Source organism: Terriglobus sp. TAA 43 (assembly GCF_000800015.1).
Lineage (GTDB): Bacteria > Acidobacteriota > Terriglobia > Terriglobales > Acidobacteriaceae > Terriglobus.
The window spans coordinates 2,535,759-2,593,429 of the sequence record NZ_JUGR01000001.1 but is presented as its reverse complement, the minus strand read 5'-3'; the positions used below and the strand labels follow the sequence as shown (position 1 = coordinate 2,593,429).

At 57.6% G+C, this 57,671-nt stretch carries 44 protein-coding genes (2 of these 44 cut by a window edge); 18 read left to right on the top strand and 26 right to left on the bottom strand.

What is annotated here, in order from left to right; translation table 11 throughout:
* The 4 genes from M504_RS11050 to M504_RS11035 all read right to left on the bottom strand — a co-directional run.
* Positions 1 to 778, bottom strand: the start of a protein-coding gene (locus M504_RS11050) for a KGGVGR-motif variant AAA ATPase (RefSeq protein WP_047491224.1). The gene continues 1,007 nt to the left of window position 1, outside the view; only the first 778 of its 1,785 coding nucleotides appear in the window; the start codon lies at positions 776 to 778; the stop codon falls past the left edge of the window.
* The gene (locus M504_RS21305; protein WP_052200634.1) at positions 775 to 1,449 is read right to left on the bottom strand and encodes a helix-turn-helix domain-containing protein; all 675 of its coding nucleotides are present in this window, start codon (positions 1,447 to 1,449) and stop codon (positions 775 to 777) included. The genes M504_RS11050 and M504_RS21305 overlap by 4 nt, the downstream gene beginning before the upstream one ends.
* Entirely contained in the window at positions 1,446 to 1,715 is a 270-nt protein-coding gene (locus M504_RS21300) for a hypothetical protein (RefSeq protein WP_052200633.1), read from the bottom strand. Before M504_RS21300 ends, M504_RS21305 begins: the two co-directional genes overlap by 4 nt.
* A gap of 566 nt (positions 1,716 to 2,281) precedes the next feature.
* On the bottom strand, positions 2,282 to 3,940 hold the full coding sequence (locus M504_RS11035) for a DHA2 family efflux MFS transporter permease subunit (protein ID WP_047491222.1): 1,659 nt from the start codon (positions 3,938 to 3,940) through the stop codon (positions 2,282 to 2,284).
* Between the two features lie 94 nt (positions 3,941 to 4,034).
* Between M504_RS11035 and M504_RS11030 the strand changes: the two genes are divergently transcribed.
* A complete protein-coding gene (locus tag M504_RS11030) occupies positions 4,035 to 4,568 on the top strand; it encodes a 5'-3'-deoxyribonucleotidase (RefSeq protein WP_047491220.1) in 534 nt (177 codons plus the stop codon).
* A 7-nt stretch (positions 4,569 to 4,575) separates the two neighbouring features.
* Here the strand turns inward: M504_RS11030 and M504_RS11025 are convergent, their stop codons facing one another.
* Positions 4,576 to 5,304 carry a helix-turn-helix domain-containing protein gene (locus tag M504_RS11025; RefSeq protein WP_052200632.1) on the bottom strand — a complete coding sequence of 243 codons (729 nt, stop codon included), beginning with the start codon at positions 5,302 to 5,304 and terminating at the stop codon, positions 4,576 to 4,578.
* 181 nt (positions 5,305 to 5,485) lie between these two features.
* On the opposite strand from M504_RS11025, the gene M504_RS11020 reads away from it, so the two are divergent.
* From M504_RS11020 to M504_RS11010, 3 genes are all read left to right on the top strand, one after another.
* Positions 5,486 to 6,496: a fibronectin type III domain-containing protein gene (locus tag M504_RS11020; protein ID WP_156993690.1), complete on the top strand. Its 1,011-nt coding sequence runs from the start codon at positions 5,486 to 5,488 to the stop codon at positions 6,494 to 6,496.
* Positions 6,497 to 6,621: 125 nt separating this feature from the next.
* Positions 6,622 to 7,614 carry a transaldolase gene (locus M504_RS11015; RefSeq protein WP_047491215.1) on the top strand — a complete coding sequence of 331 codons (993 nt, stop codon included), beginning with the start codon at positions 6,622 to 6,624 and terminating at the stop codon, positions 7,612 to 7,614.
* Between the two features lie 128 nt (positions 7,615 to 7,742).
* The gene (locus M504_RS11010) at positions 7,743 to 8,579 is read left to right on the top strand and encodes a hypothetical protein (protein ID WP_047491212.1); all 837 of its coding nucleotides are present in this window, start codon (positions 7,743 to 7,745) and stop codon (positions 8,577 to 8,579) included.
* A gap of 100 nt (positions 8,580 to 8,679) precedes the next feature.
* Here the strand turns inward: M504_RS11010 and M504_RS11005 are convergent, their stop codons facing one another.
* Genes M504_RS11005 through obgE form a run of 3 tightly spaced genes read right to left on the bottom strand, consistent with a single transcriptional unit; the run spans position 8,680 to position 12,184 of the window.
* A complete protein-coding gene (locus M504_RS11005; protein WP_047491209.1) occupies positions 8,680 to 10,281 on the bottom strand; it encodes an acido-empty-quinoprotein group A in 1,602 nt (533 codons plus the stop codon).
* Entirely contained in the window at positions 10,247 to 11,032 is a 786-nt protein-coding gene (locus tag M504_RS11000) for a c-type cytochrome (RefSeq protein ID WP_052200631.1), read from the bottom strand. Before M504_RS11000 ends, M504_RS11005 begins: the two co-directional genes overlap by 35 nt.
* Positions 11,033 to 11,080: 48 nt before the next feature.
* On the bottom strand, positions 11,081 to 12,184 hold the full coding sequence (gene obgE / locus M504_RS10995) for a GTPase ObgE (protein ID WP_047491206.1): 1,104 nt from the start codon (positions 12,182 to 12,184) through the stop codon (positions 11,081 to 11,083).
* A 302-nt stretch (positions 12,185 to 12,486) separates the two neighbouring features.
* On the opposite strand from obgE, the gene M504_RS10990 reads away from it, so the two are divergent.
* Positions 12,487 to 15,870: a TonB-dependent receptor gene (locus tag M504_RS10990; protein WP_047494510.1), complete on the top strand. Its 3,384-nt coding sequence runs from the start codon at positions 12,487 to 12,489 to the stop codon at positions 15,868 to 15,870.
* Between the two features lie 238 nt (positions 15,871 to 16,108).
* Positions 16,109 to 19,444 (top strand): TonB-dependent receptor, encoded by a 3,336-nt coding sequence (locus tag M504_RS10985; protein ID WP_156993688.1) that lies wholly within the window; start codon positions 16,109 to 16,111, stop codon positions 19,442 to 19,444.
* 84 nt (positions 19,445 to 19,528) lie between these two features.
* Here the strand turns inward: M504_RS10985 and M504_RS10980 are convergent, their stop codons facing one another.
* Complete coding sequence (locus M504_RS10980; protein WP_047494507.1) at positions 19,529 to 20,725, bottom strand: glycoside hydrolase family 27 protein; 1,197 nt, start codon at positions 20,723 to 20,725, stop codon at positions 19,529 to 19,531.
* 107 nt (positions 20,726 to 20,832) lie between these two features.
* On the opposite strand from M504_RS10980, the gene galK reads away from it, so the two are divergent.
* From galK to M504_RS10965, 3 genes are read left to right on the top strand one after another with little or no spacing between them, the layout of a single operon-like run.
* A complete protein-coding gene (gene galK, locus M504_RS10975; RefSeq protein ID WP_047491199.1) occupies positions 20,833 to 21,951 on the top strand; it encodes a galactokinase in 1,119 nt (372 codons plus the stop codon).
* Positions 21,951 to 22,973, top strand: a complete 1,023-nt coding sequence (locus M504_RS10970; RefSeq protein ID WP_047491195.1) for a UDP-glucose--hexose-1-phosphate uridylyltransferase — start codon at positions 21,951 to 21,953, stop codon at positions 22,971 to 22,973. The genes galK and M504_RS10970 overlap by 1 nt, the downstream gene beginning before the upstream one ends.
* Before the next feature lie 30 nt (positions 22,974 to 23,003).
* Positions 23,004 to 23,966, top strand: a complete 963-nt coding sequence (locus M504_RS10965; RefSeq protein ID WP_047491192.1) for a type I phosphomannose isomerase catalytic subunit — start codon at positions 23,004 to 23,006, stop codon at positions 23,964 to 23,966.
* Between the two features lie 9 nt (positions 23,967 to 23,975).
* Here the strand turns inward: M504_RS10965 and M504_RS10960 are convergent, their stop codons facing one another.
* The 3 genes from M504_RS10960 to M504_RS10950 all read right to left on the bottom strand — a co-directional run bounded on the left by M504_RS10960 (position 23,976) and on the right by M504_RS10950 (position 27,093).
* A complete protein-coding gene (locus M504_RS10960; protein ID WP_156993686.1) occupies positions 23,976 to 24,362 on the bottom strand; it encodes a hypothetical protein in 387 nt (128 codons plus the stop codon).
* A gap of 25 nt (positions 24,363 to 24,387) precedes the next feature.
* Positions 24,388 to 26,379, bottom strand: a complete 1,992-nt coding sequence (locus M504_RS10955) for an alpha-glucuronidase family glycosyl hydrolase (protein ID WP_047491186.1) — start codon at positions 26,377 to 26,379, stop codon at positions 24,388 to 24,390.
* 96 nt (positions 26,380 to 26,475) lie between these two features.
* Positions 26,476 to 27,093, bottom strand: a complete 618-nt coding sequence (locus tag M504_RS10950; RefSeq protein ID WP_052200629.1) for an HAD family phosphatase — start codon at positions 27,091 to 27,093, stop codon at positions 26,476 to 26,478.
* A gap of 225 nt (positions 27,094 to 27,318) precedes the next feature.
* Between M504_RS10950 and M504_RS10945 the strand changes: the two genes are divergently transcribed.
* From M504_RS10945 to M504_RS10925, 5 genes are all read left to right on the top strand, one after another.
* Positions 27,319 to 28,551, top strand: a complete 1,233-nt coding sequence (locus M504_RS10945; RefSeq protein WP_047491183.1) for a hypothetical protein — start codon at positions 27,319 to 27,321, stop codon at positions 28,549 to 28,551.
* Positions 28,552 to 28,629: 78 nt separating this feature from the next.
* Positions 28,630 to 29,673, top strand: coding sequence for a TIM barrel protein (locus M504_RS10940; protein ID WP_047491180.1), 1,044 nt, complete (start codon positions 28,630 to 28,632; stop codon positions 29,671 to 29,673).
* Between the two features lie 51 nt (positions 29,674 to 29,724).
* Positions 29,725 to 30,870: a Gfo/Idh/MocA family protein gene (locus M504_RS10935; protein ID WP_047491178.1), complete on the top strand. Its 1,146-nt coding sequence runs from the start codon at positions 29,725 to 29,727 to the stop codon at positions 30,868 to 30,870.
* 107 nt (positions 30,871 to 30,977) lie between these two features.
* Positions 30,978 to 31,883: a DUF1080 domain-containing protein gene (locus tag M504_RS10930; protein WP_047491175.1), complete on the top strand. Its 906-nt coding sequence runs from the start codon at positions 30,978 to 30,980 to the stop codon at positions 31,881 to 31,883.
* A gap of 80 nt (positions 31,884 to 31,963) precedes the next feature.
* Positions 31,964 to 33,001 carry a hypothetical protein gene (locus M504_RS10925; protein ID WP_047491170.1) on the top strand — a complete coding sequence of 346 codons (1,038 nt, stop codon included), beginning with the start codon at positions 31,964 to 31,966 and terminating at the stop codon, positions 32,999 to 33,001.
* Here the strand turns inward: M504_RS10925 and M504_RS22665 are convergent.
* Entirely contained in the window at positions 32,991 to 33,578 is a 588-nt protein-coding gene (locus M504_RS22665) for a sugar O-acetyltransferase (RefSeq protein WP_047491167.1), read from the bottom strand. The two genes, M504_RS10925 and M504_RS22665, sit on opposite strands and share 11 nt — an antisense overlap.
* 124 nt (positions 33,579 to 33,702) lie before the next feature.
* Positions 33,703 to 36,900 carry a carboxypeptidase-like regulatory domain-containing protein gene (locus tag M504_RS10915; RefSeq protein ID WP_047491164.1) on the bottom strand — a complete coding sequence of 1,066 codons (3,198 nt, stop codon included), beginning with the start codon at positions 36,898 to 36,900 and terminating at the stop codon, positions 33,703 to 33,705.
* 354 nt (positions 36,901 to 37,254) lie between these two features.
* Here M504_RS10915 and M504_RS10910 point away from each other — a divergent pair, with 354 nt between their 5' ends.
* Positions 37,255 to 38,814, top strand: a complete 1,560-nt coding sequence (locus tag M504_RS10910) for a tannase/feruloyl esterase family alpha/beta hydrolase (protein ID WP_047491161.1) — start codon at positions 37,255 to 37,257, stop codon at positions 38,812 to 38,814.
* 4 nt (positions 38,815 to 38,818) lie between these two features.
* Here the strand turns inward: M504_RS10910 and M504_RS10905 are convergent, their stop codons facing one another.
* From M504_RS10905 to M504_RS10895, 3 genes are all read right to left on the bottom strand, one after another.
* The gene (locus M504_RS10905) at positions 38,819 to 39,328 is read right to left on the bottom strand and encodes a GNAT family N-acetyltransferase (RefSeq protein ID WP_047491158.1); all 510 of its coding nucleotides are present in this window, start codon (positions 39,326 to 39,328) and stop codon (positions 38,819 to 38,821) included.
* On the bottom strand, positions 39,312 to 40,925 hold the full coding sequence (gene murJ / locus M504_RS10900) for a murein biosynthesis integral membrane protein MurJ (RefSeq protein WP_052200628.1): 1,614 nt from the start codon (positions 40,923 to 40,925) through the stop codon (positions 39,312 to 39,314). The genes M504_RS10905 and murJ overlap by 17 nt, the downstream gene beginning before the upstream one ends.
* Positions 40,926 to 41,012: 87 nt before the next feature.
* Entirely contained in the window at positions 41,013 to 41,771 is a 759-nt protein-coding gene (locus tag M504_RS10895) for an SDR family NAD(P)-dependent oxidoreductase (protein WP_047491156.1), read from the bottom strand.
* A 126-nt stretch (positions 41,772 to 41,897) separates the two neighbouring features.
* Between M504_RS10895 and M504_RS10890 the strand changes: the two genes are divergently transcribed.
* The gene (locus M504_RS10890) at positions 41,898 to 43,115 is read left to right on the top strand and encodes an SGNH/GDSL hydrolase family protein (protein ID WP_047491154.1); all 1,218 of its coding nucleotides are present in this window, start codon (positions 41,898 to 41,900) and stop codon (positions 43,113 to 43,115) included.
* Positions 43,116 to 43,120: 5 nt separating this feature from the next.
* On the opposite strand, the gene M504_RS10885 is transcribed toward M504_RS10890, so the two are convergent.
* From M504_RS10885 to M504_RS10870, 4 genes are all read right to left on the bottom strand, one after another.
* Positions 43,121 to 43,501 (bottom strand): hypothetical protein, encoded by a 381-nt coding sequence (locus tag M504_RS10885; protein WP_047491152.1) that lies wholly within the window; start codon positions 43,499 to 43,501, stop codon positions 43,121 to 43,123.
* A 49-nt stretch (positions 43,502 to 43,550) separates the two neighbouring features.
* Positions 43,551 to 43,751: a KTSC domain-containing protein gene (locus M504_RS10880; protein WP_084214277.1), complete on the bottom strand. Its 201-nt coding sequence runs from the start codon at positions 43,749 to 43,751 to the stop codon at positions 43,551 to 43,553.
* A gap of 166 nt (positions 43,752 to 43,917) precedes the next feature.
* Positions 43,918 to 44,454 carry an outer membrane beta-barrel protein gene (locus M504_RS10875; RefSeq protein ID WP_047491145.1) on the bottom strand — a complete coding sequence of 179 codons (537 nt, stop codon included), beginning with the start codon at positions 44,452 to 44,454 and terminating at the stop codon, positions 43,918 to 43,920.
* 8 nt (positions 44,455 to 44,462) lie between these two features.
* Positions 44,463 to 49,934 carry an Ig-like domain repeat protein gene (locus M504_RS10870; protein ID WP_047491142.1) on the bottom strand — a complete coding sequence of 1,824 codons (5,472 nt, stop codon included), beginning with the start codon at positions 49,932 to 49,934 and terminating at the stop codon, positions 44,463 to 44,465.
* Between the two features lie 396 nt (positions 49,935 to 50,330).
* On the opposite strand from M504_RS10870, the gene M504_RS10865 reads away from it, so the two are divergent.
* A complete protein-coding gene (locus M504_RS10865) occupies positions 50,331 to 50,519 on the top strand; it encodes a hypothetical protein (protein WP_047491137.1) in 189 nt (62 codons plus the stop codon).
* A 103-nt stretch (positions 50,520 to 50,622) separates the two neighbouring features.
* On the opposite strand, the gene M504_RS10860 is transcribed toward M504_RS10865, so the two are convergent.
* From M504_RS10860 to M504_RS10850, 3 genes are all read right to left on the bottom strand, one after another.
* The gene (locus M504_RS10860; protein ID WP_052200627.1) at positions 50,623 to 51,885 is read right to left on the bottom strand and encodes a hypothetical protein; all 1,263 of its coding nucleotides are present in this window, start codon (positions 51,883 to 51,885) and stop codon (positions 50,623 to 50,625) included.
* A 139-nt stretch (positions 51,886 to 52,024) separates the two neighbouring features.
* Entirely contained in the window at positions 52,025 to 53,413 is a 1,389-nt protein-coding gene (gene mnmE, locus M504_RS10855) for a tRNA uridine-5-carboxymethylaminomethyl(34) synthesis GTPase MnmE (protein WP_084214275.1), read from the bottom strand.
* A 116-nt stretch (positions 53,414 to 53,529) separates the two neighbouring features.
* A complete protein-coding gene (locus tag M504_RS10850; RefSeq protein WP_232296248.1) occupies positions 53,530 to 55,305 on the bottom strand; it encodes a DUF885 family protein in 1,776 nt (591 codons plus the stop codon).
* 73 nt (positions 55,306 to 55,378) lie between these two features.
* Here M504_RS10850 and M504_RS10845 point away from each other — a divergent pair, with 73 nt between their 5' ends.
* Entirely contained in the window at positions 55,379 to 55,759 is a 381-nt protein-coding gene (locus tag M504_RS10845) for a GIY-YIG nuclease family protein (protein WP_232296247.1), read from the top strand.
* Positions 55,760 to 55,900: 141 nt separating this feature from the next.
* Here the strand turns inward: M504_RS10845 and M504_RS10840 are convergent, their stop codons facing one another.
* On the bottom strand, positions 55,901 to 56,452 hold the full coding sequence (locus M504_RS10840; RefSeq protein ID WP_047491131.1) for a R3H domain-containing nucleic acid-binding protein: 552 nt from the start codon (positions 56,450 to 56,452) through the stop codon (positions 55,901 to 55,903).
* Between the two features lie 137 nt (positions 56,453 to 56,589).
* Positions 56,590 to 57,671, bottom strand: partial view of a membrane protein insertase YidC gene (yidC, locus tag M504_RS10835; RefSeq protein ID WP_047494486.1) — the 3' portion only. The gene runs 706 nt beyond the window's last position; only the last 1,082 of its 1,788 coding nucleotides appear in the window; its start codon lies off the right edge, out of view — the gene reads right to left on this strand; the stop codon is at positions 56,590 to 56,592.

Sequence of the window (57,671 nt, the reverse complement as noted above, 5' to 3'; positions counted from 1 at the left end):
CTAGGAGAGGTTCAGAGTGCAGTGCGATTACTTCCGCTAATCCAAGAACTGGTCCACCCTCCTTTAAGGGCTCATTCAAGAACGATTGAACTTTCTTTAGTTGCTGGACCTCCATTGTGTCGTCTTTTCTGACTAAGAGACGAGAGATTACTGGAACAAGATTTACTTGAGTCCCTTGCTTGGACGTCGTCTGTTTAACGCCCAGCATCATGGCTCTTATCCCTTCCAGGTGCTCAATACTGTCGAGTGCAAGACAGACGACCGTATCGGGAAGCAAGGTCGTTGCCACCCCTCCCATGTCTGTGACACCGGTCCGCGCATCAATGAGAAAGAAATCAGGATTAAGGTCTTGACGAACGCGCTCCTGCAGCTCAAGAAAAAATTGAGTTCCGGTGGGTTCCGGACCATAGAACAGGTCATACCAATCTATCTTTGAAAGCTTGCGCCAATAGTCTCCTTCTGGTGCCGCACCTGCGCGCATGATCAAAATTCGTCCTGCGTTAGGTGATACCGGCACTTCTACGGCGTACTCCATCAGGTCCTTGGGAAGCTGCCCTACCTCTAAGAAGCCTGAAAGAATATCGACAATTCCTTTCGAGGGCCTAATACGGCTACCTTCCACACCTAATTCGAATTTGTAATGTAGACCTGGAGCTTCCAGATCCAAATCTAGCGCTACTACACTCTTTCCAAGAAAAGAGAGGTATCGCGCCGCATTCGCGACGAGAAGGGAGCGGCCCACGCCGCCTTTGTACGAGTAAAAGGTTATGGTTCTCATTGGGGCATCTCAATCACGCAATGTCTGTCACTGATGGTTCTGGCAATCTGAGTTGCACGTTCCAGTGTTCCAGATTCGCGGAGTCTGCTGAAATCGGTAGAATCTGACACTTCCCTGCGAGAACTGCGACAGGAATCCCTTCGAGCATTTACAGCAGTGACCGAGGCATGGCCCGATGCAAGCAAGACTTCGTGTCGTGAATCAGAGAATGACATCGCAATAGATAAGCTCCCTCCCAGGGCGTCAGCAATGCGCTGCAAAGTGCTCAACTGAATGTCTTCCCTGTGTTCGATACCTGAGATGGTGGATTGTCGAACCCCTAAAATCTCGGCAAGTCCTCGCTGCGTGAGCCCGCGTCGCTCTCTAAGTCGGGCCAAGAGCACCGGAAGTGGGGGGGAGGTGTGTTCGTTGGAATCCAATAACATTCGAACGCGATCAGTAGCTTTCGACAGGGATGAGATTTGCTCGTCCGCTGTTTCTCCGAAAGTTTCGATATTTTTCGTTGTAATGCCGAAGCCGGTTGCGATCGACCACTCAATAACAAGACAAATGTCCCGAAGCTCGATTTCGAGCGACCACATCCCTTCGGCTCGCGAAGGTTGATCGATTTTCGTTAATGCATCCGGATGATCCTTTATTACGGAAGCGCGCAGCTTTTCGATATTGTTCATTGTTCCTCCGACATCAGGTCGCTTATCGTCTTTCCGTCTTTACCTGGTTTGTCAATTTCGACGAATTCATCTGAACGTTGAATTCTGAAAGCGCCGTTCTGTCCGATCCAAGTCGAGTGTCCGGTTTGCTTGAAGAGCTGCACCATGGAATGACCAGATTTCTTTTCGAAGAGTTCGTGTGGCGGATACATACGCCCATCCGGTAGAGATGTGGCCGCGGAAGGATTTTCCGGAATACCGCTCATCGCATCTTCAACCGTACGCATAACAGCTTTAATCAAAGCAAGCGCAGACTGAGCGTCTGCGCATGGGGCAGCGTCATCAAGCCGATGAACGATCTCGTTTAATCGTTCACGCTTTGACGCCGACAAGAGCCACCCTCATATAGCTTATACGTGTTTGTTGACATGCGCCTGATTATAGCTTAAACGCTATATAACTTCCGAAGCAGACGGCAAGCCACCACTATTGAAGAACACCTGCGAAATCATTTGCGAAGTGTCAAGTCCCCAATCCATATAAACTACACATAATAAAAAGGATAAACTTGGCATGGTATTTCCTCCAGATCGCTACAATAGAAGTAGGGCCTTTGTGGGGTTGCGTGTGACTCAAGCGTAAGTCCAATAGAAAGACGATTTTGCCTCTAACCCCAATGGTTAGACGATTTTGCGGGATACCCCGCAGCTAAGTCCTTTCGAAAGACGATTTTGCAAAAACAGGGGGGAGGGGGTACCCCTCCCTATCCCATTGCGGAAAAGGTTCAGCGCAAGAGCAAATGGCCGCTCCAGAAGGAGCGGCCATTCGTTGTAGTGATGTGTTGCGGAAGGGTTTAGTGTGCGGGTGCGTCGCCGTCCATGTGACCGGGCTTGGGCACAATCCACACCAGCGGAACCATGATGGCCGTGAACACTGCTAGCACCGCGATGATGTCCAGGTAAGCCAGCATCGACGCCTGGTTGTGCAGCATGTTGTAGACGTTGCCCTGCGCTGCGGAGATCGCATCGGCATGGTTGCCGCCGCCCGGACCGCGACTGCCCTGCAGGAATCCGGCAACGCTGTTCACCCGGTCGTTGAACGCCTGGCTTGACGGTGTAAGGTTGCGGATCATGTAACCCTGATGCGCCTGCGACCGCCGCGACAACATCGTCGCCACGAACGCCGTACCCACCGACCCACCCACATTACGAGCAAGATTTGAAAGTCCGCTCACATCGTTGTTCTGTGAACGCGGAATATTGTTGTACGCAATGGTGTTGATCGGAATGAACAGAAACGCCAGCGAAGCAGCCTGCACAATGCGCAGCCACATAATATCTGCGAACGACGACCCAAGATTCATATGTGAGTGCATCAGGTAAAGCGAATACGTCAGCAGCGCAAAGCCGAACGAGATCATCACACGCGGATCAAGACGAGTAATCAGGATGCCAACAACAGGCATCATCAGCATGATCGTCACTCCGCCCGGCGAGATCACCAATCCCGCAAGCTCCGCTGTATAACCCAATAACGTCTGCACATACTGCGGAATCAGCACAGTCGACGCATACAGCGAGAAGCCCAGCACGAACAGCAGCGTGAACGACACAGCAAAGCTACGCTGCTTGAACAGTGTCAGGTTCAGGATGGTTTTATCCCCCTTCTTCAACCGCCACAGCGACCAGATGATCAGACTAATCAGCGACACAGCGCACACAATGGCAAAGGCCGTGATCACGGACGAACCGAACCAGTCATCTTCCTGGCCCTTATCCAGCACAAACTCCAGCGACCCGAAGCCAAGCGCCAGCAGACCAAACCCGATGTAATCCAGGTTCAGACCCTTGAGCTTGTTCGCCGCCACTTCCTTGGTAATGTGCGGAGGATCCTCCACCATACGAGTCGTCAGCACCAAAGACAGGATCGCAACCGGGACGTTGATGAAGAATATCCATCGCCAGTCATAGTTGTCGGTGATCCATCCACCCAATGTCGGCCCAATCGCCGGAGCAGCAACCACCGCCAGCCCATACAGCGCGAACGCCTGCCCTCGCTGCTTAGGCTCAAAGGTATCTGCAAGGATGGCCTGCTCACTCGGCCCCAGTCCACCACCACCCGCACCCTGGATCAACCGGAACAGGATCAGGATAGGCAGGGTAGGCGCCAGCCCACACATAGCCGACGAGATACCAAAGATGACCACGCAGATCATGTAGAACTTCTTGCGCCCGATGAACGTGGTCAGGTACGCCGAAGCAGGAAGGATGATGGCGTTGGCCACCAGGTAACTGGTGATGACCCACGTGGCCTCATCCTGCGAGGCACCCAACCCACCCGCAATGTGCGGCAAAGCCACATTCGCAATAGAGGTATCCAGTACCTCCATGAAGGTAGCCAGGGTTACCGTGAGGGCAATCAGCCAGGGGTTATGCTTCGGTCGCCACGGCTGTTCTGCCGCGTGCACTACCTCGGCTGATTCGCCGGTTTCTTCCATTGTGGTTGCAGCCATACCCGATTTCAGATGGCGGATTTCGACACGGGATGCAGAGAGTTTACATATGCACTGTTTATGGTGCAGTGTTGCGACATGCTAGGGTCGATTCATGGCAAGAATCTGTGTGGATATGGATGAGGTGATGGCGGACACCGTTGCAGAACACATCCGCCGCTATAACGCTGACTTCCGCAGCGAGCTTTCCGTCGAAGACATGGATGGCAAATGGCTATGGCAGTGTGTACCAGACGCACACCATGCAGCGTTGGAAGGTTATCTGAGCGAGCCTGAGTTCTTTCGGCATTTGGAATTAATGCCGGATGCGCAGCGCGTATTGGAGCGATTGAATCGCGACCATGAAGTGTTCATTGCATCAGCGGCCATGGAGGTGCCGATGAGCTTCGCGGCGAAGTTCGCATGGATGGAGCAGCACTTCCACTTTATTCGGCCTTCGCACATTGTCTTCTGTGGCGATAAGGGTATTCTCGCTGCCGATTACCTTATCGATGACAACCCACGGCAACTGCGCGCGTTTCGCGGCAAAGGACTACTTTTCTCCGCACCCCATAACAAGCATGCAAAGGAATGGACCCGTGTCGAAGATTGGAACGCGGTCGAAAAGTTCTTTTATCCAGAAGGCTGATCGCGGACTAACGCGCGGCGATGCTCTCGTTTGATCCGCGCGTCTTTCCGTTGCCATTCGGCAGCGCACCCCCACTTGCATTGCCTTGCAACGTGACGATGAGTGCCTTCGCGGGCGCCTGTCCGGCGTTGGCATAGCTGTGCGGCGTATTCGCGTCGAAATAGACAGCATCGCCTGATTCGAGCCGATGCGTGCCATCTCCATGCGTGATGTCCATTTCGCCTTCCAGAACGTACAGAAACTCAGAGCCTGGGTGCTGATGCGCACGACGCGGAATCACGTTGGGCAGAAATTCCGCGAAGTACGGGTCAAGCTGACGATCCGGAATTAGGTAGCCTAACGATTCAAAGTAGTAGGCGGGATCATCCGTTCCGCTCTGAGGAAGGCGGATGCGATCCTTGCCACGCTGCACGCGAAAAAGCGTCTTAGGCTCTGGCTCGAAGAAGTAGCTCAGATCCTTCGAAAACACCAGCGAAATGCGAGCCAGGTTGCGGAGCGTCGGCACCACGCGACCGGTTTCGAGTTGCGATAGAAAGCTGGCGCTGAGACCCGTGTGACGGCCAAGCTCTACCAAGCCCATGCCTTTCTTCAGGCGGAGCTGCTTGATACGTTCGCCGAGCTTCTTTTCTGCAATGAAGCTTTCCGCCGCTTCGCCAGCGATAGGATCGCTTGTGCTGGAAGGCGGAGACGGACGGTCTGTGGTGATCGCGTCCTTCGTTTCCGCTGGTAATGACATTGCCCTATCTCCCATTGTCGTGACACTTTACGTAGGCCAAAAGATGTCGATTTTGGCCGGAAAGATGTCCGTGCTTACAGAAGTAAGAAAATCAGTACTTTGCAAAAGGTTGTCTTGGGACTTTACGCTCTTAAATGTGATTGTCGCCGCGTTGCGTATCAGACCAAAAAACACACCGCTGATGGTGCTGCCGCTTCTGATTGCGGGTTGCGCCAGCCAGGGACCGGTGCGTCCTCCATCGTTGCATTTACCTGCTGCAGTGCGTGGTCTGGCCGCAACGCGCGTGGGGAACACGGTTGATCTCACGTGGACCAACCCCGTGCGTACTACCGATGGCGTTTCGCTAACGGCAAAGCACGGCGCTGGCGCGATGCGTGCTGAGATTTGTCGTGCCGAAGCATTTACCAGTGTTAACTGCACGCCCATTACGCATCTTGCGGCAGCAGCCGGTGCGCCCGGTGGTTATCACGATGTTCTGCCTGCAACACTTGCAGAAGGCAATGCTCGCACGTTGACGTATCGCGTACGGCTAGTGAACTCGGTTGGGAATGGTGCGGGATGGACTGAGGTAAAGACGGCGGCCGGTGCGGCCCCCGTGGTTGTTAGCGGTCTGCGTGCGAAACCTGTGGCGCAGGGCATTCTGGTGCAATGGGAGCCCGGCTCAAACGGCGTAATGCTGCGCGTATCGCGCGGAACAGATACCACTCATTCCACATTGCTCTCAGCATCAGAGGCTTCTACGAGCAATCAGGCAGGCCAATCTTCTGAAGGAACGCTGGATACGGGTGGCCATGTAGGCGAAGAGCAGCGTTACACCGTCTTTCGGCGTAGCACGGTATCGCTTGGCGGTGAGTCATTCCTCATGGATAGCGATTCGGCCAACGTGATCGTCGCTGCGTCCGCGAAGTTGCCGTTGCCGTTGCCGCCGACGAGCGTGGAAGCCCTGGCCAACACGCTTTCCACGCCTGAAGTTGATTTAGTGTGGCAACCACCGGACGACGCAGGGGTTACGGGATATCGCGTCTATCGGGAGGAGTCTGGAACCACTACGTTGCTGACTCAGGAGCCACTGCGCGGATTCACCTACGCTGACAAGTCCGTGGCGAATGGCCATAGCTATCAATACTGGGTCGCATCGGTAAATAGCACCGGTGAGCAGCGCAGCACGACGGTTACTGTCACGCTCCCTTAACGAACTGCGCATCGCCCTGAAAAATGCAGCGATTACCCCGTTGCATGGCATCGGAATAGGTGTCAGGACAGGCGTAAAATAATAAGTGAAACGATTTTGCTTAGGGACATCGAAGGAGAACGCAAATGGCGACGCTTTTGGACCAGCTCAAGCAGTACACCACCGTGGTGGCTGACACCGGCGATATGAAGTCGATGGAGAAGTTTAAGCCGACTGACGCGACCACCAACCCGTCGTTGATCACCGCTGCGGCAAACATGCCGGAATACAGCCACATCGTGGACGATGTGCTGAAGACCGCCAAGCAGAACGCCGGCGCAAACTCTGACGATAAGGCTGTTGCCGCGGAAGCCTTCAAGACTCTCGCTGTGGCCTTTGGTCGCGAGATCCTGAAGATCGTTCCGGGCCGCGTCTCTACGGAAGTCGATGCCCGCCTCTCCTACGACACGGAGAAGACGATTGAAGTCGCTCGCGACATCATCAAGCAGTATGCAGACGCCGGTGTCGGCAAGGATCGCGTTCTGATCAAGATTGCCTCCACCTGGGAAGGCATCAAGGCCGCTGAGCAGCTTGAGAAGGAAGGCATTCATTGCAACCTGACGTTGCTCTTCGGTCTACACCAGGCCATTGCCTGCGCTGAAGCAAACGTGACGCTAATCTCGCCGTTCGTCGGCCGCATCCTGGATTGGTACAAGAAGGACACGGGCAAGGACTACACCAGCACGGAAGATCCCGGCGTCATCTCCGTCACCAAGATATTCAACTACTACAAGAAGTTCGGCTACAAGACCCAGGTGATGGGCGCTTCGTTCCGCAACATCGGCGAGATTGAAGAGCTGGCCGGTTCCGATCTGCTGACCATCGCACCCAAGCTGCTCGACGAGTTGAACAGCAAGGAAGGCACGCTGGAAAAGAAGCTGGACGCCGACAAGGCGAAGTCCATGGACATCGAGAAGATCTCGATCGACAAGGCGACCTTCGACAAGATGCACGCAGAAGACCGCATGGCACACGACAAGCTGAAGGAAGGCATCGAAGGCTTCTCCAAGGCTCTGGAAGAGCTGGAAGCGCTGCTGGAAAAGCGTCTGAAGGAAGTAGCCGAGCCAGTGGGCGCGTAAATCCACCGTTTGAAAAAGCAATGCAAGAGGGAGCCTTCGGGCTCCCTCTTCTGTTTTGCAGAATGCTTTGTGGTGCAAGTTTCATCGGGTATGCTTTGGCTGTTCCTCAGGGCAGGTAGAGCGTGCAAGTGAATCTGAAGAAGCAGCTAATTGGTTTTCTGTTTGTGGCTTCATTGCTGGCGACTACTCAGGCGCATGGTCAGACAAGCGAGATAGAAGGTCTCTTCCACGATGTTGAAGCGCAGTCCATGGGAGCAAATGAGGCTTTCGACGAAGCTGATCCCGTGCTGGAAAGACTCAAGCAATCCAGTCGAGAGAATGTGGAGGCCGCTCTACCGGTCATAGTGCGGGCAGCCAGTAGTCCTCATGTCTCAGTGCGTCGCGTTGCGGCCACGGCCTTGATGGAGATAACGTGGCGGTCTGATGGTCGGGCATTGCTCGCACCGCAGACTGCGACGATTGCATCGCTGCTGGTTGATCCTGATTTTGGGATCCGAGGAATGACTGGCTACATACTTATGAGCCTGCGCCCGGAAGCTACCTCTCCCCTCGTGCCGCGTATGGAGGACTACCTTTCCCGAGAGGATGCGGTTTCCGCCATCGGCGGAGGGATAGCAGGAATACTGATGGAAGCTGCCCCGGATGACGCTGCGGGTATCGATGCGATTGTGCGGTACATGGGGCGCAAAGATCACACGACGCAGAGCCGGAGCGACATGTTGCAATCGATACGAGTTGCCGGAAGTCAAAATCGCGATATTGGAAGAGCAGTGGCTGCCTGGGCACAGGGACCTGATGAAGCTATCGATGTCAATGCGATCAGCACACTCTTGGGAATGGGAGATGCCGTTGTCACAGACAACCAGCAAATCCTTTCCACGATTGCAGTAGACCCAGCCCAATCCCCGCGTGTGCGTGATGCCGCAACAAAGGCGCTCTCCGGTAAGAGCGTCAAGTTTCCATAAGAATCTAAAAAAGAATCATGTCTGGCAGACTTGGAAAACTCAGAAAGAAAGAGGTGGATTCTCATATGAGAATCCACCCCTTATGTTTTGATTTGGTTTGCTACTGCGGCAGCGCGAAGGTATATAGCGTATCTGCTGCGCCGAAGACCACGTACTGCCGGCTGTTGTGTTCGAAGGTCATAGGGCCGTTGGTCAGGTTCGTTCCTGGACGTGCATGCCACAGTGATTTACCTGTCGCCGGATCAAGCGCGAAGATGTTGCCATACGCGTCGCCGCCGAAGAGCAGATGTCCAGCCGTGGTTAGCAGGCCGCTGTAGTTGCGGGTGTTGCGGCCAGTGTCTCTGCGCCAGACTTCTTTGCCGGTCTTAGGATCAAGCGCCAGCAGAATGCTGTTTTCTTCCAGCGAAATACCTGAACCGCCTTGATGATCTTCAGGCTTGCCGCTGGCATCCAGAGCGGAGTACCAGTACGACCATCCCTCTTCTGCATTCACGTAGAACAAGCCTGTTTGCAGGCTGAACGCGGGAGGAGGCCAGTTGGCGCTGCCGTTGGCCACACTGTGAAGCAGAACACCGCCGGGTGTCTCTTCCTTGGCGGGATCAGGAATCGGCTCACCCTTGGCATTGACTCCCTTGGCCCAGTTCTGTGGGACAAACGGCGTCGACACCAATGATTCGCCGGTGACGCGGTCCAGCAGGAAGTAATAGCCATTGCGGCTGGCGTGCGAGAGCAGTTTGCGCGGCTTGCCGTTGATGGTGGCGTCGAACAGGATGTTGGTTTCCACGGCGTCCCAGTCGCGGGTGTCGTGCGGGCTGGGCTGAAAGTACCACTTGATCTTGCCGGTGTCGGGATCGATGGCCAGGATGGTGCAGGTGTACAGGTTCGCGCCTTCGCGAACATTGCCCGCCAGCACCGGATGCGGATTACCCGTGCCCCAGTACATCAGGTTCAGTTCCGGATCGTACGTGCCGGTCACCCACAGCGGGCCACCACCTTGCTTCCGCGCGGCTTCGCTGGGCCATGTATCCGCGCCGGGTTCGCCTGTAGCAGGAATAGTGTTCAGCTTCCACAGTTGTTTGCCGTTGGCGGGATCCAAAGCGTACAGCGAGTGGGGAACATCGGATACGTCACCGCTGGTGCCCACAATGAGCTTGTCCTTCACCACGAGCGGCGAGACGGCAATGTAATAACCGAAGGTGACATCGCCCACTTCCTTGTCCCATGCAACTTTGCCAGTCTTCGCATCCAGGGCGATGACATGCGCGTCAGGCGTGCCGAAGTAAACCTTGCCGTTCAGGTAGGCCACACCGCGGTTGGCAATCATGTTGCCCTGCGACTTGCGCTCGTAGCTCCATAGCTTCAGGCCGGTGACGGCATCCACGGCCCATACATGGTTGGGCGAGGTGACATACAGTACGCCGTCCACAACGACCGGCGTTCCCTTGATCGCGAGTCCCTTCGTAGGCAGCGTCCATGCCAGCGTGAGGTTCTTCACGTTGGTGCTGTTGATCTGTGTCAGAGAGGAGTAGCGGCGGCCAGAGCTGTCGCCGTTGTACTGCGACCAGTCGGCGCCTACGCTGGGCAGGCTTTGCACAGCGGCAACGGGTGACGCAACAGGCTTCTTCTGCGCACCTGCGGTCAGGCACGCCAGGGCAAGAACGACGGCGCTACTTGAGCGTTTCCAGGTACGAGAAGACATCATGAATTTCCTTATCGGTGTAGGTGGGCAGCAGCGCCTTATGTCCCTTTAACGGATCGGGTACGTTCACAGTCACGTGATCGGTTTCCCACGTGTGTGACACGCCGTCGGCGGTCTGCAACGTCACGGTGAAGCCGTCGCGATGCAGGAAACGGCCTTCATACTTCTTTCCGGCAGCCGTCACAGAACCCGTCTCCGGCTTCGCCTTCGGCAACAGGATCGACTGTTCCAGCTCCGCAGGATCGCGCTTCGTCGCAATGCCTTTCAGATCCCCCGTAACGGAGTGGCAAGTGGCACATTTCGCAGCAAAGACCGCCTTACCCGCGTTGGCATCACCCACATTCAACGATCCGGCAAAGGCGCTCGCGCCAAGAGCTGACGCGCGTGTAAATGCATCGATACGCGCATGAAGAAACGCTGCAATGTCCGAAGCCTGCTCCGACGTGATCTGCGGAAACGGCGGCATGCCTTTATCCATGCGGCCTTCATGGATCACTGTGCCAATGTCCTTACCACCCGCGTCGTGGCGCACCAGCGAGGACATGGTCAGGTTCGGGCCCATGCCGCCGGTGGCGTTGGCACCGTGGCAGGCAGCGCAGTTCTGACCAAACAGCTTCTGGCCGCGGATGACATTGTCCTGTTTGAGGACGTTCTCCTTGGAGACTGGAACTTCCTGTGCCGGAAGCGTTTCCGGAAAAGAGGCAAGTAGAGCCCCAAGGACCAAAGAGGCGGAAATGAAGGGAAGGCATTTCATCTGACCCCACCTTTGTAACAAAAAGTGGTCAGACCATGCACTGCAGCTTCAGCGGCCGGATTTCTTGCTGGCCAGCGGCGGCGGATACGGGCTCTTATGTTTGCGTGGCGCAGGTGCGGGTGGGGGGAGCAAATCAATGCCTTTGCGATGTTCCTCCACAGCCTTGCCCAGAGCGAATTTCAGCGCCTCAAGGCCTTCACCAGTAACGGCGGAGATCGCATAGAAAGGCAGCTTGCGACGCTTGGCGTAAGTCTGTAGTTTCTTCAGCTTATCCGGGTTCGCGGCGTCGATCTTGGCAGCAACCACGATGACAGGCTTGTCTTCCAGATGGTGGCCGAACTCCTTGAGCTCGCCGGCGATCACCTTGAAATCTTCTACCGGGTCCGGGCGTCCACTACCGTCAGAAACATCGACAAGGTGGGCCAGAACGCTGGTGCGTTCAATGTGGCGAAGAAACTGGATACCCAGTCCCGCACCCTGGCTCGCGCCTTCGATCAGTCCGGGCATATCTGCAATGACGAACGACTGTTCGTGCGGGAAATCGCCCACCTTGACCACGCCCAGGTTCGGTTCCAGCGTGGTGAAAGCGTAATTCGCAATCTTGGGACGAGCAGCCGAAAGGCGCGAAATCAGCGTCGATTTACCCACATTCGGGTAGCCAACAAGGCCCACATCGGCGAGTAGCTTCAGTTCCAGTCGCAGATGCTTCTCTTCGCCGGGACGGCCCAGTTCGTGTTCGCGTGGAGCTTGATGGGTGCTGGTGGCAAAGTGCTGGTTGCCGCGTCCGCCACGTCCGCCGCGTGCTACGACAATCTGTTCGTCGGGGTAGCGAAAATCATGAATCAGGTCGCCGGTCTCTTCGTCGAAGACCTGCGTTCCCACCGGCACGGCCAGAAGGGTGTGTTCGCCACTGCGGCCGCTCATGTTGGAGCCTTCGCCGTGGGTGCCGCGATCTGCTTTGTGTTCCGGATTGAAGCGGAAATGGACCAGCGTGTTGTGCTTCTCGCTGGAACGCATCAGGATGTCGCCACCGTGGCCGCCGTCGCCGCCGGACGGACCGCCGCGCGGAACGAACTTTTCCCGGCGGAAGGCCATGCAGCCATTGCCGCCGTCTCCCGCCTTTATCCGGATTCTTGCCTCGTCAATAAACATCTGTGCTTCTACCAGTTTAGTGGATAGCCGCTTTCCGTGCCGAAATGGACCCCGTTTCCCACATCCGTTGCAGACGGAAGGTCTTTTTTTGTGCCTGTTAATGGGAGAAAATGGAGGCGCTGGACTACACACAGCGTCCCCCGCGCGTTCACGTCCTGTTGACAGTGATCTGCCAGACTCAGAGGGGACTTTTCGCAGAGGGCCTCAGAGTTCCACTTACGCCCCGCAAAATCATCCGAAAGACCCTGCCGGCAACCGATTCGGTGGGTACATTAACGGAACAAATCTCAGGAGACTTTTCGATGCAAACGAATCCCCTCCGCAGCCTTGCGCTTGCGGCAGTACTTATGTCTGGAACGGCGATTGGCGCATTTGCGCAGTCGGCCGTCGACGGCGCAGTAGGCGGAATTATCCATGATCCGACCGGTGCAGTCGTGCCGGGAGCACAGATCACCGTCACCAACAATGGCACTTCAGCCGCCCAGACTGTCAAGGCCGATGATCAGGGCTACTTCCGCGCAATCCATCTTCAGCCCGGAACCTACACCGTGGAAGTCACCTCCACAGGCTTCGGCGCATACAAGTCCACAGCCGTCGTTGTGCAGGTTGGTTTGCTGACCAACGTGGATGCAAGCCTTGCCGCTGCGGGCACAAGCACTGAAGTCACCGTAACCTCCGAAGTTCCGGCCATCAACACCACCTCGCCCGACTTCAACAGCGTCATCGAACAGCACGTTCTGCAGAACCTGCCGGTCAACAACTACCGCTGGTCCAGCTACGCTGCCCTCACGCCGGGCGTCGTGTCGAACTCCGACGGTTTCGGCCTGTTGAGCTTCCGTGGCCAGAGCGTACTGCAGAACAACATCACCATTGACGGTGCAGACGACAACCAGGCCTTCTTCGCAGAAGAGCGCGGTCGTACACGTGCTGGATACTCCACGGCGCAGAGCGCAGTGCAGGAGTTCCAGGTGAACACCTCGAACTACACGGTGGAATACGGTCGCGCAGTGGGTGGCGTTGTGAACTCCGTGACCAAGAGCGGTACAAACCAGTTCCACGGCGAACTCTACTTCCGCGATCGTGACGCAGGCTGGGGTTCCAAGTCGCCGACCACGCAGCTTACCACCGTTACTTCCTCTGGCCCTGTCACGAACGTGATCAAGCCGAAGGATTGGCGCAAGCAGTTTGGTGGCGCGGTCAGCGGTCCCATCATCAAGGACAAGCTGTTCTTCCTGCTTGCCATTGATAAGTTCAAGCGCAACTTCCCCGGAACGGGCGTTGCCAGCAGCCCGGCTACCTTCTTTGCTGCTCCGGACGCAACCCTGCCCAACGGCAAGACCTGCGGTGTCACCAGCGGAACGGCTGCGCCCAGCGCGGCAGATGCCAGCAATTGCACCCTGGCGTTGAACTACCTTGGCAACTACAACCAGTACGCCAATGCAGTCCCGCTGTACAACAGCGGTCTCACGGCGCTGAACACCATGCTCGGCGCTGTGCCCCGTACTGGCGATCAGAACATCTTCTTCCCGAAGATTGACTGGCAGATCAACGGTCGTAACCACGCCACCTTTGAAGTCAACCGCCTGAACTGGGCATCGCCCGCCGGCATTCAGACGCAGGCTACGAATACCTACGGCACGCGCTCGTTCGGTGATGACTTCGTGAAGCTCACCTTTGGCGTGGCCAAGCTGGACACCACCATCACCAACAACCTCGTCAACGAAGTGCGTTACCAGTACGGCCGCGACTTCGAGTATGAGTTTGCCCAGACTCCGGCTACCAGCTACGAGCAGAACTACATCAACCGTGCTCGTGGCGGCTCCTATACCAACCCGTTTGGCCTACCCCCGAACGTCAGCATCACCAACGGTTTCAACTTTGGTACGCAGACCTTCCTGCAGCGCCAGCGTTATCCCGATGAGCGCCGTTGGCAGGTGGCTGACACCGCAAACTGGACGCACGGTTCGCACAACGTGAAGTTCGGTATGGACTATCTGCACACCTACGACCTGAGCCAGAATCTGCGCAGCCAGTTCGGCAGCTACAGCTACTCCACCGTGGGCCAGTACCTCGGCGACTGGTACAACGGTCAGAGCACCGACCCCACCGTTTACAACAAGGCGAAGAACTACTCGTCCTTCCAGCAGGCCTTCGGTCCCACGGCATTCGACTTCGTCACGCACGACATCGGTATCTTCGCGCAGGATGAGTGGAAGGCTACCCCGAACCTCAGCATCACCTATGGCCTTCGTTACGAGCTGCAGCTCTTCCCGCAGCCTTATGCAGGTTTGCCTGTAACAGGTGGAAGCTTCGGTACCAACGCCATCGCCCAGACCGGTGCAATGCCGTCGGATAAGAACAACATTGCTCCGCGCGTCGGCTTTGCGTGGGATCCGTTCGGTGATGGCAAGACCAGTGTGCGCGGTGGATTCGGCCTCTTCTATGGCCGCACCATCAACTCCACCATCTACAGCGCGCTGACCTCCACCGGCAACGCAACGCAGGTGAATGGTGTGCCGGTTTCGCAGCTTACCTTCAACTACACGTCCACGCAGAGCGGTGCACCGTCTTACCCGGCAGTCATCTCCAGCGTAGGTTCGGCGGGTGCGGCTCCTGCCTCCACGTACTTCGCAAAGGGCTTCCAGAACCCCTACACGGAGCAGTTTGACCTCTCCATCCAGCGCTCCATTGGTTGGAGAACGACCATCGGCGCCAGCTACATTGGTGCACTTGGTCGCGAGATGCCGAACTTCGTGGATGCCAACCTGCCCACGCCGACAACGACTGTGACCTACACAGTTGCGGACACCACCGGCAAGGGGCCCCTGCCGAACGGCACGAAGGTCAGCACACGCTTCTATGCCAAGGGTGCTACGGGCACTGTGGCAGCGGGCGTGAATGGTCCTAATGCCTACGCAAGCAGCCAGCGTCCCAACCCTGTGTTCGGCGCGGTAACGGCGATTGTCAGCAATGCCAGCTCCAGCTATCACGGTGTGATTCTGGAAGCGAAGCACCAGCTCACAAACGGCCTGTCGTTCGATGTGAACTACACCTACTCCCACGCGTTGGATAACGGCGTGAACAGCACCACGTTCACCAGCGCCAATGCCTACACGGATCCGCTGAACCCCGCGGCTGACTACGGCAACTCGGATAACAACGTGCCTCAGCGTCTGGTGATGTACGCCGTTTACCAAACGCCGAAGTTCGTCCACGGTCCTCTTGGTCTGATCACGAACGCATGGGAAATCTCTCCCAGCTTCGCAGCACAGAGCGGTCTGCCGTACTCGCTGGCAAGCAGCGGTACCCCGACCACAGCGCTGGGCGACAACGGTGCTTCGTTGTCGGCTATCGGTGGTGGTATCAACGGCTCCAACGGCGCATTCCGTATCGCGAACATTGGCCGCAATACCTACAAGCTGCCCCGCACCATGGTGGCTGACCTTCGCCTCAGCAAGCGTTTCGTGATCCGCGAAGGTATGGATGTGGAGCTGCTGGGTGAGAGCTTCAACATTGCGAACCACTACAACATCACCGGCGTAACCACGACCGGCTACACCATCGCCACCAGTGCAACGGCCAACACGCTGACCTACAGCTCGGCATTCGGCACGCGCACCTCGGTGAACAGCAACCTGGCTTACAGCCCGCGTCAGATCCAGTTGGGAGCGAAGTTCCACTTCTAACTCTGGAATCCTTGTATGCGAAGGGCGACGGTCTTCACCGTCGCCCTTTTTCTTTGCAGACGATTTTGCGTTTTCGCGCAGGAAACGCTACGCTGCGGAAATCCGAATTTTGTTACGCCTAGAAGTTCTCCAGACAACATAGGGAGGGCTTCAGCAGCAGTGCCTTTGTTCTCGCAGTGGTGTGTTCCGAAGAAGTCAGCCGCAGGCTTCAGCGTGCGGTTGCGGAGTGCTGTTTCGCTTGCCTGGGTTGTCTCGTATCGCCGTTCTTCTCTATCCACGCCGAACGTTCACCGCGTTGCTGCTGAGTGTTGCCGCTGTGCCCGCTGTCATGGCGCAGGATGCATCGACTGGCGCACTGAATGGCGTTGTCCGAGATCCCTCCGGCGCTGTGCTTTCGGCCGCCACACTGACACTGCGTGATGTGCAAACGGGCCAACAGCGTACGTTGCAATCGGATCGTCTGGGCGAGTTTTACTTTCCATCGCTCACAGCCGGAACTTACGTGCTTTCCGCTACGGCCACAGGCTTCACTCCTCTACAGGTGAATGCTGTGAGTGTCGCTGTTGGCAAGACAACACGCCTGATGCCGCAAATGCAGATTGGCGGAGTACGTCAGGAAGTGGAAGTCACCGCATCTCCCACTGTGGAGTTTGATTCTCCGTTGAATGCGAACCTGTCGCCGCAGCAGTTGCAGATGCTACCGCTGGATGGGCGCAGATTCCAATCACTTGCAGTGCTTACTCCACTGGTCGCTGCGGAAGACGCAAATGCAGTATTGAATCCCGCAGAAGAGAGCGCGCCGCAAGCTGTCGGCGATACCGATAACGCGCGGTTGTCCATCCGCGCGCAGGACCCAGCGCTGAACCGCTTCACGCTTGACGGCGAGGATCATACGCGACAGTTTGATATGCAGCCGCGTGGCGGCGGCGCTCTGCCCTTTGCCATTACGCAAGAGGCCGTGCAGGAGTTTGGCGTGCGAGCCGTGGCCGATGCCGATTCGTCGCAACCTCACGGCGCGGGCGGAGCTCTGCGGACCATCACACGTCGCGGCGGCGAAGATGTCCACGGCTCGGCGTTCTTTCTGATTCGTAACAGCGCGGGAAACGCCACGAATCCCTTCAGCACGACGACGCGTTACAACAACGGATCGCCCACGACGACACTGGTAAAGCCTCGCGATCAACGTGAACAGTTCGGTGGTTCTATTGGTGGCAGACTCGGTCTGCACAGTACATATGGCTTTGTCGCGGTGGATGGCCAACGTAGGAGTTTTCCTGCAATCTCCAGCCCGTCAGACAGTGCGTTTTACTCGCTTAAAGCAGTTCAGCGTGCTTTGCTGGCGAATCGCGGCGTCAGCACCACCGCAATTGCGAAAGGGCTGGCATACATCGACAGCCTGAGCGGCACGCTGGATCGCCATGCGAATGAGGTGTCGCTCTTTCCGCGGCTGGATTGGGACACGGCGCGCAGCAACACCTCTGCGCAATGGAATCGTGTGCGATTCGACTCCGCGGCGGGGCAGAATGCTCTGCCTGTGGTGGCGCGCGGACGCGGCAGCATTGGCAGCGCTCGTACGGAAGGCGATGACGTGCTGTTACACACGACGGCCATGTTGCATCGGCGATGGAGCCTGGATGCACGCATCGGCTACAGCCGCGACGTGACCTACGCTGAATCACCAACGCCATTGCCACAGGAGCCGCACACGGGTCCGGGCGGTAGCGCTCCGCAGGTGGATCTGTCCGATGCATTCTCGTTCGGCAGCGCGCCTATCACCGGGCTGCGCAGGCTTCCCGATGAACGCAACGTCGAGGCAGGAATCACATTGCAATTCCACGGACGCGCGCACCAGGTGAGTGTGGGCACATCGCTCATCGCAACGGACGAGCGCATTGCCGGAAGCGAAGCCAACAATGGACGTTATCTCTATGCCAACTCCACCGCAGCGGGGCATGCAGGTTCGTTGGTGGACTTCCTCACGGATTACACCTACAACTCTGCCAGCTATCCGAATGGCGGGTGCCCGTCCATCTACTCGCAGCCGCATTACTTCTGCTTCTCCAGCTTCACGCAAACGTTCGGAAGCATCCCGGAGGCTCGTTTCCATACAGCCGAATGGAGCGCGTTTGTTTCGGATCGCTGGCGCGTGACGCCGCGACTTCACATCAACGCAGGTGCACGTTACGAGTGGGATCGGCTGCCGCCACCACAGCATCCGAATGCCAGCATTGACGCGGTCTTTGGCGGCTTCGCAGCGACCCAGACAATGCCCTCAGACACAAATGATCTAGCGCCATTCGGGGGCATTTCGTATGCACCAACGAGCGGGACGGTGGTGCGAGTGGGATACGGTTTTCAATTCTCAAGTATCCCCGGTACTACGATTCAACGAGCACTTGCGAACACCGCACAAACCGCGAGCCAGACGCAGCTTCGCATTACACCGCGCACCATCATCGATCCTGCGTGCGCTTCGTACGGAACGAACTTTGGCTATCCCGCCACGTACACCTGCGCACCGTTTGGACCGCTGGCCGCCACAGGCGCTGCATGGGCCTTTTCACGTTCGTTTCAGATGCCAACAGCGCAGACCGCTGAATTGTCGGTTTCTCAGCAGATTGCGACTCGAACGCACATTTCAGGCAGCTACGTTCTTGCCATGAGTCGTGAACTGACAGACACCGTTGATCTCAACATCGCGCCATCCACTTCCAACATCGCATTCCGTATCGTGCGCAACGGCGGCGAAGCGGGCGCAAGCGGCGGCGATGTATTTCATGTGCCGCTGTACACCGCACGCAAAACATCCGCGTTTGGCCCAGTGACGGCCATCCTTTCGGATGGCAACGGAACGTATCACGCCATGGCGTTGTCACTGGAGCATCAAACGCCACGCTCCCTTACGCTTCGTGCTTCGTGGACGTACAGTAAATCGCTCGACACCGTACGCACTGGTCCCACGGCGAGCAACGAGAACGCGCACTTCGATCCGTACAGTCCGCTTTACGATCGCGCGCCATCAAATTTCGATCACCGGCACCGCGTAACAATGCTGGCAGTGTGGCAACCGCATGCAGAGATGGCAAATGCTTTTCTTCGCGCGGTTGGCAATGGATGGTCGCTTTCCCCGGTACTGCTGTTTCAAAGCGGACGACCCTACAGCTATAACCTTTCCGGCGGTTCGTCCTTGCCGGGTGGCCGTGAGAGTCTGAACAACTCCGGCGGCGCGAATTACCTGCCCAGCGTGGGGCGCAATTCGTTGCGTCTCCCCTGGACTGAGAACGTCGATGTGAGTCTGTCGCGTGCCTTTGCGATAAAGCGTGATCGCGTCCGCCTGCGACTGATGATGCAGGCCTATAACCTGCTAAATCATGTGAACGTGACCACTGTGGAACAGCGCGCATTTCTTGTAGGTTCGGCAGGTGCAGATGGTGTCGTACCGCTTACCTTTCAAGACGCTGCAACGATCACCACAGAGGGAGTGACCGGAAAGCCCTTTGGCATGGCAAGTCAGTCGGCAAACTCGCCCACACGCGAACGACGTCTGCAGGCTGGCCTACGTTTTGAGTGGTAGAGCTCAATAGTGAAAGCCCGTCAACCTGAACGAAGCATGTCGCTTCACGCAGGTTGACGGGCCACCGATTGAATCAGCTTGAAACTACTTCGAGAACCGAAGCAGCAACATCTGGTGGCGTTTCAGCGAGTACTTGTAGTCGTCCTTGATCGCGCCAAGGTCCTTTGCATTCCAGATATCGTGTGCCTTCATGCCTGGCTTCACGCCTGCTTCCTTCAGGTGGAGACCAACGCCGCGCACAAAGTTCTCATCTTCACCGAAGTTGATGACAGCCAGAGCCACACCGCCGTCAGCCAGCGGACGCGACCAGATTTCGATTGGTCCTTCCTGGTAGACACGCTCTGCCTGCTTGCCCAGCTTGTCCTGATCAATGGCCACGACTTCGCGGTTTGTCAGGATGCCAGTGACTTCCGGGGTCAACTGCGTCAGGTTGTTGCCTGCCAGCAGCGGCGCGGCCAGCATGGCCCACATGCCCATGTGTGCACGGTTCTCATTCGGCGACAGCTTGCCGTTGCCCACTTCCAGCATGTCGGGATCGTTCCAATGGCCGGGGCCAGCGTACTTGCCGAGTCCAATCTGTGTCTTCCCAATGAGCGCGATGGAGGCCCAGTTCGCCTGCACGTCACCCGTTGTGCGCCACAGGTTTGCACCCACGGACGGTCCCCACTGCCATACGGAATCAAAGCCATATTGGCACAGGCTGTACACGATGGGGCGTCCTGTCTTCAGCAGCGCCTGGTGCATTTTCTCGTAGGCGTCGTGCATCATCTGGTTCTGCTTCAGCTGGTCATCCGGAGCCTTGCTTTTCATCTCCTTGCCGAACCCGCAGAGGTCGTACTTGAGGTAGTCGATACCCCACGAGGCATACAGGTCGGCGTCCTGCTGCTCATGGCCCAGGCTGCCTTCGTACTTCGCGCAGGTCTGGTCGCCGGGGCTGCTGTAGATGCCCAGCTTCAGGCCCTTGCTGTGTACATAGTCGGCCAGCGCCTTCATGTCCGGGAACTTCTCGTTGGTGTGCAGCACGCCGCTCGCGTCGCGCTTGCCTTCCCACGTATCGTCAATGTTCACGTACACATAGCCCGCATCGCGCATGCCGCTGGAGACGATGAGATCCGCTGCGGCCTTCACGTCGTCCTGCGTTACTTTTCCAGCGAACCAGTTCCACGAGTTCCATCCCATGGGCGGTGTGGGCGCCAGCGTGGTCTGTGCTGCGGGTTTGGTCTGCGCCACGGCAGACAGAGAAAGTGCAGAAGCAAGCAGGGCAAAGGCAATACGTCGCATAGAATTTTTTTGAGACCTCAGAATCAGGTGGTCGAACTGCGCAGAAAAGCATACATCGGTTTGCATTACAGAATCCCCAAGCTATGCTGCGGAGAGAGGTTTAGCGTTTGACATCTGCAATGTTTACGTATGCACCAGGCCGTGTAAATCTGCTGGGCGAACACACCGATTACACCGGCGGGCTAGTGTTACCCATGGCGATCCCCTTCGCAACGAAGGCCACCGTGACTGCTGCCGCAGACGGCTACGTGTTTACTTCGACAGCGTTCCCCGGAGAGCACGCCAGTTCGCGCGATGAGAAGGCCACCGGCGCATGGAGCGACTATCCGGCAGGCGTGTTGCATGAGCTGTGGGCGCTGGGCATCGAAGTGCCGCCGTTCCGCATGGAGCTGGATGGAAACGTGCCGCTGGGTGCGGGGCTCAGTTCCTCCGCGTCAATTGAAGTGGCTACTGCTGTGGCACTGTTGCGTCACGCAGGCGCAATGCTTGAGGCAAAGGAGATTGCTCTGCTGTGCCAGCGTGCAGAGAACAACTTTGTCGGTTCGCCCTGCGGCATCATGGATCAGTTTGTTGTGACAGCCGCAACAGAAGGACACGCGCTGTTGCTGAACACGCGCACGCTCACCTACGAGTTGTTGCCGATGAACACCGGTTTCCTGGCGCAGTGCAGCATCGTGATTGCCAACAGCATGGTGCGGCACTCTGTCGCCACGGGCGATTATGGTGTGCGACGCCGCGAGTTGGAAGAAGGTCAGGCTGTCATCCGTGCGCGCTTCCCGGAAGCAGAAGACCTTGGGCGCGCAACGACAGAGCAGTTGGAGTTCGTACGTGCCAGCCTGAGCGACGACGTGTACAAGCGTTGTAAGCACGTCATCACAGAAAATGCGCGTGTGCGTCAGGCGGAGGTCGCCATGAAGGCAGGCGACGCTGTGAAACTGGGCGAGTTGATGAATGGCTCCCACGCCAGCCAGCGCGACGACTTTGAAGACAGCGTCCCCGAGATTGATTTCCTTGCAGCCACAGCGGTCACGCTGCCGGGCTGCTACGGCGCACGTCTCACCGGCGGCGGCTTTGGTGGATGCACCGTGAGCCTCGTCGCATCGGACGACGTTCCCCAATTCACGGCGCAGCTTGCCGTGGCGTACAAAGGCCACTTCAACATCGAAGCTGAAATCTACGTCTGCACACCGGCGGATGGCGCGCTGGCGCAACTGGAGCGTGCGTAATGAATTCGTTGTTGCTGACCACACCGCATCGTCGTTGGAATCCGCTCCGTGGGGAGTGGGTGCTCGTATCGCCGCATCGCACGCAGCGTCCGTGGCAAGGCCAGACGGAAGACGCTGCTATCCCGCAGGCGTCGCAGTACGATCCGTCGTGCTATCTGTGCCCCGGCAATCCGCGCGCTGGCGGCGAGCAGACACCGCATTACACCGGCACCTACGTTTTCACCAATGATTACGCGGCTTTGAAGCCTGACGCTGAGACCATCACGGAAGACGATGGCCTGCTGCATGCTGAAACGGAGCGAGGCATCTGTCGCGTGTTGTGCTTCAGTCCGCGACATGACCTTACGCTGGCAACGATGGATGTGCCGTCGATCCGCGGCGTGGTGGATGTGTGGGCTGCGCAGGAAGCAGAACTGGCGGCAAATCCGGGCATTCGCTACGTGCAAATCTTTGAAAATCGAGGCGCCATGATGGGTGCAAGCAATCCGCATCCACACGGCCAGATCTGGGCCACCGAACATATTCCCAACGAACCCGCCACGGAGCTGCGCACGCAAAAGGAATACTTCGCGAAGCACGGCGAAACCATGTTGCATGCCTATCTGCAGAAGGAACTGGAGAAAGGCGAACGCGTGGTCGCGCAGAATGACACATGGGTTGTAGTGATTCCATTCTGGGCAGTGTGGCCATTTGAAACCCTGGTGTTGCCGCGTGATCCTGTTGCCTCCATGCGAGCGCTGAGTGAGGCCCAACGCAATGGCCTCGCGGACATCCTCAAGACGCTCACCGCTGGCTACAACCGGGTCTTCGATGCGCCGTTCCCATATTCCATGGGCTTTCATCCCGCCCCATGCGATGGCGAAGAGCATCCGGAATGGCAGTTGCATGCGCATTTCTATCCGCCGTTGCTGCGCTCGGCCACGGTGCGCAAGTTCATGGTGGGATTTGAACTGCTGGGATCGCCGCAGCGCGACATCACACCGGAAAGCGCCGCAGCCACGCTGCGTAATGTAATGCGCTAAACCGCCGCAATGGAGGACAATGGGAGTGCCATGAGCACTCTCAATCCATTTCGCCTGCATCCGTCTTTCTCCGAACGCACATGGGGTCGCCGCGACCTGAAGCCTTGGTATCCCGACTGGGCTGAGCGCGATGCCAAGTACAAGGATCCGATCGGTGAAGCCTGGTTGACCGGGCCGCAGTCCCTCGTGAATGACGGCGATTACGCGGGCGAAACGCTTGCGTCACTGGCAGGGAAAGAGCCGGTCAGGTTGCTGGGAACGTTGGCGAAGGAAAAAGAATTTCCTCTGCTCATGAAGCTTCTGTTCCCGAATGACAAACTTTCCGTACAGGTGCACCCAAACGACGAAGAGGCTGCTGCCCTAAACATTGGTCGCGGCAAAACGGAGTGCTGGTACATCCTCGAAGCCGAACCGGGCGCCTCTGTAGCCTGTGGATTAAAGCAGGGTACGACGCTGGACGGACTGCGCGATGCCATCGCGAACGGCACTGCAGAAGAGTTACTGGAACACATCCCTGTGGCCGCTGGCGACATGGTGTTTGTGGACGCGGGAACGGTCCACGCCATTGGACCGGGCGTGACCATCCTCGAAACGCAGCAGACCTCTGACACCACGTATCGCCTGTACGACTACGGTCGTCCGCGCGAACTGCACGTCGACAAGGGATTGGCTGTGAGCAAGGTGACTACACGTGCGGGTAAGGTTGAGGCGAAACCCATCACCGTAGAAGGACGCGAAGGCAAACGGTTGATCCAGGAAAAGTACTTCACCGTGGATAGCTTCACGCTGAAGATTGGCGACACCATCGAGTTTGAGAATCCCGGCGACAAGCCCTATTGCCTGACGGCCATCGGTGGCGACGCTCAGGTGATTGTGGTCGGCGAAGCCCTGACGGAGCTTCCTGCCAGCACTTCCGTGATTGTGCCTGCGGATGTGGCTCGCGTGTTGGTGCGGGCTGATAGTGCGCTGGAATTGGTGCGCGCCACCCCGTAAGTCGCGTGCTCAGGAAGCCGTGTTTGCCGGCGCTGCAGCGCGACCAAGGAAAAGCAATACAAGAAGGAGCAGCGTCGCCAGCACAAGAATGCCGGCGCTGCTCATCAGCACCAGATGTTCTGTGAGCAGCAGACATCCCGCCGACCACAGCGCAATGGCCCAGCCAAACGTGCGGAAGTGCGACGAGTGAAATACTCCAGCCAACGGCAGTAGGTGCAGTCCCAGGATGATGCCGAATGCAGCCGGAAAATACGGCAGCAGATGCAGCACCGCCAGGATGCTGAACGCCGTTAGCTCGGCCACGCCGCCAATGATGTACACGGCGGCAAGCATCTTGCGGCGGCGCAAGCCGTGGAGGTCGGGTGTTGGCTCGTCGATCATCGGGTTCAAGCTCACACTATCATTTCGTTCGCGCACGTCATCAGTTCCAGCGCGGATCGCGGGTGATTTCCACGAAGTCCAACGCACCGGTGCTGTGAATTTCAATGCGGTCGCCCAGTTTCAGGCGGACACCGTTGCGAACAAATCGTTCGGCAGAGACACCACCCGGTTGCGCGCCGCGCACAGCCGATGTCCATGTATCCACAACCGCGCCGTTAATGCGCAGCACGAATCGCTGCGGCGCTTGCGGCGCGTCGAAGTAGCCCACTTCAATGCGATAGACATTCTCTTCGCCGCGAAACTCGGTGCTGGCTGAGCAGTCAGACAGGGAGCAGGCAATGTAGGCACCCCCGGAGGAGCCTTCTTTATCTTCGGTGAAGACTGTGTGATAGCCCTTCAATGTCATCGTTTCCGCTTCAATGCGGCCAGCGTGCTTGCCCGCGAAGCCCAGCGTGTCGGGCTGGCCGGTCACGCGGAGTAGCCAGTCGACAACCGCTTCGCGCCATATCTCCGCGCGGCGGGCATTGTCCTGCAATAGCAGATGCGTGGGCGTCCACCGCTCCGGTTCTACAAGCTCGCGGGTTTCATCCCACGCGTCGTCGGCATTGGCTGCGGCGGATGCGCCGGTGAATGCGGCGTCGTACACCTCCTGCGTCACGGTCTGGCCGTCGCGGACACGGAAACTAAGCGGCACACGATGCAGCAGCAGCAGCCATTCCGGTGGCGTTGCGGCAGGATTTTCATATTCCCTGCGGAAGGCTTCCGGGAATTCGGCAGATTGCAGTCTCGCTGCGCCAATGCTGTGGTGGTCTGCTAGCGTATGCCCCGCTTCTGACGTCATGGGATCGGGTCCATGTTCTGTACCAAGACGCGGCAGCCCCAACGGCGATGTAATGCCGGCATAGCTGGCTTCGCTGTCGAGGACGATCTTCTTGGCCACATCAAAGATGCGGGCATCGTCGCCCCACGTCTGACGAGCCCACTGATCAATGATGCTGTCGCGCGATTCTTCAGGGTTCCATGCAAACCGCCCAAAGGCATACAGGCTGGCCTGCAGCAATGGCTGGTCCAGCATAGGCAGAACAGCTCCTTGCGAAATCGTCCCCAGCGCCCCGGTAAGGCTGTTGGCCACCGGAGTTCGCAGAGTCATTTGCCAGGCACGCAACGGGGTCACAGGTTGGCGCACACCTCCGGGGAGCAAAAGGAAACGCGCCGCACGCTGTTCCTTCCCGGCGCTCTCCGGGGCAAGCCCGCTCATGGGCGCGTCGGCGAAGCTGCTGTCCTGAAGATGAAGGTTGCGTTCGGCTTCCAGGTCCGCAGCGCTGGACCAGACGCGGATTCCGTACGGACGAAAGATCCGCGCAGCCTCTGCCTTCTGCTGCGCATTGCAGTTCAGGACGAGGCCGTTGATGCCAACCGAGGCAAGAAGGCGTCCATACTGACGCAGCACGCTGTCCTCTGGCATCGTGCCTTCCATCTGGATCGCTCGAAGCGGAAAGCGCGGCGACTCAGCGATTTCGTTGGGAAGCTGGCGGTCTTCTGTGACCATGGCGGCGAAACGGAAGGCTGCATACAGCTCCGCGCGTGGCGATCCGCCCTCCAACACCCACCATTGCCGTATGCCGTTACGCAGATGCACGATGCGGAAACCCTCTTCCGGCACGGGCTTGTCCACCCAACCGGGTGCAATGCGTGCCAAACCAGAGCGACGCAGTGCTTCGGGGGTGCCAAGAATGATGGCATCATTGCGCGGGTCAATGCGATGCAGCAGGACATCCGTCCCGGCAACCATGTGCCCGAGACCACGATCCAGTTCCTCCGCGGCAGCTTCTTCTTCCGGTGCAGGACGGCCATTAGCGTCGCCCAGAAGCGCCACAGCGTGGGGCATGTCGTGATAGCGCGGTGGGTCGGGCGGAATCACATAACGCAGCCAGCCTACGGCAGAGGGCGCAGGCGTCTGAGCCACGGAAACGACTGCAAACGACAGGCCTGCAAGCGTTCCAAGTGCCAGTCTTTGCAGCGTTCGCAACATTCCCCCATTTGGACTCCGCCCAGACCATTTTGGTGGGTCCAGGGACGAGTATCCGAAGCACAGTTGATGATAGCGAGTCTGGGCGAGATTGTGCTCTTAGCGTGTTTCGCTGGTCACAGGAACGCGAGACGCACTGGCGTCGATGCGGATCACGCGCATCCCCGCCGCTTCCGCAGCCTCTACCCCTTCGCGGGAATCCTCGAAGACAAGGCAGTCCTGCGGTTCCACCTGCATGCGGCGGGCTGCTTCAAGAAAGAGATCCGGAGCGGGTTTGCCCTTGGCCACATCCTCACCTGAAACGATCCATCCAAAGACCCCATCCATGCCCACAGCGCGCAGGGTGGCTTCAATGTTGGCGCGTTGATTATTGGAAGCGACGGCCATGGGAACTTTGCCCTGAAACTGCAGAGCCACGTCACACACCGAAACAATGCGTTCCAGCAGATGCAGGCTTTTTGCGTAATTCGCTACCCACTGCTTCAGAATGTCCGCATGTGGCGCGGGAATGGGGCCGTAGGTCTTTTCAATGGCGAGCAGCACCTGCGGCGGTGTGGTGCCGTATAGGGTCCGAGCCCATTCTGCCGTGGGCAAAATGCCCATGGGGCCCAGCGTGGCCCGCAGCGCGGCAATGTGCGCGGGCAGCGTCTCCACCAGTGTTCCGTCGCAATCGAAGATCAGGGCTCGGAAGCTGGCAGGGTCAAGGTGGAATTCCATGCAGGCATCCTATCAACCCCGCATGACATGCAAGCGAGCAGAAGAGAACCTGCAATCACCGGGAATCGAACAGCGCACAACCAGTGGAAACACGGTTGACATGGTTACGTCGAGGGGCTTACGCTCTCGGAACTGAGACGTCTCATATCCGCCGCAGCGCCGCAGACGAGCGCCGCCTTGCGCACAGGCTGTACCTACAGAACACTTTTTCCTCGAGGATCGACCATGGCAGTGGAACGCAGCACAGTCCAGCAGGCAGTAGAAGCTGGCAAAGGTATTTTGAAGCTTGCCCCTTCGTGGGTTCCCCGCTCGTTCATGATTCCCGGACGACGGCTGAAGCTCCATCCTGATGACATTTACGCATTCGGCGGCCATCGCGGCGGCATTAATGAGCGTTGGTTCTCTTCCACCACCAAGGCCGCCAACGGCCCGGACACCACAGAGTTTGAAGGACTTTCCTTTGTGGTGACCAAGGACGGCAGCAAGTTCCTGTTGAAGGACGCCGTAGAAGTTGCAGGCGGACTGCTGCTGGGCGACGACGTTTTCAAGCGCGAAGGCGGATGGAACCTGCTCTGCAAGTTCTTCGATAACGAGGGCCCCATTCCGCACCACATGCACCAGAATGAGGAGCATGCCAGCGCGGTTGGCTTTAAGGGAAAGCCTGAGGCGTATTACTTCCCGCCACAGTACAACCAGACCTTTAACAATTTCCCTTTCACCTTCATGGGCCTGGAACCGGGCACCACGAAGGACCAGATCCGCGACTGCCTGAAGAAGTGGCAGCAGGGCGACAACGGCATCACATTCCTATCGCGCGCCTATCGTCTGGAGCCGGGTGCCGGATGGCAGATTGATCCGGGCATTCTGCACGCTCCGGGTTCGCTCTGCACCTACGAGCCGCAGGTGAACTCCGACGTCTTCGGCATGTTCCAGAGCGAAGTGGAAGGCCGCATCGTTCCGTGGGATCTGCTCGTGAAGGATGTTCCTGAAGACAAGAAGCAGGACATCGAATACATCATCAGCATGCTGGATTGGGACGCCAACACCGACCCCAACTTCGGCGCGAACAAGAAGGTCTTCCCCAAGGTGCAACGCGAGGAAGCAGGCAAGTTTGTGGAGAAGTGGGTGGTGTACGGCACCAAGTTCTACTCGGCAAAGGAATTGACCATTCTGCCGGGTGCGACCGTGACGATCACCGATCCGGAGGCGTATGGTCTCATCGTGACGCAGGGCTACGGCGACTTTGGCGGTACGCCGGTCAGCACGCCGTCGCAGATTCGCTTTGGCGATCTGACAGAAGACGAACTCTTCGTCACCGCTCCGGCCGCGCGCAAGGGCGTGACCATCACAAATGCAAGCGGCACCGATCCGCTGGTGATCTTGAAGCACTTCGGACCGGGCAACCCCGATGCTGCGGACTTGATCCGCGACTTCGGGCCGTCAAGCTGGAAGAAGTAAGTACATTTCGCGTAGAGTGGGCCGGCTAAATCAAGCGGCCCATCTTTACGCCGCAAAATGCTCGAACGAGGGACTGTCATGTCAGCAACACACAGCAAACCGCGCCTGCACAACGCCATGTGGCCCGGAATCGTTGGTAAAGGACCAGATTCCACCGAGCCATTTATTGATCTTGACACTATGCTGGACCTGACCGCGCAAGCTGAAGTGAACGGCCAGAAATTTGATGGTGTGGACCTGTTCATGTCCGCACCGCACACGTCGATTGACTCTACCGATGACGACCTGAAGGTGCTCGCGAACAAGCTGCAATCCCGCGGTCTAGTCTGCGGATCGTTTGTTGCTCCGGTGTGGGCGCCCACGGGCGGCGGCTCCGCGATGGGCAATGAGATGGAAGTTCGCAAGTTCCTGGAGCAGGTCCGCAAGGCGTGCGTGATCGGCCGCAAGATGACCGCGCTCGGCGTGCGTCCCAGCGGCGTCATCCGTATCGATTCCGCCACTGGGACCGGCGATTGGTACAAGGACCCGAAGGGCAATACGGACAAGATCGCCAAGACCTTTTGTGAGGCTGCAAACATTGCAGAAGCAGAAGGTCAGCGTCTGGCCGCAGAAGGTGAAATCTGCTGGGCAGGCATGCACGGTTGGGATCACATGCTGCGTCTGCTTGAGAAAGTAAATAAGCCGAAGACGGTGGGCTTCCAGGCAGACATGGCCCACACCATGCTGTACACGCTTGGCTATAACTCGCCAGAGAGCCGCATCGTGGCCGAGGGTTGCGCCACTCCTGAAGAGATCATGACTGCGTTGAAGAAGGTCACGAAGGCGCTACGTCCGTGGACGTTTGACTTCCACGTTGCGCAGAACGACGGCACCGTGAAGGGTCAGGGCTCACACGACAAAACCGGACGCCACTGCGCTCCAGATGATCCGAATGGATTGATGGACATTGTGAAGGTGGCAGGGCTGTGGATGCGCGACGACAACGGTGTCCCTACGCGCGCGTTCGAGCACATTTGCTGGGATGGGTGCATGTTCCCGAACGATGTCATGACCGACCCTCAGACGTGGAACAAGGTGTTGAAGGTAATGATCGACGTGCGCGATGCGCATGGTTGGAACTAACGATTCAAAGCGCCTCATGTGCATGGGGCGCTTTCATTTTCGGAGAAGACAGTGAGCAAGAAGACACTCAACATTGGCCTGGTGGGTTATGGCTTTATGGGCCGCACGCACTCCAACGCGTTTCGCCAGGCGCCGAAGTTTTTCGATCTGCCGTATGAGCCGGTGCTCAAAGCGGTGTCCGCGCGCAATCCGGATCGCGTGAAAAAGTTTGCGGATAACTGGGGATGGCAGTCCGTTGAAAGCGATTGGAAGAAGCTCGTCGAGCGCGACGACATCGACCTGATCGATATCGCCAGCCCGAACGACACACATGCAGAGATTGCCATTGCAGCCGCAAAGGCAGGCAAGATCGTTATGTGCGAGAAGCCACTGGGCCGCACCGCAGAAGAAGCGAAGACCATGGTCAAAGCCGTGGAAGATGCAGGCGTGGCAAACATGGTCTGGTACAACTATCGCCGCGTACCCGCCGTCGTGATGTTGAAGGACCTGCTGGATGAAGGCCGCTTCGGTCGCATCTTTCATTACCGCACGCAGTTCCTGCAGGACTGGACCATCTCACAAGACTTGCCAATGGGCGGCGAAGGTCTGTGGCGTCTGGATGCCTCTGTCTCTGGCAGCGGCGTAACGGGCGACCTGCTTGCGCACAACATCGATATGGCCATGTGGCTCAATGGCCCCATTAAAGAAGTCAGCGCAGCCACAGAAACCTTCATCAAGGAACGCAAGAACACGCTCACAGGTGAAGTCGTTCCAGTGAAGATTGATGACGCTTCCGCATTCATCGCGCGCTTCGAAAACGGATCACTCGCGCTGTTTGAAGCGACCCGCTATGCACGCGGCCACAAGGCGCTGTTCACGCTTGAGATCAATGGTGAAAAGGCTTCTGCCTCGTGGGATCTGCATGACCTTCATCATCTGCAGTACTTCGACTACAAGAACGACGGCAAGCTGCGCGGCTGGACAGACATTCACATCACCGATGGCGATCACCCGTACATGAAGAACTGGTGGGTGCCCGGACTGCAGATCGGTTACGAACATACCTTCACGCACCAGGTAGCTGACTTCGTAGCTTCGCTGGATAGTGGCAAGCCAGTGGGACCAACCTTCCGCGATGGCTTGATGACGGAATATGTGACGGACGCGGTATTGAAGTCCGCACAGACAAAGAAGTGGGAGACGGTGGAGACGGAGTAAGTCGAGCTTACTTCTCATCCGCCGTCGCGTTGATATTTCTTCATGCCGCAGGTTGCGGCTAAGTAGGTCCAGAAATTTTGTAACTGAATTACCGGAGGCTGTATCCGATGAAGTATCGCAACTTAATCGCCGCTGCGGGAGCACTTACCCTCTCCGCGACACTCATGGCGCAGGCCCCAGCGGGCGCGCCGCCTGCCAATCCGCTGCGCGCCGGTTTCCAGCGCATTCAGCAGCCGCCACCAATGGTGGACTTTGCCGACAACACCGGCTTTACGTCGCTCTTTGATGGAACGCTGAAGGGTTGGAGTTACGACCCAAACCTGTGGGACATCAAGGATGGTTCGATTCATATCGTCGCCACTTGCGAGAAGCCCACCGGCACGGTGTATGCCGTTTCCACCGCGGGGGAGTTCGGCGACTTCGTGCTGAAGTATGAAATGAAGGGCACCGGCAACATCAACGGCGGCATGCAATTCCGTAGCTACATTACGGGCGATCCATCTTCCACCGGCACGAAGTTCCCACCGGTAGTGCGCCCCGCGCAACAGCCGCGTCCGGCAGGAGCGAATGCACCGGCACGTCCTCCGCGCCCGGCTGCATGCGCCAATCCCGGCACACCGCCGACGCGCGAGTACGAGTCCAAGTGGGATCTGGCTGGTCCGCAGGCCGACTTTGACGAAGGCAACAAGTACAGCGGCATGTTCTATGAACAGAGCGGTCGCGCCGTTATCGCCACACCTGGTTTCTCCATGTATGGCGATGCCAGCGGCAGCTATGCCATGGCAAAGATCGTGGACAAGGCACAGCACGACGAGTGGTTCCACAAGGATGACTGGAACCAGTTCATCGTAGTGGCGATTGGTCACTCCACATCGATTTACATGAACGGTCACCTGATTACGCAGTTTGTAGATACCGATCCCACTTACTTCCGCCCCAGCGGCAAGATTGGTGTGGAATCGGAATCCACCGGCGACCTTTGGGTGCGTAACATTTCCATTAAGAAGCTGTAACTACAGATTAAGAAACCAATGCAGCGGTCGCCGCGAAAATGCAGCGACCGCTGTGTTCTGTTTCGGGAGAAAATAACGGCATGCCGAAGACGAACTATCTGGGACGCCGCACAGTTTCGATTGAAAACGAATTCCTTCGCCTCACCGTGACGGAAGAAGGTGGCCACATTGCCGAGGTGTACAGCAAGCGGGCCGATGTGAATCCGATGTGGACACCGCCTTGGCCAACCATGGAGCCAAGTGCGTTGAAGCCGGAGCAGGAAGTGCTTTACGGTGGCGATGCAGAGGCCAAGCTGCTATCCGGTATCCTGGGACACAACCTTTGCCTGGACATCTTCGGCGGACCCAGCGAAGCGGAAGCGGCTCTAGGACTCACTGTGCATGGCGAGAGTTCCATCTTGCCGTACACGATTGAGGAGTCGGGCAACACGCTCACTTGCACAGCACACTTCCCGTTAGCGCAGATTGATTTCGTTCGCACGCTCACTCTTGAAGGTGAAGGCGTTCGCATTGAAGAGCGGGTTACGAATAAGGTCGGGTTCGATCGCCCCATTGCATGGACGCAGCATGTAACGCTGTCGCCGCCGTTCCTTGATCCGGCAACAACAGAATTTCGAATGAGCGCTGCGGGCCCTTCAATGACACATCCAGAGAGCCTGGGCGAGGCTGCTTATCTGAAGCAGGGCACGCCATTCGGATGGCCCAATGCGCCGGCTGTGAACGGCAGTGGCGTGGTCAACGTCACAGACATGAAGCCTGACGCACCAGCCAGCAGCTACATCGCTGTTCTGATGAAGCCGCAGGCATACTTTAGTGCGTGGTCGCCGAAGTATCGCTTCGCCATTGCGTATGTCTGGGACGGCGCCGACTTCCCCTGGCTTGGTATCTGGGAAGAGAACCGCAGCCGCAGCCATGCTCCGTGGAAGAACGCTGGTGTAACACGCGGTATGGAGTTTGGCGTGAGTCCGTTCCCCGAGTCGCGTCAGTCCATGGTGGAGCGCGGACACACACTGAATACACCGGGATTCAAGTGGCTGCCCGCAAATGGCAAGTTGAGCGCGACGTACTTCATTCGCACGTTTGTTACGAACGAGCCGCCGGTGGATGTCATGGCTTAGTCCTCGCGCGATCTTCTGATGTGATGGGCCGGAGCACGCGGCATGGATTGCCAACGGCCAGCACATCCGAAGGAATGTCGCGTGTGACCACACTGCCCGCACCAATCACCGTGCGATCTCCAATGGCGACGCCAGGAAGAATCAGCGCACCTGCACCAATCCATACGTCGTTGCCAATGGTGACCGGTGCGCCGTATTCCTGCTGACGACGCAGCGATGCCTCCAACGGATGCAGCGGTGTAAGAATCTGCACACCGCTGCCAATCTGCGTGTAATCGCCAATGATGACGCGGCATACATCCAGCACAATGCAGTTGAAGTTGAAGAACACGCGTTCACCCAACTCAATGTTTGCGCCATAGTCGCAAAAGAAAGGTGGCTGCATCCACACGGTGTCGCCACCTTTGCCAAACAGCAGACGCATCAGCGAGCGGCGTTCATCCGCATCGCGGTCGCGCGTGTTGTTTAACGAATGGCAAAGGTCGCGTGCGCGTTCCCTGCCTTCCATCAGTTCCGGGTCAAAGGGATCGTAGAGCTCGCCTGCGAGCATCTTTTCGCGTTCGGTGCGGTTCGCCATCTTTGTTTGGATTGGGTTAAGAGGATGCGCGTTGTTTACGCTTGGCGTCGCTCCACTCGCAAAAGAAATTTCCCGCTGCCACCTGAGCAACAGCGGGAAATCAAGAAGTAGAACGGCGCTTTATTTAGAAGCTCAATTTCAGACTCAATTGCAATTGTCGCGAAGTCGCAGCCGCTGTGATGACACCCGCAGTAGGGCTTGCGACAATCGCTGCAGTTTGATTTGCTGTGGTGCCTTGCGATGGGCCGGAAGAATAGATCACCGCATTCGGGCTCAGCAGATTCGTGTGATTCAAAAGATTGAAACTCTCCACACGGAACTGCGCCAGCACACGTTCGCCAATCGAAGTGGTCTTTTGTAGTGACAGATCCCAGTTCGCGTAACCCGGAGCATTCAGCGTGTCGCGTCCCAGATTGCCTACCGTACCATATGCGGGCGCACTGAATGCCGCAGGATTGAAGTACTGTGCCACACGCTGAGCTGTCGTGCCTTTATTGACTAGCTTGCCGTTGAAGCCGGGGTTTACATTCGGGCGAACTGGGTTACGCGTATCGCCGGAACCTGTGGGGTTATAGCCAAGCTGCGGTGAGAACGGCAGACCACTCTGCAGCGTAAGGATCGTGCTCACCATCCATCCGCTCACCAGTTCATTGGTGAACGCACCGCTGTTCGAAGCGAGTGCATGGCCGTGACCGAACGGCAGATTGTACGTTCCGTTGAACGCTGCAAGATGACGAACATCCGTGGAAGCAGTACCGTAATCCAGCGCGGGGTTCTTCGGATAAGAAACGAACGCAGGTGTATTCGCAGAGACGCTCGTGTTCCACGCCGATCCGTTATCCAGATTCTTGCTGAAGGTATAAACCGCGCGGAACTGCAGACCGCTGGCTAAGTTCCGCTTCAAGTCCAACAACAGGCCGTTGTAATTGCTGACGCCCTGCGACACCCACGATGTGGTGTTCGCCACGGCAGGATTCGCGCGCGTGGTGTTCGGGTAATACAGCGTGCCGTTGGGCACACCGGTGGGGCAATTGTTGTTGCAGGTGATCGATGCCGGTTCGTTCTGGTTCTCGCTCAAAATCTGGTGATAGCCATGCGATCCAATGTAGCCCGCAGTCAACGAGAGATTCGGTGCAAGCTGGCGTTCAATACGCAACGTATAGGACGCAACCGTTGGCGTCGCAATATCCGTCTGCACATTCGAAGGTGAGATCAAACCTGCCGCGCCAGACGTTGGATTCGCAACAGTAGTACCGCTGTATGAAAGCGTCGTATTAAACGGCGCAGCCTGATCGAATCGATAATCCAGGTTGTCCAGCAGCGAATGATGCAGACCGAAGCTGGCGCGCACTGCGGTTTTGCCATCGCCACTCACATTCCATGCAAGCCCAACTCGGGGCTGTGGCAGGAACTTCGCGCGATTGTTCAACAGGCCATTGCTGCCCACGGTGGGATTGGTGCTGATGACGCCGTTGGTCAGCGTGTACACACCAGCGCGGCCCCGCGCTTCATTGAAACCATTGCTGCTTTCAAAGCGCAGACCATAGCTCAGTTCCAGATTGCGATGTGCCTTCCACGTGTCTTCCACATAGGCCGCACCAAACCAGCTTCGCCATGCCAGTTCCGTTGGCGAAGGCACAACGGTGAACGTTTTGATATTGCCTGCGAGAAACGTCGATAGCGATGCAAAGCTGGCCTGTCCGTACTGGTTCTGCGCCAGGTTGTCATTCGATTGCAGACGCTGCAACCATCCACCTGCTTCCAGCGTGTGATTGCCCAGCGTGATGTAAACGTGGTCGTCGAAAGTGAACAGGTTGCGCGTGATCGCATTGTTCGACCCAACGTTCGCACCCGCACCGGTGATTTGCGAAGAACCATTAGAGGCCGTCGATCCCGCGATCACAATCGCGCCTACCGGCTTACCCGGAACAAATGTGCCAGCGACAGCAGCAACATCCGCAGGTACCGAGCCGAGGAAGTAAAAGCTGGCGCGCGAAAAGCCGAAACGGGCTGTGTTCAACACACGTGGCGAAAACACATGCTGCTCCTGCACGCTGAACACCTGCTCGCGCAACGCTTCGTCAATCAACGAAAGCGGATTCTGCGTGGGCGTGTGCGCCGTCGAATCATCCACGGTATACACACCAAACAACAGATCATTCGCGGTGAGATTCACATCGGCGCGTGCCGTGCCAAAGTCTTCACGAATGTGCTGCGTCGGCGTCGAATAGGCAATCGCGATACCCGAACCAAGATCCGGTCCATTTGCAATAGGCCACAGGTTGAGTAGCGGCTTTACCGATGCCACTGCTGATGCGCGCGATGCCGCATTCGGCACCAGCGTAACGTCACTCAAACCAAGGTTCTGGCGATAGCCTTCGTAGTTGCCGAAGAGAAACACCTTGTCTTTACGAATAGGCCCGCCCAACGCAGCACCAAAATTATTGCGTTGGAAGTTCGGCTTCTTTGCCTGATCGAAGTAGTTGCGCGCATCCAGCGCGGAGTTCCGCAAAAACTCATACGCCGAACCATGCACGCGGTTCGTTCCTGACGCCGTAACGATGCTGATCTGTGCACCCTGCCTCTTGCCATAGCTGGCGCCATACGTGTCAGACACCACATTGAATTCGCGTACAGCCTCCACACCCAGCAACTGCCCGCTGGTACCGCCGGGCGTTACATTGATCAACGACGCGCCGGTGTATTCCACACCGTTCAGCAGGTAAAGATTGTCCTGAGGACGTCGCCCTGAGACAGAAAACATATTGCCCACCGACGAGTTTGATGTACCCACCGAACCCGACCGCTGCGAGGTGTAATTCACCGTCGCGGGATTCAAGGTGATGAGCTGGTCGTAGCTTCGGCCGTTCAGCGGCAGGTCCTTCACCTGTCGTTCGTTCACCAGACCGGAGACCTGTTCGTTCGAAAGATTCACGGTAGGTGCACTGTCGGTCACGCTGACCTGCTGCGCCTCCGAAGCAACACGCAGATGCAGATCAAACGCAACGGCCTGTCCCACAGTGAGGCTGATGCCGCTGTGCTTTTCCGACGCAAAGCCCGCGGCCTGCACGGAGATGCTGTAGGTGCCAACAGCCACAGATGGCGCGGCGTATCGTCCTGCTGCATCGGTGACCAGGCGGCGCTCCGTACCAGTATCTTCGTCGCGTACAACGACGGCGGCGCCAGAAACGGCAGCACCAGACGAGTCCGTTACGACACCATGAATGGTGCTACCAACAACCTGGGCTACGAGCGACGGTTGAGCGGAGGTAGCGATAAGAGCGAGTGCAACGGATGCAAGACGATAGCGACGCGAAAACATGCGCGAGGAATCCTTTTGTGTATGTCGATCTGTGTAGGAAGAAATGCGCGGCGATGTGCCGCAACTACGAGCGGGGTGTCAGCGACAACAACAACACGGATTCGCGAAACCGGAATACACGGGTGGCAAGCTCGCTGCCTGAAGGGGATCAGGCTGGAAGGAGTTCAGAAAAGAAGGGAAACGTGGAGGGGCGAACGCTCAAAACTTAGCGGCAACAACAGGAACGAGTTGCGAAGGAGCGGAACGCCATAGTGCGATTATCGCTTCAAGCGTATGAAATTGCAAAACGCTACAGCCCCGGCCGGCAGAAATTTCACGGGCTTCCGGTCAGGACGGGTATAGAGTGGTCGCGTTATGATTCGCTCTTCTTTACTTGCGCTGAGTCTCATTTCCCTTCCCGCCTCCGCCTTTGCCGCCCAGGATTGCGCATCGCTGAAGAAGCTAGCGGTGCCGGACGCCACCATACTTTCCGCCACCGAAGTGCCTTCGCAGCCCTTTGCCGCACCCATATCCACGCCGGGGCTGATGCTGCCTCCGTTGTGTGTGGTGAAAGGCATCCTGCACCCTACGACCGATTCCAAGATCCGTTTTGAAGTATGGCTGCCGCAGACGGGATGGAACGGCAAGATCGTAGACGTGGGCAACGGCGGCTTCGCCGGTTCCATCGGCTATCAGCAGATGGGTGCGAATGTGTTGGCGGGTTACGCCAGTGGCGATTCTGACGCAGGCCATCAGGCCGATTCTGAGGATGCAAGCTGGGCCTTCGGACATCCCGAGAAGATCAAAGACTTCGCCTGGCGCGCGGTTCATCTCACCGCAGGCGTGACGAAGACCATGGTGAAGGCTTACTACGGCAAGCCGCAGGAGAAGGCATACTTCGACTCATGCAGCGACGGTGGGCGTGAAGCGCTGATGGAAGCACAGCGTTTCCCGCAAGACTATGACGGCATTCTCGCTGGCGCTCCCGCCAACAACTGGACGCACATGCTGACCAACGGTCTTGCAATGGCGCAGGCCATGGGCGATGACCCAACAGCGTTCTTCTCCAGCATGAAGCTGCCGGCAATTCATGCAGCCTCGCTCGCCGCATGTGATGCACAGGACGGCGTGAAGGACGGCATCCTCAGCGATCCAGAACACTGCCGGTTTGATCCTGCAGTGCTCACCTGCAAAGGCGCTGAAGACACCAGTTGCCTGACGCCAAAACAGGTGCAGACACTTCGCGCGCTGTATACCGGCAGCAAAGATGCAAAGGGACAGACCATCTTTCCCGGTTACGTTCCAGGCGATGAAGGCGCGGGATGGAAGAGCTGGATTCTCGGCACGGCACCCACCACCGGCAGCGGCGGCGCGTATGTAACCAACTACTTCCGCTACATGGTCTACAACGACCCCAAGTGGAACCCGCTCGCGGCCAATACGGAAGATGCTTTGCGACGTGGCATGGAAGGCGCAGCCAAAGAAGTTGATGCCACCAACGCTGATCTTTCCGCATTCGCAGCGCATGGCGGCAAGCTGATTCTGTATCACGGCTGGAACGACCCTGGCATCTCGCCATGGAACACGGTGAACTACTTCAACGCTGTGAAGAAGACCATGGGCGAAGCGAAAGCTGGGCAAACGGTGCGACTGTTCATGGCGCCCGGAGTGGAACATTGCCTCGGTGGCCCTGGGCCAAGCCTCTTTGGTCAGCTTGGATTTCCCGCAGCAAACGGCAAAGGCTCCGGCGCGATGGATCTGCTGCAGGTGTGGGCAGAGAAGGGCACAGCCCCTGAGATGATCCTCGCCACCACGCCGAAAGATCCGCGAGTGCCGCAGATCGTGCGTCCGCTATGCGCTTATCCGAAACGCGCTGTGTACAACGGCAAAGGCGATCCGAATCAGCCCGACAGTTTCACCTGCAAAGCAGATTGAGCAGCTACAGAGGCCGGTCCGACCGATAGTACGGATGCATGCGTTGATGCGGTCCCCAGGGTTCGTGGTGGGTATACACGAACCCTAGCCGCTCAATCAGTGCCTGCGAGTTTGCGTTATCCGGACCATGCCCTGCAACAATCGCCGAAGCCGCTGTGTGGGCCCACGCATGCGTCATCACTGCGCGTGCGGCTTCTTCGCCATAGCGTCCGCTCCAGAATGGCCGTGCAACGTGCACACCGATTTCAAGTTCATCCAGTGAGCAGTGAAACGGACGAAGCCCCGCACATCCAGCATGCTCGCCTGTCTCCAACGAAAATATTGGCCAGTATTGAAAGTCATACCTCTGCTGGTTAGCGCACTCTTCATGGAAACGCTCTTCAGCCTGCGCAACGGAACGAGCGCCGCCCATGTGCCGCATCACATCGTCGTCCGTCCAGAGAGCAATGGCCAGCGGAAGGTCCTCGTCGCGCCATGTACGAAAACGCAGACGCGCGCTATCGGTCGGGTGCATCGGATGCCTCAACCAACGGCGCAGCAGCAGAAGCCGGCTTCCTCTTTCTACGCAGAACAACTGCAGGCAGTGCAGAACGTGTAAGCAACAGCATGACAACCACTACAACAAGCCACGCCGCTGTCCCCGTGGCCAGTCGCAGCAGAGCCGTAACAAATGTCGTTCCCTGCGGCAGATAACGCAGCGAGAATGCAGCGGCGCATCCACCAAGAATGGCGGCCAGCGAAGACTTGCCAAGCTCACTCCATTCCAGGTCGGCAACACGCACCATGCCCTTACGATTCAGCAGGACAGCCAGCGCAATCATGTGCGCAGCAATGCCAATGTCTGACGCAATGACCAATCCCGCAATTCCATGTGTGCGGAAAAGCAATGCATACACCGGCAGCGAAAGCACCGTAACAACGGTGCCAGAGATCATAGGCGTAAGCGTGTTGCCAACAGCGTAAAACGCACGCGCATACAGGTTCTGCGATGCCCAGAAGACTAGCGAATAGCAAAACAAAACAAACAGTGATGCCGCCGCCGAAGCATCGCCGCCGTGGAACTTTCCGCCACGCAATGCAACATCAATGATGGGCTGCGCCAGCGCAATCATCACAGATGTAAGCAACAGACTCACAGCCAGAAGTCGCGAAACAGATCGGTTTACTGCAGAGTTGAACGCAGACTTATCCTTCAACCAAAGCGACGCAAAGAATGGCAGGGAAGCCGCGCCCGCTGCAGGTCCAATGATGTTCATAGGCGCATTGAACAGCTGGCGCGAATAACTCATCAGCGAAATCGCGCCCTCTGTGTGGCCCGCAAAATGGTTTCGTATCCAAGGATCAAGCGTCACCAGCGATTGCCCCAGCATCAGCGGCAGGCTCAGCTTCACCCACTCGCGCAACGCCGGATCACGTAGATTGAATATCGGCGACCAACGCATTCCAATGGAATAGGCACCAATAACGTACGTGAGAAAGAAGCCAAAGAACGCTCCCACCACTGCACCGTACGCAAGCGAATGAACTCCGAACCGCGCATGCAGCAGGATGGCTCCCGCGATGATGCCGCCGTTGTACAGCAGCGGTTGCACAGCCTGATAGATGAAGATCTTTCGCACCAGCAGACGCGAACCGAAGATGCCGCCGGCAAATCCCAGTAACTGATTCACCAGAAGAATGCGCGTGAGTTGCACGCAGAGTTGCGCCGTCTCCGGATTGCGCAATTCCAAAACGTAGCGAACGTACTGTGGTGCAAAGATACCGGCAAGGACCAGCCCTGCACTCAACACGACCGTCATCACGTTGAGCACATTGGAAAGCGCAAGATCGCCTTCTGTCTGTCGCCCTTCGTTTTCATATTGCGTCAGCAGCTTTACAAAAGTTGTGGAAGCAACGCCGCCAATCAGCAAATATGAGATGGTGTCCGGAAGCTGAAATGCGCCCGTGTACGCATCCACCGCACCGCTCACACCAAAGAAGTGTGCGATGAGTTTGCCGCGCACCAGCCCAAGCACACCGCTCAACAGCGCGGAGACCATGAGCAGCAGCGAAGCGGAGAACGCAGAAGAAGCGCGCCCGCGTGTGTTCTGAGATGAGGTCGTGTCCGCCAAGCAATCTCTATTCTAGGTGGACCAAGCCATCCTTCGCAGAAAACGTATAGAAGGAGTCACCTCCATCCGCGTGGAGGCCTCCGTGCTTTACTGATTCACGCCACTCGCAAGGAAGCCGCCATCCACCGCAATGATCTGTCCTGTAGTGAAGCTGGTGGCATCGCTTGCAAGATAAATCGCGGTGCTCACCAGTTCATCTGTCGTGCCGAAGCGATCCATCGGCGTGCGCATCTTCAGTTCCTGGCCGCGCGGGCTATCAATGATCTTGCTGTTCAGCGCAGTGGGAAAGATGCCGGGTGCAATCGCATTCACCAGCACGCCATGCCGCGACCATTCCACCGCAAGCGAGCGTGTAAGCGACGCCACAGCAGCTTTACTCGCGCAGTACGCAGAGACTTCCATGAACGCCACAAAGCTTGAGAGCGACGCAATGTTGATAATGCGGCCGCGCTTCTGCTGAATCATGTGACGACCAAAAACCTGACAACTACGCAGCGTTCCTGTGAGATTCACGTCCAGGATGTTGTTCCACGTATCGTCCACAACATCCAGCGTGGGCTCGCGTTTCGTAATTCCAGCGGCATTCACAAGAATGTCCACGGAAGGGAAGTCCGCCAGCACGCGAATGCAAAGGTCTTCCAGCGACACGCGAGACTGCACATCGGAAGTTGCTTCAATGGTCTTGCGGCCAAGCGCGCGAATCTCCGCTGCCGTTTGCGCGACACCTTCGACAGAACGCGAAGACGCGACAACATCCGCACCCGCCTTCGCAAAACCAAGCGCGATAGCCTTGCCGATGCCGGATGTTCCGCCAATCACAACCGCTGTGCGTCCGTTCAGGTCCATTCTGTTTCCTCATCTCAAGGTGGCATGTTCACGCCGCAAGTCAATCCAAGCCAAGATACATGCCGGTAAGCAAATCCGTTGACAGCGCAGTCGAGGCGTTCGTATAGTTCGGGTCACAAACTATATATGAAAAGCCTCCGTCTCCTGCCCCTTCTCCTCGGCGTCTGTCTGTCTCTTCCCGCGCAGACATGGGTTGGCAGTTGGGCCGCGTCGCAACAGATTCCCACTGGTGCCAACGCATTGGCAGCGACTGAGTTACAGGCCGCCACGCTACGGCAGATCGTGCATCTTTCGTTGGGCGGCGAGCAGCTTCGGATCCGCATCGCCAATACGTTTGGCACCGTACCGCTGCATCTCGTCGCAGTACACATCGCCAAGCCGAAATCTGCAGCTGATGCGGCGATTGATCCTGCAACAGATCGCGCTTTGAGTTTTGACGGCAAGCCAGATGTCGTCATTCCAGCAGGCGCGGAATACCTATCTGATCCGATTGCATTTCACGCAACAACATCGTCCGATCTGGCCATCACGATTCGCTACACCGATGCGCCGGATGTTCAGACCAGCCATCCCGGATCGCGCGCAACGTCGTATCTTTCACACACCGCAGCGGTCGACGCGGCAACGATGCCGGATGCGAAGAAGTTTGAACACTGGTTCCAGATCAACGGCGTGGATGTTCCTGCTTCGAAAGACACCGCAACGGTCGTCACCCTGGGCGATTCCATTACCGACGGTCACGGAGCTACAGACAACGGCAACGATCGCTGGCCTGATGATCTCGCAGCACGTTTGCTGGCCGATGCCAAAACGCGTTCGCGCGGTGTGTTGAATCATGGACTCGGCGGCAATCGCGTGCTGCTCGACGGACAAGGGCCAAACGCGCTGGCACGCTTCAGCCGCGATGTTCTCGCACAACCCGGCGTGAAGTACGTCATCGTCTTTGAAGGCGTGAACGATCTCGGCATGTCCACAAAGGATTCGGAGATTTCTCCGGAAGAACACGCCGCGCTGGTGACACACATCATCGGTGCATATCAACAGATGATCGACCGCGCACATTCGGCAGGCTTAAAAATTTACGGAGCTACGATCACGCCTTATCAAGGATTCACCTTCTATCACCCAACCGCGACGAATGAAGCGGATCGCCAGAAGATCAACGCATGGATACGAACACCCGGACACTTCGATGCGGTCCTCGACTTCGACAAAATCGTCGCTGATCCTACAAACCCCGCGCGTCTATTGCCCAAGTTCGATTCCGGCGATCACCTCCATCCGAATCAAGCGGCGTACCACGCCATCGCAGAAAGCATTCCGCTGTCGTTGTTTGCGAAGTGAGTTAGTTAGGGAACCGTGGTATCGACGCGCTTCAGCAACACAGGCAGATCCAACTCATCACGCGTCATGTTGCCCTGTAACTGCTGAGTGTGAGGAAAGTCTTTCACTCCATCACCCGCAGCATCCTGAAGATGCAGATGGAAGATGTTGCCATCTTCATCAGCCAACACGAGAGTTGTACCCATCAAATGTGACTGCGAGAAGGTAGTCGTAGCCGTCTCGCGGTCGTAGCGATAGCTGGCGTCGGTTACATCATCGCCGCTCACGTTGAGCGTGATCATAGCGGTACGCTGTCCAATGGAGCCGCGATAACGCAACGTCTCTGCACTCGCGACAAGCGTGACTGCCAGCAGAATCCCGACGATGAACAGAGAGCGCAGCTTCACGCACGCAAGCCTATCAAAGCGCAGGTGCCGTGCGCTGCCCGAGCGTTTTTCAGGCAGCCAGCAGAGCTTCGGAACGATGTTTATGTGCAATCACATTCTGCAGGTATGCAGCCTTTGCAAAGACCGCCTGCAGTTGCGCCCATTCTTTGGGAGGCACGTCGAAATACCGCTTGGTGCCGCCCCAGTTGCGGAAATCCACCGTCAGCACCTGGCTTACTTCGTCATAGCGCATTGCCCGGATCGAAACCATTGAGTGTTCCCTCCCTGCACAGCAGTGTTGCGCGCTCTGTGTGATGGGAGTGTGAACTCTTTACTTCCGTTGCACGATTTTTGCAACATATTTGTTTTCGTCCACTGTTGCTTCATGCGGCACATACGCGATGCGAAAGGGAACCCACCCCGGCAACAGCTTCGCGTTACCAGACGCGGAAGCTGATGCCGGTGCTGATGCCGTAAGGCTTCATGGTGCCGAAGGTGAACTGTGGCCACACCTGGTATTCCACGTCCACCACGCGGATGTGGATGTTGTCATTGGAGATCCACTTTTCCAACCCCGCGCCCGGTGCCATCGCAAAGTATTGCCCGTTGCCGTAGCCGTAGGGGAAACGCATGGTGCCCAGCCCGACAGGCATCTTCACATAAGGCACCCATCCCTGCGGCCTGAAGCTGACGCGCGGGCCAACGAGATAGGTGTTTTGTTGTATGCCCTGTTTGCCACCCCAGCGTAGAAAGCGTGCTTCCGCTTCCAGGCCTACATAACGGTGGAAGTGAGCGTCCACGTAGACGGTGGGACCGTACAGATTCGAGTTGCCGTAGTCGCTCCTGTACCAGGAGCCGGCAACGCCCACCGTCGTGTACATGCCCGGACCAGAGGCAGTGGCCTTGGTCGCCTGAGCTGGAACTGCTGCTGCGTACAGCAGCAGCCCCAGCAGAGTGAGGATGCTTTTCTTCATCGTTCTCCTCACTGAGTGACCGTCAGGCTGACAGGCAGCGACAGGGTTACGCCCGACTTGCTGGATGCGCTCACACTGAAGGTGTACGAACCCGCAGGCGTGCTGCTCTGATTCAGCGTTCCGCAGCCCGTTACCGGGATCAGCATGGTCAGCAGAACCAGCATCAGCAGAGCCGGCACACGGCGCTTGCCACGCAGCAACCACACAAACAGTGCGCCTGCGGGCAGCAGGGCCAGTAGCGGACCTTTGCTCATGGGCATGCTGCTGCTTGCGCTTTCACCGCCGGAAGTCAGGGGTGATCCGGTGTCCACCACGATCTTGATCTTTACCTGACCATCCGCGGGTAGACCCACACTTTGCTTCTCAAAGGTGCAGGTCGCCGCCCAGGGCAGGCCAAGGCAGCCCAGCGACAGCGTGTCGCTGAATCCGCCCAGCGACTTGATCACCAGGTACGTCTCTGCATACTTTTTCGACTGCACGTTGAGCGTGGAAGGTGTCAGGCTCAGCGTGAAGTTTGTGGCGTTGGTTGGGGGAAGCTGAACCTGCGCAGAAGTGGAGGGGGCGTAGTTCGAATCACCACTGTAGCCTGCCGTCAGCGAAGCTCCATCCACAACCGTGTTCTGCACGTTCAGTGTTGCCACACCCGTTGCGTCCAGGCGACCGGAGCCGATTGACTTGCCACCGGAGTAGAAGGTAACGATGCCCGTCGGTGCGACAGGACCGGTCCCCTTCACCACCGCAACCAGCGACTGAACTCCGTTCGTGGCCACAGAGGCAGCCGTGGAAGTGAGCAAGGTCTGCGTAGCCCGCAGGTTCACCACCTCCGTCAGTGCCGCTGAAGTAGAGGCATCCGTGGCCACATCACCTGCATATTGCGCGGTGATCACGTGGGTTCCTGCTGCAAACGCGGCTGCCGTGATGGACGCATTGCCGTTCGCATCCAGAACGCCAGTGCCGAGCAGTGTTGTCCCTTCCAGGAAGCGGATGCTACCGGTGGGCACTGGCGCGACGCCCGTCTTGATGGTCGCGGTCAGCACAGGTGTATCCAGCGTGAGAGCCGGGTTAATGCTGCTCACCAGCGTGAACTGCGGTATCTGCGTTACCTGCTGTGTCACAGCGCTTGAGACAGAGGGAGAGTTGTTGCTATCCCCTGCGTACGACGCGGTGATGGTATGCATGCCCGGCGTCAACGTGGTCAGTGTGAGCGTCGCCGTGCCATGGTTCAGAGCAACCTGTCCCAGCGCAGCCGTTCCGTCCATGAACTTCACATTGCCAGTGGGAATTACGCTTTCACCCGTCACGTTGGCGGTGAAGGTGACCGGGTTGCCATAGTGGCTGGGCGAACCGCTGGTGGACAACACGGTCTGCGTCGCCGCATTGCGAATCACCTGCGACAGCGCACTAGATGTGCTGCCCTGGAACGTGCTGTCGCCGCGATACACCGCAGTCAGGCTATGCGTTCCCACGGCAAGCGTTGAGAACGTCAGCGTAGCTGTGCCATCCGCGTTCAGCGTGCCTGTTCCGATATTGGTGGCACCGTCCAGGAACGTAACGATGCCGGAAGGTCGCGCTGCAAGACCATTGACTGATACCGCAGCAGAAACTCCGGCCGTCAGCGTCAGTGAGGCTCCTCCAATGCCCGGGTTCGCGCTGGACGCGATGGAAACGCGCGTCTGCACGAATACCGACTCCGTCAGCACAGCAGATGTGCTACCCGCATGCGTTGCATCGCCTGAGTAAACCGCCACAATGTTGTGCTGGCCTACGGACAGCGTATTGGTGTTGAACGAGGCCACACCGGAACTCACAGAAGCGACGCCAAGAACGTTTGCGCCTTCCTGGAAGGTGACATTACCAGTCGGGTTGGCCACACCGCTATTCACAGCTGCACGCAGCGTCACCGTATCGCCATAACCGGCAGACGCATTGGTCGTGGTCAGAACGGTGTTGGTTGTCGCGCCATCAATGACGATGGTCACGCTCTGTTGCGCGGCAGAATTGTTCTGGTCACCCGCGAACTCCGCCGTGATGGTGTGCGTTCCCACCACAAGTGCTGACGTTGTGAAGCTCGCATTGCCAGCTCCGTTCACCGTCGTGGTATTCAGAAGCCCACCATTGTCGAGCAACTTCACTTGCGGGTTCGATTGAAGAACGCCGTTGCTGGTCAGATTCATACTCAACGTGATCGGCGTGCTGTAAGTGGTGTGCAGAGTGGAGCTGTTCAGTGTCAGCGTGGGCGTACCCAGTGTCACCGTGACAGAAGCAGGCGCAGAAGTGAAGCCGGCGTAGTTTCCGTCACCACTGTAGGTTGCAGTAATGCTGTGGATGCCCACTGCCAGGGTGCTCAGCGAAATAGCCGCTACACCCTGCCCATCAATCGAGACGACGTTCAGAGTCGTCGCACCGTCCAGGAAAGTGATCTGACCGGTTGGCTTGACCACACCGGTGGCAGTGACTGTTCCCGTCAATGTCACAGACTTGCCGGCGAGGATATTGTTCGCACTGACCTGCAAAGCCACACTGGAACTGGTAGCCTGCACCACCTGCGTGAAGACAGACGATGTGCTCACGTCATAGTTCGTGTTGCCGTTGTATTTCGCGGTCAGCGAATGTGTAGCCACGGTGAGTGCTGTGGTGGAAAGCGTTGCAACACCGTTTGTCAGTGGCACTGTCTGCAACGGGCTTCCGCCGTCATAGAAGGTCACGGTGCCAGTGATCGCGCCCACTGCTGTCTGGCCGGGCGTCATCGATACGTTTGCCGTCAGCGTCACGGCAGAACCACCGTTAGACGGGCTGCCATCGCTGCCCAGTGTCGTGACGGTGGTCAACTGATTGACTGTAACCACGGTGGTAGTCCTGCCGCCGGCGGTGTAATCGTCGCCGCTGTATGTCGCCGTGATGGTATCGGTTCCCGGGGGCAGAGTGGCCACTGGCAGCGAGAACGTACCGCTGCCGTCGATCGAACCACTGCCAAGAATCGTGACGCCATTCCCAAACGTGATGGTGCCGGTTGGCGCGGGGCCATTGGGACTGGCGACTGTCGCCGTCAGCGTTGTGCTCTGGCCCACGGTGATCGTCGTGGGATTTGCTCCCGCTGAAATCGTGGCATCGGCCTTGGTAGTGATCTGCTGTATCGCCGGAGACGTGCTGGCGCTATTGTTGGCATCCCCCACGAACTTCGCCGTAATGCTGTGCGTTCCGCCGGTAAGCGTGGAGATGGTGTAACTGGCCTTGCTGTTCGATCCCACAGTGCCTGCGCCGATGGCAGTCGCGCCATCGTAGAAGGTCACGGTGCCGCTGGTAACCGCCGTAGTAGCACTGACGGTCGCCGTAAACGTCACTGGCTGATTTACAGCCGCGGTAATCGATGAGGACACCACAACGGTCGACGTGTTTTGCAGAACACTCTGCGTTACAGAATCCGTGCTCGACGCGTTGTTGTTATCACCGTTATAGGTTGCGTTGATCGTGTGCGATCCCAGCGTCAACGATGTCGTGGTGAAGGTGGCAATGCCGTTGCTATCCAGCGTGACATCGCCGCCGAGAGCGGTTGTGCCGTCATAGAAGGTCACCGTTCCAGTGGGCAAACCGGATGCCTGCGTCTCGCTGACGATTGCAGTGAAGGTCACCGATTCGCCCAGACCGGACGGGTTCTTGCTCGAGGACAGAACCACCTTCGTGGGTTCCACTGAGAGCACCCTGCCGGTGAGCGAGATGACATCGGGAGAGTTGGAAGCGTCCGACTTCACCGTGAGCGTACCCACCGGATTCACATTGTTCACATCCGTGATGGTTGTCGGCGCAAAGAGCACTCCCAGCGCGCAATTCGTACCCGCAGCCACTGTCGTGGTGGTGCTGCAAGTGGTCGTGGCAACATCCAGAGCACTCTGATCGAGCACAATCTGCGACGGAGTCAGCGTATCGGTGCCGTCATTCTCCATTTGCAGTATCTGTGGCGTGGCTGACTTTTTGCCCACCTTCATGTCCGGGAACTTCAGCTGCGCTTTGTTGCTGTGAATCAGGAATACGCGCTTGTTGAAGTCGTCGGTAACGTAGAGATTGTTCTGTTCATCCAGTGCAATCGCATAGGGCGTGGAGAGATTAACCGTATCAGCGTTCTGCAGGGCATTGTTGGCAATAGGCGCGTTGTAGGCGACGACGGTTTCCATCTTGCCCGTCGTCACATTGGCACGGCGGATGCGGTTGTTCTGCGAGTCGGCAATATAGATATTGCCAACGGCATCCACGGCCACTGCGGTGGGAGAATTCAGCGTAGCTGTCAGCGCCGAACCGCCATCGCCGGTGTAACCGGGCGCTCCATTCAGGACGCCCGCCACGGTGGTCAGATTGCCGTTGGATCCCAGCTTACGAATGGCCTGGTTGAACTTGTCAGCAATGTAAAGAGCGCCATCGCGATCAAATGCCAGCCCGAAGGGTTGATTCAACTGCGCGGTGGTGGCGGGCTGGCCGTCGTTGGCATATCCGGCAACACCGGTGCCCGCGACAATCGTCATCATGCCCGTGGACGCGTCCACGCGGCGCACCAGGTTGTTACCCGTGTCTGCAATGTAGATGTTGCCGTCAGCATCGAGTGCCACGCCGTACGGAGCCGTCAGGAGTCCGGTCGTAGCCAGGACGTTGTCTGGCGACGATCCCGATGTAGCCAGCGTGCCTGCCACAGTTGTGATGATCTTTGTCACCGCATCCACGCGACGAATCGCCTGGTTGCCCGTGTCTGCAAAATACAGATTGCCCGCGCCATCCATCGCGAGCTGTGCAGGCGAACTGATGCCAGCCGTCGTGGCCAAAGCACCATCGTGTTCGCTCGACGCGTAACCAATGCCGGCATAGGTGTGGATCCTGCCAATGGTATCCACATACCGAATGCGGTTGTTCAAAGTATCGGCAATGTAGGAATCGCCCGCGGGCGTACCAAGAACGCCGCGTGGCAAATTGACATGGCCAGCCGTCGCAGGACCGCCTTCTTCGCCGCTCGTGTATTCCGGCTGCAGGCTATTACCAGCGATCAATTGCGCCTGCCCCGGTTGGATGACAGCAAGTGAGCCCGTGCCCACGCCGTCGATCAACTGCTCCGCCAGTACCTGGTTGCCGCTGCCCACCAGCACCACAGCGCCCGGACGACGTCCCGGTGCCGTTGGCTTGAAGAGAACATTCACCGTACAAGCCGCGGCTGGTCCTGCAACGCAGGTGCTGCCGCCCCCATCGGTGAAGTCTTTACTGGGAATGCCCTGCGTCAGGACAAGAACACCTGTGACAGTACCCGCTGCAGGATGCAGCGTCACCGCAAGGTTCGCGCTTCCAGTCAACGGCGTGGTACCGGGAATGTGTTGAACAGTTTGAGCGGCAGAAATTCCTGCGATGCTTAAGCAGGAAAACAAGGCTCCCATAACGGGCAGCAGAACGGAGCGCAGACGCGTGGCCACGCGAGGCCGCGAAGTCTTCGACGAACCTGAAAACATGGGTTTGTAACTTCCTTACAAGGGTTCCTGGAGAAGTGAGAGAGAGAACCAAAAGTCGTCCGATAGAGGACGGGAGTGATACAGATTCCAGATCGACTACGCCGTTAGCCTAGCAACGTCTGCTGTTATTTCTATGAATAATTCTTCCATCGGTATCTAGATATGAAAATCACCCACACGTGGAAGGACTCATTCACCCTGTCAGGGGTATCAAGCCCTCTTAGCGTTATCTCTCGTAGAGGCGACACTGCTGCAACTGGAGGGTGTGAACACCCAGCCGCAGATTTTTAACAGAGTTAAAAAGACGTGTCCAACCGGGGCGGGTGTATGCTGAGTTGCTCTGTTGCGGGTACCCGATAGAGCCCACCACGCACAGGAATCAAAAGGAGAAACCCCATGGGACTGTTGGACGAAGTGGAAAAGATCGCAGGCGCAGTGGTCGCTGTCGAAGGACTGAAAAAAGTGGACTCTGACCCATCCTTCCTCACCGAAGCTGCGGCTGCAGTTGCCGGCTATGAAGGCACTGGCGCGCTCAAGGATTTCATCCATAAGGACGAAGGCGAAGGCGAGCAGAAGGAAGGCTAATCGCCTGCCCGTCTCAACCGCCAATACGACAAAGCCCTCCCACCAGCCGTGGAAGGGCTTTTTTGTTTATTTCCTTGTCGCTCGGGAAATTTAGACCTTCAGGCTAAGCACCTTTATCTGCTTGCCAGATGGAGTAGATGACGTTTTCGTCCCCCGATCCCTCAGGGACAGCCGGGCTGGGGTTGTTCGCGAAGTACCATGTCCGATGGCCGAGCGGCAGCACCACCCCTCGTGATCCTGGCATCTCCACGAAACCACTGGGATCTGTTTTCCTCACCCAGTTGTAGGCATAACGCAGCCACTGTGCGCGGTAAGCATCGCTCTGGTTCGCAAACCACGAGATCTCGTCGTATCCCCAAAGCCACGAGGCTCCCTTGACCGCCCTGCCAGCCGTCTGTCGAGGCTGTCCCGGATACTTAGAAACGCCCCAATTGTCGAGCTCAACCAGGTAAGGCAGGTGCTCGCACGTCCAGCCGCTGTACGTGCGTCCTCCTTTGCTATGCAGATAAATGCTCTCGGCGAAGCCCACCTCCAGGGTCGCATCCTGAGCTTTGTCAGGATTCTCCTTGAGACGCAGAGGCATCGCGTGGAAGTCCAGCAGAAGTTCGCCGTTCCGCACCAGGCCGCCACCCGGTGTATGCGCATTGCACAGCACCATGCCCCGGCGAGCATGCTTTGCGGCGTAAGCGCGCACCAATGCGAAGACGCGAGCATAGTGATCCAGATGAGGATCGTTATAGTTCATGATCTCCATCTGCCCCCAGTGAATCCCCTCAAATCCCAGGTCGATGTATGACTTCGCAAGGAAGTAGAACCACAGCTGCGTTTCCGCCTGGCTCACATCTGGCACGCTGGCGGTTGCGCTCCAATTGCGGTTGCGCTGCGCCGGTGGATAGAGAATCGCTTCATAACGGAAGTTCCGCTTCTCTACAGGCAGGCCAAGCGCGGTGAAGGCCCAGTCAGGCACAGGCACCTGCTCCACTTCCGTAGAGACGATCTCAAAGATGCAGGCCTCAAAGATTGCATCCGGCGAGATGGCGCGCACCAGCGCCATCTGCTTGCGCGCCAACTCAAAATTCTCTAGAAGCTTCGACTCGCCACCCCACAGGCAAATACTCCGGCCCATATATTTAGCGCCAATGTGCTTCAACATGCGGATGTTGTCCTGCGTGTCGCCAACGGCACTCAACAAGCCCTGCATGGTGATGGCTCGCGACAGGTAGTTCTCCAAAACTTCGCGAGAGATCGTGCGATTGAACTCATAATTGCGCCGGCGCGACTTCGATGGAACATAAGCAAAAGCAGGCGCTGCCAACGCGACTGCCGAAGCCGCCAGCGATGCGGCCAGAAACTGTCGTCTCTTCAAGGATTCTCCAAAAATGATGCGCTTAACCGAATAGGAACCAGCGCCAAATCATCTTAAGCGGCCCATTCTTCATCATGGACGCGTCGAGCAAAGCAAGCTGTCATTACTGGAGTGTTGGGTGGAACGTGTAAGCGCTTATCTACTTACCAATGCAAAAGCTGGAGAAGATACGGTTCAGCACATCGTCTGCCGTGGTCTGCCCAGTGAGCGAATCCAACGCACGCAGGCATTCGTACAGATCCAGCAGCACCATCTCATGCGGTATGCCAGTGCGAGCCGCTCCTACAGCGCGTTCCAATGCTTCCAGCGCACTCTGCACCGCATCTCGTTGACGCAGGTTTGTCAACGTAGCGCCTGCTGCAGAGGGCTGCGATCCCGTCATGCGCAGAATCTCTTCACGAAGCTCTGCAATACCTTCGCCTGTCGCGGCAGAAGTGACCACGCCTTTTGCATTCGCAAGAAGAGACTGCGAACCGTGGCGGAGATCCGCCTTGTTCCACGCCACCAGCAGTGGGCGATTCTGCAGCGCCTCTGCCAGTGGCTCTTCAAGATAAGCCTCAAGCGTATTCGCTTGTGAGCTCGCGATCTCTGTCGCGTCCACAACAAGAAGCACCGCATCAGCATCAGCAATCGCGCGTCGCGAACGCTCCACACCCATGCGTTCCGCTTCGTCTGCTGTGTCGCGAATGCCCGCAGTATCCAGCAACTCCACCGGAATGCCGTTCAGGTTCACCCGCTCCGCAATCACATCGCGCGTAGTGCCCGGCGTGGCCGTAACAATCGCACGATCCTGCTCCACCAGCCGATTGAACAGCGAACTCTTGCCTGCGTTCGGCTTGCCCACAATGGCAAGCTGAAGTCCCTCCCGCATCAAACGCCCATGCGTAAAACTAGCCAGCAATGTTTGCAATGGTTGCTGCACATCGCGGACACCCGCAACGATCTCATCCGCCGCCATCGTGGGCGTGTCATCTTCTGCAAAGTCAATGCCCGCCTCAAGCGTTGCGATGAGAACCAGCAGTGCATCTTTTGCAGGACGAATCTCTGCGGCAATGCTGCCACTCATCTGCTCCGCCGCCAGCTTCGCCTGCTCCAGTGTTTGCGCATCAATCAGATCGCGCACCGCTTCAGCTTCCGTCAGGTCAAGACGCCCACGCAGAAATGCACGTTCGGTGAACTCACCCGCGCGCGCAGGCGTAGCGCCCAGTTCCACGCATCGCCGCAGCAACCAGTCCAACACTACAGGCGAACCATGCGCAGCAATCTCCACCACATCTTCACCGGTGTAACTTTGCGGCGCCTTGTAATACGTTGCAATGGCATCATCGATACGCGTGCCATCCGCATCGCGCAGAATGCCATAGACTGCATGGCGCGGCGCGGCCCACGAAATCTTTGCCAACAACTGCTGAGCCACAGCGAGCGCGTTGCTCCCAGACAAACGAACCACACCAATGCCACCACGTCCCGCAGGCGTAGCGACAGCAACAATAGTGGTCTCATCCAGAAGGTCGTGCATTGCACTCATGCACTTATCTTAGTGACTCCCCGAAGAAAGCATGCGAAAACCACAAAGGCCACACTCAGTACACGAACATCCTGTGTACTCGGTGTGGCCTTGTGAACTCTGGTGCTCTGAAGGAACTACTTTTTGGCCTGCTCGTCGATCCACTTCGACACACGCGCATCCAGCACAGTCAGCGGCAACGCGCCACCGTTCAGCACCTCGTCATGGAACGCCTTAATGTCGAACTTCGCACCCAGCTTCGCTTTTGCCTTCTCGCGCAGCTTGCGAATCTCAAGCTGACCCATCTTGTAGCTCAGCGCCTGTCCCGGCCATGCAATGTAGCGGTCTGTTTCCGTCTGCGCCAGCGCGTCGTTCACGTCGTTGGCATGCATGTAATCAATCACCTGCTGCCGCGTCCATCCCTTGTCATGGATGCCAGTGTCCACAACGAGTCGCACCGCGCGGAAGAGTTCGCTGTTCAGTCGGCCGTAGTCGCTAACGGGGTCCTGATAGAAACCAACTTCCTTGCCCAGTTCCTCTGAGTACAAAGCCCAGCCTTCGCTAAACGCGGAGTAGCCGCCGCGCAAACGGAACTTCGGCAATCCCTTCAACTGCTGCGCCACGCTGATCTGCATGTGATGCCCCGGCACACCCTCGTGATACGCAACGGCTTCATCCAGCACTAGCGTGCGCGTCGTCGGATTCGCAACCGCGACCACCACGCGGCCCGGACGCTTCCCGTCCGGCGTACCAGCGTTGTAGTGCGTGGCCTCCGCAGCAGCAAAATCAGGAATCGGCTCCACCGTCACAGGCGACTTAGGCAACAGGCCGAACAGTTCCGACAGCTTCGGCTCCATCTGCGCAATGTACCTGCGGAAGTCTTCCACGATCTGTTCTTCGCTCTTCGGCTTCCACTTCGGATCAGCATTAATGGCCGTTCGCATTGCGGCCAGATCCTTGTAGCCTGCCTTCTTCGCCAGCACGGTCATCTCCGCCGTGATGCGCTTTACCTCATCCAGTCCAAGCTGATGAACCGCCGCAGGCGTAATGTCCAGCGTCGTCATCTGCTTCACTGCTTCGGCATAGCGGCGCTTGCCGTCCGGCAGCGATTCAATCGAAAGCGCCTCGCGTCCCTTCGGTGCATAGTCATTGCGCAGAAACGCGGAGAACTTTGCGTACGCGGGGAAGACGTCATTGTTCACAGCATCGGTGATCTCCTGCGTCAACCGCGTCTTATCCGCATCGCTGAAGCTGGCGGGGAACTTCTTCGTAGGCAGAAGAAACGGATTCGCCTTCACCACGCCATCGCACTGCCCGGCGAGCTTCTCTGTGATGACCTTCGGCGGCATCAGGCCATCCTTCAGGCCAATGCGCATCACGTCCGTCGTCTCACTCAGCACGCGCGGAATCTGCTTCAAACGCGCAACGTAGTCTTCGTAATGCTTCACGGAATCGAACGGCATACTCAGCGCCAGGTCAGCCAGTCCGGTATGAATTCCGTTCTGCTGATTGATGGGCATCTCGTAATTCTTCAGCTCATAGCTCACATCGCCACGCTCCAGGCGATCCTGCAGCAATGCATGCGAGGTAACATCGGTGTCCGTCATGCCGTCGGTGGAGATAGCCTTCAGCCGCTTCAGGAAGTCATCGTTCTCCGCGTGATCGCGCTGAATGGAAGCAAGCGAATAGTCGCCCAGCTGGTCGTTGTAACGATAGTCGCCAAACGAAGTGGCTCCTGTCGGATTGCGCTTCAGCCCGTTCTGGAAATACTCCTCAAACAGCGCATTCTGCGCAGCCGTGCGGTCCGCAACGGAAGTTTGAGCAGGCAGTGAAACACACACAGAAACGGCTGTGCAGGCAAGCAACAGGGCAGACGTAATTCGCATGGAAATGAGCCTAGCAGACGGAGGCATTTATGCAACACCTTCCGGTCTGTCATCCCGTAGCCTTACCGCTGTCATCCCGTAGCGCAGCGAAGGGATCTGCATGTGTGCCGATCGCGGCAACACTGGTGGTACTATGCCACCCATGCCCAAAGTCCACGCCTACTGGGTGTACATCCTATCCAGCCGCTCCAGAACCCTTTATATCGGCGTCACGAACGACTTGGTACACCGCATTCTCCAGCACCGCGAAGGGAATGGGAGCGTTTTTACTCAACGCTATCGTGTGACACGCCTTGTCTATTTCGAGCAGTTTCAGTTCATCCACGATGCCATCGCGCGTGAGAAGGAGCTGAAAGACTGGCGTCGCGAGAAGAAGGTAACACTGATCGAGAGTGGCAATCCGTCGTGGAGCGATCTCGGTGAAGGATGGTCCCGTGAGGTTGTAACTCCCCAGTACGACTGGAAGCGCGAACGTGGTTAGAGCAAGCGGAGTCTGCTTGATAGACACATGCAGATCCCTCCGCTTCACTGCGGGATGACAGGTTGAACGTGTGTGGGACGTGCAAAGCGAAACGCAGCGACCTACGTCGCTGCGTTCAACGGTCCAAATTTGTAGAAGTACCTACCGGCGGCGGAAGCGTTCGCGAATTTTTGCCGCGCGGTCATCACGTTCGCGTGCCTGCCAGCCTTCGGGATACAGGACCACAAACCGGCTTGGGCCTTCACCACTGGATTCGGTGCGCAGCCCCTCAGCCTTCTTCAGCGCCAGGTGCAACATGCGGCGTTCGCGGCTGCTCATCGGCTCATAGCGGTAAGGCTTGCGGCTGTTCTTTACGGCTTCAATGCCTTCTTCCGCCAGGTCCAGAATCTCGCGATTGCGCTCCGCCTTGTAGCCGCACGCGTCGAAGCTGATGCGGTCGTGTTCTTCCGGCTCCAGCCGCAGAATCTTCGCGCACACATGCTCCAGCGAGCGCAGCAGTTCACCATCGCGCTGAATCAGCATCTGCTCGTCCGGGCCGCTCAACTCCACATAGATCAGGCGATCTTCCAGCCCATCCGGATCGGCGGCGCCCGCGCCAGCCACAATGCGGAAGCGGAGTTTGAATCCACCGGTAGAGGTCAGCATTCTCAGAAAATCTTGCGTCTGCTGGGCTGCGGTCTTCAGATCCTGCATGTGGGCGTTGTCTTCTTTCTTCAGGATCGTCGCCGCCCGGAGCGGTTGCCGTCCTGTGTCTCAAAGGTTATCGGTTACTTCTAAAAATACGCAGGAAAGGCTTATTCAGTTGCACTTTCCTGCGTATTTTCAGCAGTCTATCGCTTGCCCTGGATCGTCCGCGGTTGACCTGCCTTGCGGCGTGCACGCTTCGCAGCCAGCTCGCGCATTTCGCGGCCTTCCTTGGTCTGGTTCATCGCGAACTGCGCCAGGATCATGATGATGTTACCCACGCACCAATACAGCGCCAGACCCGACGAATAGTTCCACGTAATGAACCCGGAGAACAGCGGCATCGTGAACGCCATCATCTTCTGCTGCTGCGGATCCATACCCGGCGCAGGCATATAGAACTGCGTCAGGAACTGCGTCAGCACCATCACGATCGGCAGGATGTGGTACGGATCGGCCACGGTCAGGTCATGCAGCCAGAACCAATGCGCCTCGCGCAGCTCCACCACCTTGGGCAGCATGCCCAGCATGGCGAACAGGAGCGGGAACGTCAGCAGCGTCGGTACGCAGCCGCCGAACATGTTCACGCCGTTGTCCTTCTGCAGCGCCATGATCTCGGCGTTCATATCTGCACGCTTCGGATCGGTCACCTTGTACTTGGCATACTTCGCCTTGATGGCGTCCATCTGCGGCTGGATGCGCTGCATCTTCAGGCCGCTCTTCATGGTCTGGTAGCGGAACGGCAGGATCACAATGTTCACCACGATGGTGAGCACCACAATCGCCCATCCCCAGTTGCTGGCAACGTGATCGTGAATCCAGTTCAGCAGCAGGAACAGAGCCTTTGCGAACGGTCCCCAGAAACCAAAGTCAACAACCGGCTCCAGCGTCTCGCTCGATCCCGAAACCTTGATGCCCTTCAGCACATCGACAGACTTCGGTCCAACGTACACACGCATGCTGCTGCTGTTTTCCGTGCTGCCTGCAGCAATGCCCACAACCGGAACATCGACAGACTTCTCAGACACTGTGCCGTCACGATGCAGCTTGTTCACGTCGATGGTGTTGTGCAGCATAACCGCAGTCGCAGAACCAGCGTTATCCGGTAGGAACACCGCGGCAAAATAACCATCCGCTGTACCCGCATACTGCAGCGGAGCATTCAGCGTTTCGCCGCCGGAAACCTTCTTGAATTCGATGTGTTCGGCCTTGCCGTCCTTCATCGTTT

Bases quoted from the DNA above. Each gene is read 5' to 3' on its own strand.
- M504_RS21305 (WP_052200634.1), bottom strand. From the start codon at position 1,449: ATGAACAATATCGAAAAGCTGCGCGCTTCCGTAATAAAGGATCATCCG.
- M504_RS21300 (WP_052200633.1), bottom strand. From the start codon at position 1,715: ATGCGTACGGTTGAAGATGCGATGAGCGGTATTCCGGAAAATCCTTCC.
- M504_RS11035 (WP_047491222.1), bottom strand. From the start codon at position 3,940: ATGGCTGCAACCACAATGGAAGAAACCGGCGAATCAGCCGAGGTAGTG.
- M504_RS11030 (WP_047491220.1), top strand. From the start codon at position 4,035: ATGGCAAGAATCTGTGTGGATATGGATGAGGTGATGGCGGACACCGTT.
- M504_RS11025 (WP_052200632.1), bottom strand. From the start codon at position 5,304: ATGTCATTACCAGCGGAAACGAAGGACGCGATCACCACAGACCGTCCG.
- M504_RS11020 (WP_156993690.1), top strand. From the start codon at position 5,486: ATGGTGCTGCCGCTTCTGATTGCGGGTTGCGCCAGCCAGGGACCGGTG.
- M504_RS11015 (WP_047491215.1), top strand. From the start codon at position 6,622: ATGGCGACGCTTTTGGACCAGCTCAAGCAGTACACCACCGTGGTGGCT.
- M504_RS11005 (WP_047491209.1), bottom strand. From the start codon at position 10,281: ATGATGTCTTCTCGTACCTGGAAACGCTCAAGTAGCGCCGTCGTTCTT.
- M504_RS11000 (WP_052200631.1), bottom strand. From the start codon at position 11,032: ATGAAATGCCTTCCCTTCATTTCCGCCTCTTTGGTCCTTGGGGCTCTA.
- obgE (WP_047491206.1), bottom strand. From the start codon at position 12,184: ATGTTTATTGACGAGGCAAGAATCCGGATAAAGGCGGGAGACGGCGGC.
- M504_RS10990 (WP_047494510.1), top strand. From the start codon at position 12,487: ATGCAAACGAATCCCCTCCGCAGCCTTGCGCTTGCGGCAGTACTTATG.
- M504_RS10980 (WP_047494507.1), bottom strand. From the start codon at position 20,725: ATGCGACGTATTGCCTTTGCCCTGCTTGCTTCTGCACTTTCTCTGTCT.
- M504_RS10970 (WP_047491195.1), top strand. From the start codon at position 21,951: ATGAATTCGTTGTTGCTGACCACACCGCATCGTCGTTGGAATCCGCTC.
- M504_RS10965 (WP_047491192.1), top strand. From the start codon at position 23,004: ATGAGCACTCTCAATCCATTTCGCCTGCATCCGTCTTTCTCCGAACGC.
- M504_RS10955 (WP_047491186.1), bottom strand. From the start codon at position 26,379: ATGTTGCGAACGCTGCAAAGACTGGCACTTGGAACGCTTGCAGGCCTG.
- M504_RS10950 (WP_052200629.1), bottom strand. From the start codon at position 27,093: ATGGAATTCCACCTTGACCCTGCCAGCTTCCGAGCCCTGATCTTCGAT.
- M504_RS10945 (WP_047491183.1), top strand. From the start codon at position 27,319: ATGGCAGTGGAACGCAGCACAGTCCAGCAGGCAGTAGAAGCTGGCAAA.
- M504_RS10940 (WP_047491180.1), top strand. From the start codon at position 28,630: ATGTCAGCAACACACAGCAAACCGCGCCTGCACAACGCCATGTGGCCC.
- M504_RS10930 (WP_047491175.1), top strand. From the start codon at position 30,978: ATGAAGTATCGCAACTTAATCGCCGCTGCGGGAGCACTTACCCTCTCC.
- M504_RS10925 (WP_047491170.1), top strand. From the start codon at position 31,964: ATGCCGAAGACGAACTATCTGGGACGCCGCACAGTTTCGATTGAAAAC.
- M504_RS22665 (WP_047491167.1), bottom strand. From the start codon at position 33,578: ATGGCGAACCGCACCGAACGCGAAAAGATGCTCGCAGGCGAGCTCTAC.
- M504_RS10915 (WP_047491164.1), bottom strand. From the start codon at position 36,900: ATGTTTTCGCGTCGCTATCGTCTTGCATCCGTTGCACTCGCTCTTATC.
- M504_RS10910 (WP_047491161.1), top strand. From the start codon at position 37,255: ATGATTCGCTCTTCTTTACTTGCGCTGAGTCTCATTTCCCTTCCCGCC.
- M504_RS10905 (WP_047491158.1), bottom strand. From the start codon at position 39,328: ATGCACCCGACCGATAGCGCGCGTCTGCGTTTTCGTACATGGCGCGAC.
- M504_RS10895 (WP_047491156.1), bottom strand. From the start codon at position 41,771: ATGGACCTGAACGGACGCACAGCGGTTGTGATTGGCGGAACATCCGGC.
- M504_RS10890 (WP_047491154.1), top strand. From the start codon at position 41,898: ATGAAAAGCCTCCGTCTCCTGCCCCTTCTCCTCGGCGTCTGTCTGTCT.
- M504_RS10880 (WP_084214277.1), bottom strand. From the start codon at position 43,751: ATGGTTTCGATCCGGGCAATGCGCTATGACGAAGTAAGCCAGGTGCTG.
- M504_RS10875 (WP_047491145.1), bottom strand. From the start codon at position 44,454: ATGAAGAAAAGCATCCTCACTCTGCTGGGGCTGCTGCTGTACGCAGCA.
- M504_RS10870 (WP_047491142.1), bottom strand. From the start codon at position 49,934: ATGTTTTCAGGTTCGTCGAAGACTTCGCGGCCTCGCGTGGCCACGCGT.
- M504_RS10865 (WP_047491137.1), top strand. From the start codon at position 50,331: ATGGGACTGTTGGACGAAGTGGAAAAGATCGCAGGCGCAGTGGTCGCT.
- mnmE (WP_084214275.1), bottom strand. From the start codon at position 53,413: ATGAGTGCAATGCACGACCTTCTGGATGAGACCACTATTGTTGCTGTC.
- M504_RS10850 (WP_232296248.1), bottom strand. From the start codon at position 55,305: ATGCCTCCGTCTGCTAGGCTCATTTCCATGCGAATTACGTCTGCCCTG.
- M504_RS10845 (WP_232296247.1), top strand. From the start codon at position 55,379: ATGTGTGCCGATCGCGGCAACACTGGTGGTACTATGCCACCCATGCCC.
- M504_RS10840 (WP_047491131.1), bottom strand. From the start codon at position 56,452: ATGCAGGATCTGAAGACCGCAGCCCAGCAGACGCAAGATTTTCTGAGA.